Source organism: Streptomyces sp. NPDC030991 (assembly GCF_055571235.1).
This window is the reverse complement of record NZ_JBVIFR010000003.1, coordinates 1-55,752: the sequence shown is the minus strand read 5'-3', so window position 1 is coordinate 55,752 and position 55,752 is coordinate 1. Positions and strand designations below refer to the sequence as shown.

The window sequence follows — 55,752 nt, the reverse complement described above, 5'->3', positions numbered from 1 at the left end:
CGCGCGGCGGCCACCTCGCGGTGGTGGGCCCCAGCGGCATCGGCAAGTCCACCCTGGCCGGGCTCGCCGCAGGGCTCCTCGTGCCCGGCGCGGGCGACATCCGGGTCTGCGGGCTGCCCGCGCGCGCCCCGCAGGCCGCGGCGGAACGGGTGCTGATCCCGCAGGAGGCGTACGTCTTCAGCGGCACCCTGCGCGACAACCTCGGCTATCTGCGCGAGGACCCGGTGCCCGACGCCGAGCTCGGCCGGGCCGCCGCCGCGACCGGCCTCGACGCGCTGCTCGCCCGGCTCGGCGGGCTCGACGCGCCGCTGGACCCGACGGCCCTGTCGGCGGGGGAGCGGCAGCTGATCGCGCTGACCCGCGCCTATCTCTCGGCCGCGCCCCTGGCCGTGCTCGACGAGGCCACCTGCCATCTGGACCCCGCGGCCGAGGAGCGCGCCGAGCGGGCGTTCGCCGCCCGGCCCGGCGGCACCCTGGTGGTCATCGCCCACCGGGTCAGTTCCGCCTACCGGGCCGACCGGATCCTCGTCATGGACGGTCCGCGCACCGTCTGCGGCCGCCATGAGGAGCTGCTCGTACGCTCGGCGCTCTACCGCGACCTGGCGGGGGCCTGGGGAGCGCCCGGCGGGTCACAGCCAGCCCTCGCCCTGGGAGATGCGGATCGCGTCGATCCTGTTGCGGGCGCCGATCTTGCGGGTGATGGCGGCCATGTAGTTGCGTACCGTGCCGTTGGACAGATGAAGTCGGCGCGCGATCTCGGAGACCGTAGCGCCCTCGGCGGCGAGCGACAGCACCCCTAACTCTCTTAACGTCAGCGGGTTCTGAGAGGCTTTCAGGAACCCGAATCCCAGGGAGTCGTCGACGTACCGCTCGCCGCGGGCGACCTGTCTGATGCCGGTGAGGAGCCGCTCCACGGGCCCGTCCTTGTCCACGTAACCGAGCGCCTGCGCCTCCACGGCGCGGCGCAGCTGTCCCGGCCTGCTGGTGGAGGCGAGCACCACCAGCGGGCACCGTAACTCGCCCAACGGCGGTATGCCGTACGGCATTTCACAGTCCAGGTCGGCCACACATATCTGCGGCTTGAGCGATCCCGCCTTGTTGGGCGCGCTGCGCCACGGCGCGTGAAATATCTCCAGGTCCGGCTCCCTGTCCAGGCGTTCGGCCAGAGCCGAACGCATCAGACAGGAATCGTGCACAAGAAGTACCCGGGTCACGTCTGCCCCCCTCGAAAAACCGTCCGCTCCGGCTGCTTCGCCCAGCGCATGAGCAATTCAACCGGCGGGTTCCCCGTTGCGGATGGGCAGAACTGGCCAAGGGTTACCGGGGCGTCAGTCCTGGCCGGGATCAGTCAGGTCGATCAGCTTGCAGACCGTCTCGATATCGATCTTCACCTGGGCGATCGAGGCCCGGCCCGACAGCCAGGTGATGAGCGCCGAGTGCCAGGTGTGCTCGATGACCCGGACGGCCGAGAGCTGCGCGGGGGTCGGGTCGTCGAGCTCCATCGCGTCCAGAATGATCGCCGTGGTCTGCCGGGAGACCTGGTCGACCTCGGGGCTGACGCTGCGGTCCGCGAAGGTCAGGGCGCGGACCATCGCGTCGGCCAGATGCGGCTCGCGCTGGAGCGCCCGGAACGCCCGCATCAGCGTCTCGGCGACCCGCTCGGCCGGGGAGTCCGAGGACGGCGGGCGCTTGCGGACCGTGGTGTGCATGTGCTGCAACTGGTCCTGCATGGTGGCGACCAGCAGATGGACCTTGCTCGGGAAGTACCGGTACAGCGTGCCGAGAGCGACCTGGGAGGACTCGGCGACCTCCCGCATCTGCACCGCGTCGAAGCCGCCGCGGGCCGCCAGCTGGGCGCTCGCGTGCAGAATGCGGCGGCGCCGCGCCTCCTGCCGTTCGGTGAGCGCGGGGGCACCCTGCGCGGAGCTTCTGGCGTCCGGAGCTGTCATCAGTTCGCTTCCGTGTCCCGTGGTCCCGGCCGTGGCGTGAATCACCCGATCCGCCGGTCACAGCCTGGCTACCTGCCGGTAGATTCGGTGCTCATTGAACGATCAAGTCTGAAACTTGTTCTAGATTAGCGTCCCCACGTAGTGTCCAGTGTCCACGGGCAAGCAGGGAGAAGGGTGGCCTGGAGTGACCGCGGAGTCGTTGCGCATCGCTCTCCTCACGTACAAGGGCAACCCGTTCTGCGGGGGGCAGGGCGTGTACGTACGGCACCTCTCCCGCGAGCTGGCCCGTCTCGGGCACCGCGTCGAGGTGATCGGCGCCCAGCCCTACCCCGTCCTCGACGAGGTCCTCGACGGCAGCGGGCCCGCCGGGCTCTCGCTCACCGAGCTGCCCAGCCTCGACCTGTACCGCAGCCCCGACCCCTTCCGCACGCCGGGGCGCGAGGAGTACCGCGACTGGATCGACGCCGTCGAGGTCGCCACCATGTGGACCGGCGGCTTCCCCGAACCGCTGACGTTCTCCCTGCGCGCCCGGCGCCATCTGCGGTCCCGGCGCGGCGACTTCGACGTCGTGCACGACAACCAGACCCTCGGCTACGGGCTGCTTGGTGACATCGGCGCGCCCCTGGTGAGCACCATCCACCACCCCATCACCGTCGACCGGCAGCTGGAGCTGGACGCCGCCCAGAACTGGCGGCAGCGGATGTCCAAGCGCCGCTGGTACGCCTTCACCCGGATGCAGAAGCGCGTGGCGCGCCGCCTGCCGTCCGTGCTCACCGTCTCCGGCACCTCGCGCGACGAGATCGTCCAGCACCTCGGGGTCCGCGAGAGCCGGATCAGCGTCGTCCACATCGGCGCCGACACCGACCTCTTCTCGCCGGATCCGGCCGTGCCCGAGGTGCCCGGACGGATCGTGACGACCTCCAGCGCCGACGTCCCCCTCAAGGGGCTCGTCTTCCTCGTCGAGGCGCTCGCCAAGGTGCGGGCCGACCAGCCCGACGCGCATCTCGTCGTCGTCGGCAAGCGCGCCGAGGACGGCCCCGTCGCCCAGGCCATCGAGCGGTACGGGCTCGAAGGCGCCGTCCGGTTCGTCAAGGGCATCAGCGACCAGGAACTGGTGGACCTCGTCCGCTCCGCGCAGGTCGCCTGCGTGCCCTCGCTCTACGAGGGGTTCTCGCTGCCCGCCGCCGAGGCCATGGCCACCGCCACCCCGCTCGTCGCCACCACCGGCGGCGCGATCCCCGAGGTCGCGGGCGCCGACGGCGAGACCTGCCTCGCGGTGCCCACCGGTGACGCGGGCGCGCTCGCCGCCGCCCTGACCCGGCTGCTCGGCGACCCGGCGCTGCGCACCCGCCTCGGCGCCGCGGGCCGCACCCGCGTCCTCGCGCGGTTCACCTGGGCGCGGGCCGCACAGGGCACCGCCGAGCTGTACCGCGCGGCCATCGACCAGGCTTCCGCCGCCCCCGGCGAGAGCCCTCTCGGCGGCCGACCCCACCAGGAAACCCCTCAGGAAAGCAGGGCCACGTGCTGACCGTCGACTTCACCCGCTTCCCGCTCGCCGCGGGTGATCGCGTCCTCGACCTCGGGTGCGGAGCCGGACGGCACGCTTTCGAGTGCTACCGGCGCGGGGCACAGGTCGTCGCGCTCGACCAGAACAAGGAGGAGATCGCCGAGGTCGCCAAGTGGTTCGCCGCCATGAAGGAGGCCGGCGAGGCCCCGGCCGGCGCCACGGCCACCGCGATGGAGGGCGACGCGCTCCAACTCCCCTTCCCCGACGATTCGTTCGACGTCGTCATCATCAGCGAGGTCATGGAGCACATCCCCGACGACAAGGGCGTGCTCGCCGAGATGGTGCGCGTGCTCAAGCCCGGCGGACGCATCGCCGTCACCGTGCCGCGCTACGGCCCGGAGAAGGTGTGCTGGGCGCTCTCCGACGAGTACCACGAGGTCGAGGGCGGCCACATCCGCATCTACAAGGCCGACGAACTCCTCGGCAGGATGCGGGAGGCGGGGCTGAAGCCGTACGGCACGCACCACGCGCACGCGCTGCACTCCCCGTACTGGTGGCTCAAGTGCGCGTTCGGTGTGGACAACGACAAGGCGCTGCCGGTGAAGGCGTACCACAAGCTCCTGGTCTGGGACATCATGAAGAAGCCCGCTCTCACCCGGGTCGCCGAGCAGCTCCTCAACCCCGTCGTCGGCAAGAGCTTCGTCGCCTACGCCACCAAGCCGCACCTGCCGAAGGCCAGCGGGGTCGCTGCGTGAGCAGTCCCGAGCGGACCGAATTCCTCGTACTGGACGGCGTACTGACGGCCGATCAGGTCGCGCACACGGTGCGCGGGCTGCTGGCCGTGCAGCGGCCGGACGGCGCCATCCCGTGGTTCCGCCACCACCACCTCGACCCGTGGGACCACACCGAGACCGCGATGGCGCTCGACGTGGCGGGCGAGCACGAGGCCGCGACGCGCGCCTACGACTGGCTCGCCCGGCACCAGAACGAGGACGGCTCCTGGTACGCCGCCTACCACGACGGCGACCCGGATCAGGTCACCGACCGGGGCCGCGAGACCAACTTCGTCGCCTACGTGGCCGTCGGGGTCTGGCACCACTACCTCTCCACCGGTGACGACGCGTTCCTGGACCGCATGTGGCCGGTGGTGTGCGCGGCGATCGAGTTCGTGCTGCGGCTCCAGCAGCCCGGCGGACAGATCGGCTGGAAGCGGGACGCCGACGGTACCGCTGTCAACGACGCGCTGCTGACCGGCAGTTCGTCGATCCACCACGCCCTCAGGTGTGCGCTGGCCATCGCCGATCAGCGTGAGGAGCCGCAGCCCGACTGGGAGTTGGCGGTCGGCGCGCTGCGCCACGCGATCCGGCGCCACCCCGAGCGGTTCCTCGACAAGGACCGCTACTCCATGGACTGGTACTACCCGGTGCTCGGCGGCGCCCTGCGCGGGGCCGAGGCGAAGGCGCGCGTCGAGGACGGCTGGGAGCGGTTCGTGGTGCCCGGGCTCGGCGTGCGCTGCGTCGTGCCCAACCCGTGGGTGACCGGCGGGGAGAGCGCCGAACTCGCCCTCGCCCTGTGGGCGATGGGCGAGTCCGACCGTGCGCTGACGATCCTCCAGGACATCCAGCACCTGCGGGACCCGGGGACGGGCCTCTACTGGACCGGATACGTCTTCGAGGACCGGGCCGTGTGGCCCGAGGAGCTCACCACATGGACGGCAGGGTCCGTCCTGCTCGCCGTGGCGGCCCTCGGCGGGGACGAGGCGACGTGCCAGGTGTTCGGTGGCGAGCTGCTCCCGTCAGGCGTCGCCCCGGACTGCTGCGCGTAGCCGCGGGTCAGTGGCGGCGCAGCTGGTGTGCGATGGCGTGGCCCACGAACAGGTAGACGACCGCCGCGAGGCCGTAGCCGGCCACGACGCGCGCCCACGCCTCGTCGAAGGTGAACAGGTCGTGCGACCAGCCGGCCAGCCAGCTCGCCGCGTCATGGACGAACTGCACCAGGTCGTTGCCCCGGTTCGCGTCCAACAGATACATCAGGATCCATAGACCGAGGATCAGCGCCAGGATGTCTGCAATGATCATGACAACCCGGCCTGCTTGGCTGGTGCCTCGGTACCGCTGATTCGGAGACATGCTGTTCGAATGTCCCCGAATTCCACGGGGAAACACGGACGGGCCCGCCCGGGTGGCGCGGCCCCCGGGGCCGGGTGAGGCTGCCAGAAGTGCAGCCCCCCGCCCGGAGGTAACCGTGGTGTTCGAATCTTCCCTTCCCCTGCGACGCGCGTTCGTCGCCGTCCTCATGTGCGGCACCCTGCTGGCTGGCACCACCGCGTGCGGCGGCGACGACAAGGACGCGGCGGCGAACCCCAGCGCCTCCTCGACGGCCGAGCGGCAGAAACTCGCCAAGACCCGGTTCGTGGCCAACGCGGGCATCGCGGCCGGCGCCACCTACCAGTGGATCGTGAAGCCGTGGAAAGCCGGCAAGTTCAAGAGCGGCGCGGACGGACGCAAGTTCGCGCTGGTCAAGGCGGGCCTCGCGGGCGCACTGACGTACAACCGGCTGAAGGCCGCGAAGAAGAACGCCGAGGGTGACCCCACGCTCGCCAAGGCGGTCGCGCCGCTGACCACCGGCATCGACGCGCTCAAGGACCTGCCGGGCAAGCTGCGCAAGGGCGAGGGCACGGACTCGGCGGTCTCGTCCTTCGACGACATCATCAACAAGGTCAAGGGCGCGGGCAAGGACGCGGGCGCCGAGGTCAAGGACAAGGTGCCCTCGACCTCCGAACTGACCAAGGGTTCCTGAGGACTTTTAGGACTTCGAGGACTTCTAGGAGTTCAGCTCCGCGAGGACCCGCAAGGTGTCCGGGTCCGGTGACAGGAGCAGCAGGTCCGTCACCGGTCCCTTGCGCCACAGCTCCAGGCGCTCGGCGATGCGCCGGCGCGGCCCGACGAGCGAGATCTCGTCGGCGAACGCGTCCGGCACCGCGAGCACCGCCTCCTCGCGCCGCCCCTCGGCGAAGAGTTCCTGGATGCGCCGCGCCTCGGCCTCGTACCCCATCCGGGCCATGAGGTCGGCGTGGAAGTTGCGGCTGCTGTGCCCCATGCCGCCGATGTAGAACCCGAGCATGGCCTTGACGGGCAGCAGCCCCTCGGCGACGTCGTCGCAGACCTGCGCCCAGGCCATCGGCGCGATCATGAAGCCGTCGGAGACCTCGGTCAGCGCCGCCTCGTACGCGTCCGTCCTGGCCGGCGACCAGTACAGCGGCAGCCAGCCGTCCGCGATCCGCGTCGTCTGCGCGATGTTCTTCGGCCCCTCGGCGCCGAGCAGGACCGGCAGATCGGCGCGCAGCGGATGGGTGATGGATCTGAGCGGCTTGCCGAGCCCGGTCCCGTCCTCGCCCCGGTACGGATGGGAGTGGAAGCGTCCGTCGACCTCGACGGGCCCCTCGCGCCGCAGGACCTGGCGCACGACGTCCACGTACTCACGGGTCGCCGTCAGCGGCGAGCGGGGGAACGGCCGCCCGTACCAGCCCTCGACCACCTGCGGCCCGGAGAGACCGAGCCCCAGCAGCATCCGCCCGCCGGAGAGATGGTCCAGGGTGAGGGCGTGCATCGCGGTCGTGGTGGGGGAGCGGGCCGCCATCTGCGCGATCGCCGTCCCCAGCCGGATGCGGCTCGTGTGCGCGGCGAACCAGGTGAGCGGGGTGAAGGCGTCGCTGCCCCAGGACTCGGAGGTCCACACCGAGTCGTACCCCAACTCCTCCGCGCGGCGCACGAGTTCGAGGTGGCCCGGGTCCGGCCCGCGTCCCCAGTAGCCGAGTGCGAGTCCGAGCCGCATGGCTGCCCCCTTCGGCGACGATGAGCTGATGAGCAGTCAGTTCGCTGGGGGACTGTACGCGAAAGGCCCCCCGCCCGGAAGAAGAGGGGCGGGGGGCCTTGTCCGGGGCGCCGGGGGATCAGCCGCGCTGGATCCCCGTGGTGTCCTGCAGTACGCCGCGACGGCCGTCCTGCGTCTGGGCGACGAGGCCGGGGCCGCGCTGCTCGACGGCCAAGTACCAGGTACCCGGAGCCAGTTCGGCGATCGGCGTCGGCGAGCCGTCCTCCGCGTACAGCGGACGCGGCACCGGCACGGCGAACCAGAACGGCGAGAAGTCCGCGGCGGGCTGACCGCCCTGCGGGGGCTGCGGCGCCGGGGCGGCGGCCTGCTGCGGCTGACCGGGCTGCGCACCGAACGGCTGGCCGGGACCGGGCTGACCCGGCTGACCCGGCTGCGCACCGTACGGCTGGCCGGGGCCGGGCTGGCCCGGCTGCTGCTGGGCGCCCGGGTACCCGTAGGCACCCTGCGGCTGACCGCCGTAGGGCTGCGGCTGCTGGGGGCGCGGGGCGCCGACGAGGGCGGCCTTGAGCGCCGGGACCAGCGGGGTGGCGATCGCGGCGGCGGCCATGACGAGCGTGGCGATCAGGGCGAGGATGGCGCCGATACCGGCGTCGGCGCTGTCGCTGCCGCTCCCGAAGTTGTTCGCGCCACCCGACGGGTCGAAGATGTTGCCGAGGGCGGCCCACGCGGCGAACACGGTGGCCGCGACACCGAACTGACCGAGGTCGAGACCGGCCACCTTGCGCGGCTGGGGCAGTCCCCGGGCGACGACGATGAGAACCGCGCCGATGATGCCTGAGAGGACCACGCTCATCAGCAGCGGACCGCTGCTCCACGAGTTCGGGCTGCTGATGCTGTCGGGCACGTTGTCGCCGAGCGAGTAGATGTCGAGGAACGAGGCGATGAACAGCAGAACCGCTGCTCCGATCACCACGCCGTCGCCTCGAGTGAGGGAGCGGATATTCACTTCAGGGTCCTTCGGTCAGTCGTCACGTCATCGTCAGGAGGCGGCGCCAAGCGCGGGGGTGGCCCCTCATCGTACGCAGGACACTATCGTCCGCCTCCTGTAGGTGTCTGCCGAGATCCACAGGGTGACAGCTACCCGCGCAGGAAACTCACGATTCCCTCAGACAACCCCTGGGCCGCCTTCTGCCGCCACGCGCCGGAGGTCAGCCGGCCCGCGTCCTGCCCGTCCCGCATGTTGCCGCACTCGACGAAGACCTTCGGCACCGTCGACAGATTGAGTCCGCCCAGGTCACTGCGGGTGTCCAGGCCGGTGCCGCCGCCGATGTAGTTGGACGGGGCCTCCCCCGTGACCTGGAGGAACTTGCCCGCGACGCGCTCGCCGAGGGCCCGCGACGAGGCGACGATCGGACGGGTGTCCGCGGCGCCGGCGTGCACGGATGCGGGAAGGATCACATGGAAGCCGCGGTTGCCGACGGCGGAACCGTCCGCGTGGACGGAGATCGCCGCGTCCGCCCTGGCCCGGTTGCCGATCGCGGCGCGCTCGGTGACGCAGGGCCCCCAGGCCCGGTCACCGTTCTGCGTCAACATCACGGTGGCGCCCTGCTGTTGCAGGAGGACGCGCAGTCGGCGCGAGACGTCGAGGGTGAACTGGGCCTCCGTGTAACCGGCGTCGGTGGAGGTGCCGGTGGTGTCGCACTCCTTGCTGGCGTTGCCGACGTTCACCTGGCGGTTGATGTCGGCCGCGTGCTGGAAGTTACCCGGATTGTGACCCGGGTCGATGACGACGACCTTGCCCTTGAGCGGGCCCGAGCCGCCGCCCGCCGGTTTCGACGGGGCTTTCGGCGTCGTCGGCGCGGCGGGTGACGTCGCCGGCTTCGACGGGGGCGTGCTCGGGGCCTTCGCGTCGGAGCCCGAGGGGGTCCCGGCCGCCGAGGACGTCGTGGACTGCCCGGGCGCCGGGAGCACCTTCGGCGGCTCGCTCCCGCCCGGGCCGCTCACGACGTGCCACAGCAGCCACCCGGCGAGCACCGTCGGCACGAGCGCCGCGAAGGTGACCAGCACCGGGCGACCGCGGAACCGGCGCCCGCCGGGGCGCCGCCCCGGGTCGTCGTCGCGGTAGAAGTCATCGAAATCGTCCGGTTCCGGACCTGCGTAGGACACGCTCCCGACCCTAGCCGCGCCCTCAGATCCCCGCGCCCGTTCGGCGCAGGACGCGCAGCGAGTCGTGTACCGAGACCTCGGTGAACGCCCCGGACTCCAGGGCCCGCAGATACACGCGGTACGGGGCCTGGCCCGTCCACTCGTCGTGCTTGACGGGGAAGACGTCGTGGATGGCGAGCAGCCCGCCCTCGGCGACGTGCGGCGCCCAGCCCTCGTAGTCGGCGTTCGCGTGCTCGTCGGTGTGGCCGCCGTCGATGAAGACGAGCCCGAGCCGGCCGCTCCAGGCCCTGGCCACCTGCGGGGAGCGCCCGACCAGGGCGATCACGTGCTCCTCCAGGCCCGCCGCGTGCAGCGTGCGGCGGAAGGCGGGGAGGGTGTCCATGAGCCCGACCACCGGGTCGACCGTCTCCGGGTCGTGGAACTCCCAGCCGGGCTGCTGCTCCTCGCTGCCCCGGTGGTGGTCGACGGTGAGCGCGGGGACCCCGGCGGCGCGCGCGGCGTCGGCGAGCAGGATCGTGGACCGGCCGCAGTACGTGCCGACCTCCAGGAGCGGCAGGCCGAGCGCCCCGGCCTCGACCGCGGCGGCGTACAGCGCGAGCCCCTCACCGGGCGGCATGAAACCCTTGGCGCCCTCGAAGGCGGCGAGGACGTCGGGGGCCGGCGAGACCTGGGGGCGCTGCGTGCTCGGCGTGCTTGTCATGTCCCTCATGCTGCCGTACGCGGCGGGAGACCCGCCCGGCAGCCCGGCCGCGAGCGGCGCGGGGCCCGTCATCGCGGCGGCCATACGCGGCGCAGGAGGCGGTGGACGGCCTCGACGAGAACGGTCAGCGTCTGCTGGGCCGCGGCACGGCGGTAGGCGTGCCGGGACCACACGGCCGGCAGCACAATGCCGGTGAAGACCAACAGGAAGACGAGCAGCGCGAGGGTGCCGAACGGGCCGAGCGAGGTCAGTACGGCGGCCAGCAGAGTGTCCATGATGATGTCCCGTCAGGAGGCGGAGGCGACGAGGCAAGCGTGGTGCGAGCCGCTGCCAAGAGGCCGCGAAGCGCGACGACTTGGGAGTGCGCTGACGTCGTCGCAGGTCGTCACCTACCTTGAGAGCGGGAGCCGGGACGGCTCGGTACGCCGTGACACGCGAAGCTCGGGGTGGGCGATGACGACGAACGACGATGAGAGTCCGGCCGCGACGGCGCGCAAGGAGTTCGCGCGCCGTCTACGGGACCTGAGAGACGCGGCGGGCGCGAGGAATGCCGACATCGTGACAGCCTCCGGACGGACGCAGGGCAGGGCGCCGGGTGGCCGGAGCCTGACGGCGAACGCGGTGAGCCGGTTGCTGTCCGGGAGCGGCAGGAGGGCCCCCGACTGGGACCTGATCGCGGCGTTCGTCGCGGCCTGCCGGACGCATGCCGGTGCCACGAAAACACCTGTCTCCCCGGTCCTTTTCGACCTGGCCGTCTGGAAGTCGGAACACACGGTTCTGGTGCGGGCCCTGGAGTCGGCCGGTATGCCGGGGGCGACCGAGGAGGAGCCCGCTCCGCGAGAGGTCGAGGAGGCCGTCACGGCCTACGCGGAACGGGTCCGGGAGACCTGGGGGCACCTGGATCTGGAGGTGCTGCTGCCCCTCGACGACCAGGGCCGCCATCCCGCCATCCGGCTCCGGGAGGTGTTCGTCGAGCCAGGCGTCCGGGCGGACCCGCCCCCCGTGGAACTGCCGCGCGAACTGGTGCGCCGGCTGGTCGAATCGGGGGAACTGCCGGAGTCCGACCATCTGCCGAGCGGCGCACTGGACGCGCTGAAGGAACTGCGGGGCGCGTACGAGCAGCGCCCGGCACGCCCCGTGCTTCACGCCCTGGGCCAGGAGGACGTGCGCAAGTGCGTACTGCTGGGTGATCCCGGAGCCGGTAAGTCCACACTGGCGAAGTACCTCGCCCTCACCCTGGCCGGGAGCGGATCGCGGAGCGATGCGCCACCGGCGCTCGCCGACCGGGTGGGCGTCATAGTCGAGCTCCGGCAGTACGCCGAACCCCAGTGGTATCAGCGGACCTACGAGGACTTCCTCGCGTACCGACAGGACCAGCTCGGCCTGTGCGTGCCGCCGCCCGTCCTGCGTCATCTGCTGCGCACCGGCCGGGCTCTGGTGGTCTTCGACGGTCTCGACGAGGTCTTCGACCCCAAGGTGCGCCAGGCCGCCTCGGAACAGATCGCAGCCTTCGCGGCGCGCTGGCCGCTGGCCCGCATCGTGGTGACGTCCCGTGTCATCGGATACAAGCGGCATGTCTTCGACGGCGCGGATTTCACGCACTACATGCTCCAGGACCTCGACCTGGAGCAGATCGCCACGTTCACCGAGCGCTGGTACAGCCTGTCGGCGCCCGCGGACGCGGAGAAGGCGTCCCGCCTCGCTCAACGGCTCCAGGACGCGGTGCGCGACTCCCGGCCGATCCGCGAACTGGCGGGCAATCCGCTGCTGCTGACCATCCTGGCCATCGTCGGACGGCGCCAGCCGCTGCCCAAGGACCGCATCGGCGTGTACCGGCAGGCCGTGACCGTACTCACTGCGCAATGGGACCAGCAGGCCAAACACCTGGAGGCCGACCTGCCGTCCGCCATCAAGGACGTCCTCGACGGGCTCGACCGTCATGAGGTGCTGATGATGCTGGCGCATGCCATGCAGGCGGGCACGCACGGCATCGCCGGAAACCACATCCACGGGGACGACCTGGCGGAACTGCTGCACACGCAGTTGGAGCAGTACGGGCTTCCTCCCGCCCCCGCCAGGACGGGCGCGCGGGCACTCGTCTCCCAGCTCCGGGAACGCAACTTCATCCTCGCCCGGTACGGCGGCCAGGTCTACGGCTTCGTACACCGGGCCTTCCTGGAGCACCTGGCCGCCGCCGACATCTACCAGCGTTACACGCGGGGCCGGGCCTGGACGCCCCAGGAGCTTCTCGACCAGGTGATCGCCCCGCACGCGCACGACCCGGCCTGGCACGAGGTCCTTCTGCTGCTCATCAGCCAGTTGGAACCGTCCGACGCGGCGGCGGCCGTCGACCGGCTCCTCGACCTCCACGACAGCCGGGGCACATCCAGCGACACCGCCCTGCTGGGGGTCGCCGTCCGGGCGCTGGCGGAGGTCCCCAAGATCGGCTTGCTGAACGATCAGAGCAAGCGAGCCGTGGCGGCCATGACGGACGTGCTCAACGCCTCTGCGCCGCCGTCCGGTCTGGCCTCCGTCTTCTCCGCCCTGGAGTCGTTCGGCCCGTACTGGGTGGGCCGGGACGCCTTCCTCGCCTGGTTCCGTACGCGCGGCCAGTTCTCGCCCAGTGCGGACACGCCGCGCATCGTGTGCCTGCTTCAGCCCTCCCGCGAGGAGCTGATCCGTTTCACGCGCCACGCGTACAGCCCCTACGACCGACGGATCTTCCTCGAAGCGCTGGCCGAGAACCGGACGCACGACAGCGAGGTGCGCGCGTTGCTCTTCGAGCTGGCCACCGGCGACGCCGACGAGGATATGCGCCGGAAGGCTCTCACCCTGCTGTGCGAGGACCCGGTGGAAGTCCGGGAGCTGCGAGCCCTGCTCATCGACCGGGCGCGGACCGACAAGGACAGCGGCGTGCGGCGCGCCGCACTGCTGGGGCTGGCGGGAAAGTGGCGGGAGGACGCGGAAGCGCGTGCCGTGTTCTTCCTGGCGGCCGGGGACGACGACGCGGCGAGGGTGCGGTGGACGGCACTGTGGGCGCTCACCGACATGCGGCCGGGCGGCGTCGGTGTGCGGCCGTTGCTGCGGGAACTCCTCCGTGGCCAGAGCGTACGGCTCGGAGGTGACGCGGATCGGGAGGCGGCCGTCGAACGCTGGGCGGAGGACATCGGGCCCCACGTGCCGCTCATCGACGTCAGGACGGATACCGACCCCGCTGAGCAGATACTGGGCGCCACCCTGCGTCTGTTGGCCGAGCGTCGACCGGACGACGTCGACGTCCGTACGCTGCTGGTGGCATGGGTGATGGCGGACAGTGAGGTCCTGGTGCAGCGGTCCGCGATGAGAGCACTCGGGGAGCACTGGCCGCGGGATCCGGAGATCCGCGACCTGCTGGTCGCGCGAACACATGACAGCTCTCCCCGGGCGGGGCGTGAGACAGCGACGCGCCTGCTGGCCGAAGAGTGGATGGGGGACGGGCCGACGCGTCGACTGCTCCAGGATCTGGCCGCCGAGGAGCAGGACGTGATGGTGCGCTTCGCGGCGCAGGACGCATTCAAGAACCTGTGGCATCAGGAGGGCGGGCAGGAACAGCTCTTCGAAGTGGTACGCGGCGACACCGACTGGGGCCTGCGTCTTCTCGCGTTGCGGGTGTTGGGTGAACGCTGGCCGGCGGATGCTGAGGTCCGCGCACTGATGCTCGGCCTGGCGCGTTCGGATGGGCACCCTTCGGTGCTTGGGCTGGTCGCCGAGCAGTGGCCGAAGGACGAGGAGGTGTACCGGGTGCTGCTCGATCGGACCGGCGCCGACAGCGACGTGCAGGTGCGTGAGGCGGCTCTGCGAGGACTGGCGCTGCGCAGGCATGACGCCGTGGAGGTGAGGTCTCTGCTCAAGGACCTGGCCCGCCGGGACACGGACGGGCACATCCGCGCGCTCGCGCTGGAGCTGCTGATCGAGCACTGGCCGCAGGACGTTGAGACCAGGCCCCTTGTGCGGGAATACGTACGTGACCTGATCGACGGGGATCTGGACTTGTACGTGCTCGAGGGCTTCCTGAATTCTTTCCGGCACTGGCAGGAGGACGAAGAAGCCCTGTCGCTCCTCTTCGAGCTGGCGCGGCATGACATGCCGGATCACCGCGGCGTGGCACTGGAAGCACTGGCCGAGCGGTGGTGGGAACACACCGAGGTCCGCGCCCTGGTGATGGACGCGGTGCGCGAGGACCCGGACGGGGGCGTACGGCTGTTGGTGTTGCAGGCCGTGGCGGAACGCTGGGCGCAAGACGCGGAGGTACGGGAGGTGATCGCCGAAGTGGCGCACAGTGCGGTGACCGGCGCCGTCCCGGAACCACCGAGGGAAGAAGCGCGGTGTGTGCTGGCACTCGCCGAGGGCACGGCCTCGCCGCCGATCCCGCGGCCGGCTGCGTGAGGGTTTCGGTCGGCATCCGCGTCGGTGCCGTCGCGTCAGCCCCCCGGCAACCGCCCCGACGACGAAGGACGCGCCGCGCGGGAGCGCGGCGCGTCCTCGACAGGGGCTGCCCGCAGCCCGCCTTGCCGTCACTCCGTCACAGGACGGATTCGGCGACCGCCTTCAGCGCCAGATCCACGTCGACCGGCCGGTCCTCGCCGTGGTGCGTGGCGGCCGAGGCGCGGGGGGCGTGGCCCGGGGCCGTGGCCGCGAGGACGTAGGAGCCGCCGGAGGGCACCGCGAGCGCGTAGCGGCCCTCGGCGTCGGTCAGCGCGGCACCGGCCTGGCGGCCGCGCCGGTCGATCAGCGTCACCTTGGCGTGGGCGACGGGCAGGCCCGCCGGGTCCAGGACCTGGCCGCGGAAGGCGGCGAGGGACTCCTCGGCGCGCGCGAGGTTGGCGTCCTCCTCGCTGCTGGCGCGGAGCTGGACCTGCTGGCGCACGGTGGCCGCGCGGCGTCCGGGCAGGAACAGGGCGAGCAGGACGCCGACCGCGACGGCGCCGGTGGCGATGAGGAAGGAGACGCGGAAGCCGTGCATCGTGGGGACGGCGGCGCCGCCCACGTGGTCGGCGGTGTTGGCGAGGACCATGCCGATGACCGCCGACGACACCGACGTACCGATGGAGCGCATCAGGGTGTTGAGGCCGTTGGCCGCGCCCGTCTCGGAGGCGTCCACCGCGCCGATGATCAGCGCGGGCAGCGAGGAGTAGGCGAGACCGATACCGGCGCCCACGACCACCGAGATGACGATGGTCTGCCAGGCGGCGCTCATCAGGCCGAGCCCGGCGCCGTAGCCGATCGCGATGATCAGCATGCCGAGGATGAGGGTGACCTTCGGGCCGAAGCGGGCGGAGAGGCGCGCGTAGACGGGGGCCGTGAACATCATGGTCAGGCCGAGCGGCGCCACGCACAGACCGGCGACGACCATCGACTGGCCCAGGCCGTAGCCGGTGGCGGACGGCAGCTGGAGCAGCTGCGGCAGGACCAGGGAGATCGCGTAGAACGCGACACCGACCATGATCGAGGCGAGGTTGGTGAGCAGCACCTCGCGGCGGGCGGTGGTGCGCAGGTCGACCAGCGGGGCCTTCAGCCGCAGCTCCATGACGCCCCAGGCGAGGAGTACGACGAGCGCGGCGGCGAAGAGGCCGAGCGTGGTGCCGCTGCTCCAGCCCCAGTCGCTGCCCTTGGTGATCGGCAGCAGGAAGAGGACGAGGCCGAGCGAGAGCCCGATGGCGCCCACGACGTCGAAGCTGCCCTTGGCGCGCAGCGGGCTCTCGGGGACGAAGACGAGCGTGAGGACGATCGACACGACGCCGAGGGCGGCGGCGCCGAAGAACAGCGCGTGCCAGTCGGCGTGCTGGGCGACGAGCGCGGCGAGCGGCAGCGCGAGGCCGCCGCCGACGCCGATGGAGGAGGACATCAGGGCCATCGCCGAGCCGAGCTTCTCGGGCGGCAGCATGTCGCGCATCAGGCCGATGCCGAGCGGGATGGCGCCCATGGCGAAGCCCTGGAGGGCGCGGCCCGCGATCATCACGACGAGCTGGTCGGTGAAGCCGCAGATCAGCGAGCCCACCACCATGATGGCGAGGCTGGTGAGCAGCATCCTGCGCTTGCCCGCGAGGTCGCCGAGGCGGCCCATGATCGGGGTGGCCACGGCGCCGGCGAGCAGCGTCGCGGTCAGGACCCAGGTGGCGTTGGTGGGCGCGGTGCTCAGCAGCTCGGGCAGGTCCTTGATCACCGGCACGAGCAGCGTCTGCATGACCGCTACGACGATGCCGGCGAAGGCGAGGACGGGGACGACACCGCCTGTTCGGCGCGTGGTGGTCGTCGGCTGGGACATGGAGAAGGGCCTCCGGAAGGCGGTCTCGGTAACGGCGAAGGTGCGCGTACGGCGGTGGGCGCGCGGGCGTCGGCGTGCGGGCAGGTTGCGTGTAACTCGAACCTGTTTCCCGAGGCGACTATTCCGACGATCATCGTACGAGGGCAAACCTTGACCTTTTGTTTACATGTGCTCAGGTCCCGGGTTTTCTGACCTACCGTCAGATGCGGTCTTCCGCTCCACTGGAACGTGTTCTACCGTGCGCCGCATGGGCATCGCCATCACGCAGGAACAGCGGGAGCTCGCGGACGCCGTACGGGGCTGGATCGCGCGCGCCGTGCCCCCCGACGAGGTGCGCAAGCTGCTCGACGCCCCGGCCGCGCCCGGCCCCCGCCCGCCCTTCTGGGAGGGGCTCGCCGGGCAGGGCCTGCTCGGGGTGCACCTGCCGGAGTCCTGCGGCGGCGGGGGCGGGACCCTGCTCGACCTCGCGGTGGTCGTCGAGGAGGCGGGCCGGGCGGCGCTGCCCGGCCCGTACCTCGGCAGCGTGCTGGCCGCCGAGGTGCTGCGGCGGGCGGGGCGGCGTGACCTCGCCGGGGCGCTGGCCCGCGGGGAGCGGATCGGCGCCGTCGCGTTCGGGCCCGGCGGGCTCGGCGCCGTCGCGGGGCCCGGGGGGCTGACCCTCGACGGGGCCGCACCGCCCGTACTGACCGGCGCCGACGCCGATCTGCTCGTCCTGGCGGCCAGGGGCGCCGACGGCGTCGTATGGCTGGCCGTGGACGCCCGCACGCCGGGGCTCGCCGTGCGGGGGCAGGAGAGCGCCGACCCGACCCGGCCCACCGCCGAGGTCGTCGCGGCGGGCGCCCTCGTCCCCGCGGGCCGGGTCCTCGCCGTGGACGCCACCCTCGTCCGCGACCTCGCGGCGGTCCTGCTCTCCGCCGACGCGTGCGGCACCGCCGCCTGGGCCCTGCACACCGCCGCCGAACACGCCAAGGTGCGCGAGCAGTTCGGGCGCCCCATCGGACAGTTCCAGGGCGTCAAGCACCTCTGCGCCGACATGCTCGTCCGGGTCGAGCAGGCGAGCGCCCTGGTGTGGGACGCGGCGCGGGCGCTCGCGCCGGGCGAGGAGGGCGGTGCGGGCGAGGGAGGCGGTGCCGAGGGGGAGGGTGGTGCCGGTGAGAGAGGCGGTACCGGCGAGGAGTGCGGCGCCGAGGGGAAGGGCGGTACCGGCGAGGAGGTCGGTACCGGCGAGGAGGGTACCGACGGGAGGCGCGACGGGGTCGGGCGTGGCGAGGAGGAGGGTGCGGTCCGGAAGCGCGACGGTGCCGGGCGTGGTGAGGACGGGGACGCGGTCGGTGTGCGGGGGCTGGCCGCCGCGCTCGCCGCGGGGACCGCCCTCGACGCCGCGTACAGCTGCGCCAAGGACTGCATCCAGATCCTCGGCGGCACCGGCTTCACCTGGGAACACGACGCCCATCTCCACCTGCGCCGGGCCGTCGTCGCCCGGCAGCTCATCGGCGCCGGCGACACGCACCGGCTGCGGGCCGTGCGCCTCGCCGAGTCCGGGGCCCGCCGCGAACTGCGGTTCGCCCTGCCCGCCGAGGCGGACGCCCACCGGGAACGGGCCCGCGCGGTCGCCGAGCGGGCCCGCGGCCTCGACCCGGCCGCCGCGCGCCGCGCGCTCGCGCCGACCGGGTACGCGGCACCGCACCTGCCGCCGCCGTACGGGCTCGGCGCCGGGCCGGTCCAACAGCTCGCCGTGCAGCAGGAGTTGAGGGCGGCCGGAGTGCGCGTCGCCGATCTCGGCATCGCCACCTGGGTCGTCCCCTCCCTCCTCGCGTACGGCACGCAGGCGCAGCGCGTCCGCTTCCTCCCGCCGACCATCCGCGGCGACCTCCTGTGGTGCCAGCTGTTCTCCGAGCCCGGCGCGGGCTCGGACCTGGCGTCGCTGCGCACCCGCGCCGAACGGACCGGGGAGGGGCGCTGGCGGATCAACGGCCAGAAGGTGTGGACGAGCGCCGCGCAATGGGCGGACCACGGCATCCTGCTGGCCCGTACCGACCCCGCCGCCCCCAAGCACAAGGGGCTCACCTACTTCCTCGTCGACATGAAGAACACCGACGGCATCGACATCCGCCCGCTGCGCGAGATCACCGGCGACTCCCTCTTCAACGAGGTCTACTTCGACGACGTCCTGCTGCCCGCCGACGCGGTGGTCGGCGAGGTCGACGACGGCTGGCGGGTGGCCCGGCACACGCTCGGCAACGAACGGGTCCACATGGCCGACCAGTTGACCTTCGACACGGGCCTCGAAGCGCTCCTGGCCCGGGCCGCCGGTCTGGACGGTGCGTACCGGGCGCGGATCGGTGCCCTCGCGGCGGAGGCGCACGCGCTCGGCTGCATCGGCCTGCGTACGACGATGCGGCAGGTCGCCGGGGAGGAGCCCGGCGCCGGGGCGTCCGTCCGCAAGCTGGTCCAGACCCCGCACCAGCAGAAGGTCGCCGAACTGGCCCTGGAGCTCCTCGGCCCCGCGGGCGCGCTCCGCGAGGGGGCGGGGGAGCGCGCGCTGCACGGCTTCCTGTTGTCGCGGTGCCTGACCATCGCGGGCGGCACGACCCAGGTGCAGCTCAACGTGGTGGCCGAACGGATCCTGGGGCTGCCGCGCGACTAGGGCGTGTGTCGAAAGTCCCCCCGGGGGCATCCCCACTCGCCGCACCGGGCACAAGGCCACGTACGTCCAGGGAGGCCCCGGGGCGAGGCGGAGCGGACGGGCCCGCCCTGGACCGGTCCGCCGCGCTGACGGATGGTGGACTGGTCCCGCGCACCGCGCGCCGTTCACGACCCCTTGGAGAACGCCCGTGTCCGAGCCCGAGACCCCACCGGCGCCCCTGAAGGGCACGAAGGTCGTCGACCTCTCCAAGATCCTCGCGGGCCCCTACGCCACCATGTCCCTCGCCGACCTCGGCGCCGACGTCATCAAGGTCGAGCACCCCGACGGTGGCGACCCCACCCGCTCCTGGGGCCCGCCCTTCAACGGCCCCGACGCCACGTACTACCTGGCGGCCAACCGCGGCAAACGCTCGGTGACCCTCGACCTCACCTCGCCCGGCGGCCAGGAAGCCGTGCACCGGATGCTCGCCGGCGCGGACGTGATGGTCGAGAACTTCCGTCCCGGCTCCACCCTCGCCCGCCTCTTCGACTACCAGGAGCTCAGCGCCCGCTATCCGCACCTGGTCATCCTGCACATATCGGCGTTCGGTGACACCGGGCCCCTGCGCGACGAGCCCGGCTACGACATGGTGGCGCAGGCGAGCGCAGGACTGATGTCCCTCACCGGCGAGCCGGACGGACCCCCGGTCAAGGCCGGTTACGCGATGGGCGACCTCGGCGCCGCCCTCTTCGGCCTCATCGGCGTCACCTCGGCCCTCGTCGAGCGCGGCCGCACCGGCCGCGGCCAGTACGTCACCACCTCCCTGTACGAGTCCCAGCTCGCCCTGCACATCAACTGGGCCACCGGCTACTTCGCCACCGGCGAGCGCCCCACCCGGCTCGGCTCGGGCCACCCCAGCCTCGTCCCGTACCAGGCGTACCGGGCCGCCGACGGCCACTTCGTGATCGCGGTCGGCAACGACGCCCTCTTCCGCCGCCTGGCCGGCGCCCTCGGCCACGAGCGGTGGGCGGACGACCCGCGGTTCGCGACCAACCGCGACCGGGTCACGCACCGGGACGCCCTCAACGCCAAGCTGGCGGCGGTCCTCGTCGACGAGCCGGTCGCGCACTGGATCGCCCTGCTGAAACCGCTCGGCGTCCCCGTCGCCGCCATCCGCACCCTCGACGAGGTCTACGACTGCCCGCAGACCGCCGCGCTCGGCATGGTGCGCAAGGTCGACCACCCGGTGGTGGGGCCGCTCCAGCAGGTCGCGTTCCCCGTCACCTTCCGCGGCGAGCGCCCGCCCGTGCGCAGCGCCCCACCCACGCTCGGGCAGCAGAGCCGCGACATACTCGCCGAACTCGGGTACGGGGAGGAGGAGATCGACCACCTCCTGAACCTGCCCGCCTCCTCCTGAACCTGCCCGCCTCTTCCTGAACCTGCCCGCTTCCTGATCCTGTCCCCGACCGACCCGTTCGAAGACCACCCTCAAGGAGCCTGAGCCCCATGCCGTTCGCCGCCCTCGACCCCGTCGACCCGCTGAACCTCGAAGCCCTCCTGACCGACGAGGAGCGGGCCGTGCGCGACACCGTCCGCCAGTTCCTCGACGACAAGGTGGAGCCGCACATCGCCGAGTGGTTCGAGACCGGCGAGCTGCCGGACCTGCCCGGACTGGCCCGGGAGTTCGGCAGCATGGGCCTGCTCGGCATGCACCTGGAGGGGTACGGCTGCGCGGGCATGTCGGCCCGCGCGTACGGCATCGCCTGCCGCGAGCTGGAGGCCACCGACTCCGGTCTGCGCTCGTTCGTCTCGGTGCAGGGCTCCCTCGCCATGTTCGCGATCCACCGTTTCGGCTCGGAGGAGCAGAAGCAGGAGTGGCTGCCGAGGATGGCCGCGGGTGAGGCCATCGGCTGCTTCGGCCTGACCGAGCCCGACCACGGCTCCGACCCGGCGTCCATGACGACGCGGGCCCGCCGCGACGGCGACGACTGGGTGCTCGACGGCCGCAAGATGTGGATCACGAACGGTTCGGTGGCGGCCGTCGCCGTGGTCTGGGCGCAGACCGAGGACGGCGTACGGGGATTCGTCGTCCCGACCTCCGCCCCCGGCTTCTCGGCGCCGCTCATCAAGCACAAGATGTCGCTGCGCGCGTCGGTGACGAGTGAGCTGGTCCTGGACGGCGTACGGCTGCCCGCCACCGCCCAGCTGCCCGGGGCGCGCGGTGTCGGCGCGCCGCTGACCTGCCTGAACGAGGCCCGCTACGGCATCGTCTGGGGCGTGACGGGCGCGGCCCGCTCGGCGTGGCAGGCGGCGCGCGACTACGCCGTGCAGCGCGAGCAGTTCGGCAAGCCGATCGCCGCGTTCCAGCTCACGCAGCAGAAGCTGGTCGACATGGCGCTCGAACTCCACAAGGCGACACTGACCGCGCTCCAGCTGTCCGCCCTGAAGGACTCGCCCGCCGGCGTCCACCCGGCCCAGATCAGCTTCGGCAAGCTGAACAACGTCCGCGAGGCCATCGAGATCTGCCGCACCGCCCGCACGATCCTCGGCGCGAACGGCATCTCGCTGGAGTACCCGGTGATCCGGCACGCCAACAACCTGGAGTCCGTGCTGACGTACGAGGGGACCACCGAGATGCACACCCTCGCCCTCGGCCAGGCGCTGACGGGTCACGCGGCCTTCCGCTGACGGGCTGCCCCTGCCAGTATCTGACGCACCGTCAGTTACTGGCAGGAGGCGTGCAGCCATGAGGTCGTACATCGTCGGCGTCGGCATGACCCGGTTCGAGAAGCCCGAGAGCCGCGAGTGGCAGTACTGGGACATGGCCGGGGAGGCGGGGAACGCGGCGCTCGCCGACGCGGGCATCACCTACCAGGACGTACGGCAGGTCGCCGTCGGCTACTGCTTCCAGGCGTCGACGGCGGGCCAACGGGCCGCCTACGAACTGGGGTTGACCGGCGTCCCCGTCTACAACGTCAACAACAACTGTGCCACCGGATCGACCGCGCTGATGCTCGCGCGGCAGTTCGTGGAGGGCGGAGCGGGCGATTGCGTGCTCGCGCTCGGCTTCGAGAAGATGCGGCGCGGCGCCCTGGGCGGCGGCGCCGACGGCGGTGACTTCGCCACCTCGCCCGTCGCCCGGCACTACGGCGTCATGGCCGCCCGGCACGGCTTCGAGGCGAGCCCGCCCACCGCCCAGATCTTCGGCGACGCGGCGCGCGAGCACATGGCGAAGTACGGCACGACCGAGGCACAGCTCGCGGCGGTCGGCGCGAAGAACCACCGGCACTCCGTCGGCAACCCCTACGCCCAGTTCCAGGAGGCGTACACCGTCGACGAGATCCTCGCCGCGAAGCCGATCCACCAGCCGCTCACCAGGCTCCAGTGCTCGCCGACCTCCGACGGCGCGGCGGCGGCCGTCGTCGTCTCGGAGCGCTTCGTGGACCAACGGGGCCTCGGGGAACGGGCCGTGGAGATCGTCGCCCAGGCGATGACGACGGACACCGAGGAGTCGTTCGCGTCGGGCTCGTGCATCGACGTGGTCGGGCAACCGATGTCGCGGGAGGCGGCGCGCCAGGTGTACGCGAGCTCCGGGCTCGGCATCGACGACGTCGACGTCATCGAGCTCCACGACTGCTTCTCGGTCAACGAACTGCTGACCTACGAAGCGCTCGGCATGTGCGAGGCGGGCGACTCCGGCAAGCTCGTCGAGTCGGGCGCGACCACGTACGGCGGCCGCTGGGTCGTGAACCCCTCCGGCGGCCTCATCTCGAAGGGGCACCCCCTCGGCGCCACCGGCATCGCCCAACTCGCCGAACTCACCTGGCAGTTGCGGGGTGAGGCCGGTACTCGCCAGGTCCCAGGCGCCCGCGTCGGACTCGCGCACAACATCGGGCTCGGCGGCGCCGCGGTGGTCACCCTGGTGCGGCGGCCCCCGGGGGCCTGACGCTCAGCCGGCCCGCCACTCGTCGGCGAGTACCGCCATCAGCACCTCGTCGCGCCACACCCCGTCCCGCAGCTCGACGTGGCGGCGGACGCCCTCGACGACGAAGCCCGCCTTCTCGTAGACGTGCCGGGCCCGGCCGTTGTCCGTGTACGCCGCCAGCTGGATACGGTGCATGCCGAGCGCCTCGAACCCGTGCCCGACGATGAGCCGGACCGCCTCCGTGCCGAGGCCACGCCCACGCCCGCGGGGGCCGATCAGCGTCCGGAACGTACAGCAGCGGTGCTCCGGCACCCACTCGCTGAGCACGACCTCGCCGACCAGCTCACCGGTGGCCGCGTCGGTCACGGCCAGGTCGAGACGGTCCTGCTGCGTGGATCGGGAGCCGTACCAGGAGCGCAGGTGCGCCCGGCTGAACGGGGTCGGGTCGCCCCCGGTGAAGTAGAGCAGCTCGGGGTCCTCGAGAATCCCGGCCATGACCTCCGCGTCGTCCTCGGTGAAGGGGCGCAGGACGACCCTGTCGCCGGTCAGGACGGGCTTGAGGGAGAAGGGCGTCGTGGTCATCCTGGTCATCCGGCGAGTCTGCGCGACAGACGATCACCGGACAAGGGGGCCCGGGCCCTGGACCCAGGCCCGCGGGACCTAGGTCCAGGGGAGTAGACCTCCGGCCCGTGACCGGTGCACCGAAATCCTGATGTACGGGGTGCGGCTGGGCTGCGACCATGACACTCATGCCGCAGACCTCATCCGAGACCGAACCCCCGTCCGAGTCCGGGCCCGACACCGCACCCGGCGCCGCCCGGCCCGGCGCCGAACCCCGCGCCGGTCTACGCGCCCACCGGCCCGCGCCCCCCGCCTGGCTGGTGGTGGCCGTGGCGTGTGCCGGGCAGTTCCTCGTCGTCCTCGACGTCTCCGTCGTGAACGTCGCCCTGCCGTCGATGCGCGCCGACCTCGGACTGAGCCCGACCGGACTCCAGTGGGTCGTCAACGCGTACTCGATCGCCTTCGCCGGGTTCATGCTGCTCGGCGGCCGGGCGGGGGACCTCTTCGGCCGCAAACGGATGTTCCTGGTCGGCCTCGGCCTGTTCACCCTCGCCTCGCTGGCGGGCGGCCTCGCCCAGGACGACTGGCAGCTCCTCGCCGCGCGGGCCGTGCAGGGACTCGGCGCCGCCGTGCTCGCCCCGTCCACCCTCACGATCCTCACCTCCGCCGTACCGGAAGGCGCGGCGCGGGCCCGGGCGATAGCGACCTGGACCGCCGTCGGCGCGGGCGGCGGCGCGGCCGGCGGGCTGGTCGGCGGCGTCCTCACCGAGGGCCTGAACTGGCGCTGGGTGCTGCTCATCAACGTGCCCCTCGGCGCCGTGGTCCTCGCGGCCGCCGCGCGCTGGATCCGCGAGTCCAGGGCGGGCGGCGAACGCCGGCTCGACCTGCCGGGCGCGCTCCTCGTGACGGCGGGCACGGCCACCCTCGCGTACGCCATCGTGCAGACCGAGGCGGAGGGCTGGGGCGCCGCCCCGACGCTGGTGCCGCTGGGCATCGCGCTCGCGCTGATCGCGGGGTTCCTGGTCGTCGAGGCCCGTACGCGGCTGCCGCTGATGCCGCTCGGCCTCTTCAGGGCGCGGGCCGTGGCCGCGGCCAACGCGGCGATGTTCGTCTGCGGCATGGGCAGCTTCGCCATGTGGTTCTTCATGACGCTGTACGCGCAGAACGTGCTCGGCTACAGCCCCGTCGAGGCGGGCCTGGCGCTCGTGCCCAGCTCGCTCGCGGTCGTTGCGGGCTCGAAGATCGCGCCGCGGCTGATGCCGGTGTTCGGGGCGCGCAACGTCGCGGTGGCCGGTGTCGTCGTGACCGCCGCCGGGTTCGGATGGCAGTCCACGATGAGCGCGGACGGCTCGTACGTCACGACGATCATGCTGCCCGGGATCGTGATGATGGCCGGCGCCGGGTTCGCGATGACCCCGCTCGCGTCGCTGGCCACGTCCGGGGCGGCGCCGGGTGACGCGGGGCTCGTCTCCGGGCTCATCAACACGAGCCGGACCCTCGGGGGTTCGCTGGGGCTCGCGATCCTGTCGACCGTCGCGGCGAGCCGCTCCGCGGGCTCGTCGGGTCCTGCCGCGCTGACCCGCGGCTATGCGGGGGCGTTCCTCTGCGGGGCGGGGATCTTGGTGGTGGCCGTCGTGGTGCTGCTGGTGTGGATGCCGCGCGGCCGCGCCACCACGGAGTAGCGGAGCAGGGGCTTGGGCCGCACCGCTGTGCGCCCCTGGGGCAGCGCACGGAGGTGCGCGTCCCGGGGGCGGGGCCCCGGGCCTACACCCAGCCCTGCTGACGCGCTTCGCGGAGCGCCTCCATCCGGTTCCGGGTGCCGGTCTTGCCGATCGCCGCGGACAAGTAGTTGCGGACCGTCGACTCCGAGAGGTGCAGTTTCCCGGCCACGTCGGAGACGGTCGCCCCGTCCGCGGACGCCCGCAGCACATCCGCCTCCCGGGCCGTCAACGGGTTCGGCCCCGCACTCAGCGCGGCGGCCGCGAGCGCCGGATCGATGACCGTCTCGCCGCGCAGCACCTTGCGGATCGACTCGGCGAGATCCTCGACGGGCCCGTCCTTGACCAGGAACCCCGCGGCGCCCGCCTCCATCGCCCGGCGCAGATACCCGGGCCGCCCGAACGTGGTGAGGATCAGCACCCGGCAGTCCGGCACCTCCTCGCGCAGGTCGGCGGCGGCGTCCAGACCGCTGCGGCCGGGCAGCTCGATATCGAGGAGGGCCACGTCGGGGCGGCACTCCAACGCCTTGTCGACGATGACGTCACCCGTCGCGACCTGCGCGACGACCTCCATGTCCGCCTCAAGGCCGAGCAGCAGCGCCAGCGCGCCCCGCATCATCCCCTGGTCCTCCGCGAGCAGCAGACGCACGCTCTTGGCCGGCCGATGGTCTCGCGGCATCTCGTCCATGTGACAAGAGTAGGTGCGGAGCCGCTGGTCAGAGGGCAGGAAGCCCTAGGGGCGCGGACATGGAACCGGTGTCACCGGATCCGGAGGCGCGGCTGCGCCTCCGGGCCCTTCCGCTCAGGGCAGTGCGGTTTCGGCCTATTTCACCAACATGACGGTGTACACGGATGACATCCCGACCACGAGCGTTGCCAGTACGAGCATCAGCACGCTGACCCGATTCGTGAAGGACAGCGAACCGAACCTGCCCCGCAGGAGCGGTGGCGTCTTCGGCGCAGGCGGTCGGGCCTGACGGTCGCTGAGCTCGATCTCGACCTTCTGCACCCGCCTCAACGCCTGCTCGTAGTAGGTCATCTCCAACGGAGTCACGCCGCAGGCTGTCAGTAACCGGGTCACCAGGTCCAAGGACGGCAGCCGGACATCTCCGCTCAGGCTCTTGGTCGGACGAATGAGATCGCTGATCGTGCTCGGCGGAATGTGGGACGCCTTGCTGAGCTGACGGAACGACTTGCCGGAGACGGTGAGCGCACGACGCAGTTCTCGTATGAACTCCCCTGGTAACGCGACGAGTTCAAGCTCAGGACGACGACCCGGATGGGTCGCGGCCATGGCCTCGAACGGAACCGGCGTCCCGTGCTCCTCGTCCGACTTCGCGCTCGATTCGACGATGCTCCCGCCCCCGCGCGAACCCGGCAGCTCCGCCATGGCCGCGCCAAGCCCTGTGCACAGGCTCTCGCGCACCAGATCCGGAACGTTCAGGGCCAGCAACTGCCTCGACACGAATGACTCGCTGACGACGTTCAGGCCGCTCAGGACTTGAAGGCTCGCAAGAACTGAACCACCTGCCCGCTCGTACCCGACGTCACGCAGGACCCCGGCGAGCGCTCTGCACCACATCTGATGAGGCAAGGACCTGGCACGCTCTCCTGCCGCAGCCAGGTTCCGGTCCCAATGCCTCCGCGATCGCCGCGGCACGACTCCTCCCTCTCGGAGAACCGCGGGTGCGGGCGGTACGGCGCTCACAGGCGCCTGGGCGAGTGACGCGGCTTCCTGCAGCCTGAATTCCACCGCCCGCCGCTCCTGGAGCCACTCCCGGCTGCTCCCACCGCATGCCGTGACATAGGCGGTGACGACCGCCTCGGTCGGCAGCCGGTTCCCCGAGGCCGCCTGTGACAGCGCCGTCGAGGAGACCCCGGCCACCTTGCCCATGGTCCGGTAGTTCAGGCCGGCCTCACGGCGCAGGGCCCGCAGGCCCTCCGCGAAGGCGCGGAGGGCCTGCGGCGCGCTCGGGGAGATCGGGGTCTCAGGCCGTCCCACGCCGCTCCGCTCCTTCCTCGCCTGTCTCCACGGCCGGCTTCCGGTCGGGCGGGAGCGGGGGTGCCGGAAGGCTTCCCGACGGGAGCACCCCCTCGCCCGGGACCGAGAGGCCCGCAGGCGGGCGCTGCTCACGCGGGGGGTCATGGGGGCGCTGCTGCGGGTGCACCACCGCGACGGAGGCAGCCACGAGACCGCCCACCGCACCGATCGCCGCACCTACGGGCAAGCCCAGCGCGACCAGTAGGCAGATCACTCCGCAGATTCCGCCCAGGACCACCAAGATCATCAAAATGGATCGCCAGGACGGTGTGTACCGCCCGGTGTCACTGTTCTTCGGAGGCATCCTTGCTCCCGTTTCGGCTTGTCGGCGGCGAACCGTCGGCAAGATCCATCTGAGTCGGCGCGCTCGCCCCTCCGTAAAGGAGCGAGCGCCATGACGTGCGGCCCGGAGGCCTCCGTCTCACCAGTCCGAGCGGTACTCGACTGCAATCGAGTACCGCCGCATTCGATTAAACCGGACATCAGATCGACCGCCGCGTCGCAAGCTTTTTGCGTACCGGTAAGTAACGGCAAAGGGAATTTAGAATTCCGCTTTTAACTACCCCTAAAAGGGCATAACGGGCTCACTTTTTGATTACGGCGCAGATATTGCTACCTGAACAACCCGCGATCTTCCTGTCATGACAAAAGGCGTCGGTGGGTGATGTCAATGCAGGTCACAGAGGTGCGGCGACGTTGATCGGATTGATAAGGATTGTCCGCGCGCTTACGGCGTCATACGAGTGGGTGACTGCGGCTATACGTACAACGGCGCCAGACGACACACTCCGACGTGTAGGCCGGTCGCCCCGCGCTTGAAGGGGTGTATCCGATCTATGAGTTCGGCGCACCAGTCCGAGCGTGGATGCAACTGAATGACCTGGGAAGTCGCTGCAACGGCTCCCGGAAAATCGTGAAGGGGTGGCCCTCGGGAGCCGCCCCTTTCACTTGCGCGCAAGCGCCCGTGATTGATCACGCCGAAGGGGTCTAGACCCCTCCCTTCGAAACGAAGGCGCTTGTGTGGCGCATGTCACATGAATATGCGGGTGGACCCTCGTCTAGGCGACTGACCAGCCCAACCGGGACCTTTGAACCCAGGGTCAGAACCGGCCCCGTCGTGGCTGACCGCTGTCCATGCCGGGCATCAGCGCCCCTGCGCCGGTGGCGCCGGGCGCGACCCGATGGGCCCGTGCCGGTGCCGCAGGTGTGCCCGTACCCATGACGCCCTTACGGCTTCAGTCTGGTCAGTGATGACTGTCGCCCACGGGGAGGTGGGTCACGCGGACCCTCAGACACTCCCCGCCAGCGCGGCGCCCGGCACCGACTCCGGCTCCCCGGCGGGCAGTTCGGCCCGCACCACGAATCCGCCCCGCGCGCCGGGTCCCGCCTCCAGGGAACCGCCCGCCGCCGCGAGCCGCTCGGTGAGGCCCTTCAGGCCGGTGCCGCCGATCCCGGGGCGGGGCGGCGCGGCCGGGCCCGTCCCGTCGTCCGCCACCCGCAGCCGCACCCGCTCCACCGCGCCCTCGACCGAGATCGTGCACGTGGTGGCCGCGCTGTGGCGCACCGCGTTCGTCACCGCCTCCCGCACCACCCAGCCGAGCAGCGCCTCCGTCTGCGCGGAGAGCGGCGGCCCCGACTGGCGTACGACCGGCTCGATACCGGCGGCGGTGAGAGCGGAGCGCGCCCGGTCCAGCTCGGTGGCGAGGCTGCCCTCCCGGTACCCGGTGACGGCCTCGCGGATCTCGGTGAGCGCCTGGCGGCCCACCGCCTCGATGTCGGAGACCTGCTCCAGGGCCGCCTCCATGCTGCGCGGCGCGAGCCGCCGCGCGGCCTCCGACTTCACCACGATCACCGACAGCGTGTGGCCGAGCAGATCGTGCAGGTCGCGGGAGAAGCGCAGCCGCTCCTTCTCGACCGCGCGGCGCGCCAACTCCTCCCGGGCCGCCCGCAGTTCACGTACCGCCTCGGACAGCGACAGGATCGCCGCCGTCACCATCATCGAGAGGAACGTGCCGTACACGACCCCGACCGCGTCCCAGCCCTCCTTCAGCCCGGACACCACCCCGGCGAGGGCGGTCAGGCCCAGGCCGGCCTTCCCGAGGTGCGGGCCGCGCACGATCGCGCCGGCGGCGAGCCCGAGCAGCGGGAAGAACGCCACCCAGCTGCCGCCGAAACCGCCCACCAGGGCGCAGGTCAGCACCGTCATCAGGGCCAGCGCGGCCCGCGTCGAGACCGCGTTGCGCGTCTTGTGGTGGAACGCCCTGAACACCACGTAGATGTAGAGGGAGTTGAAGGTCAGCAGGCCCAGGCCGGCCAGCCACGGGCTGCCGGTCCTGCCCTGGACGATGTTCGAGAAGGCGCCCATGCCCATCAGCAGCCACGGCAGCAGCGCGAAGCCGGTCGGCGGCGGGCCCAGCTCCTCCGGCGGCCGGCCGTGCTCGCCGCGCGCCCTGCGCTCCGCCTTCACGCGCTCGTTCTCGGCCTTCCACTCGGTCTGCGTCGCGCGCAGCTCCTGGAACCGACAGTTGACCCTGGACCACCAGGACATGTCCGTCACTCTCCGATCCTCCGTCGTCCCCGCGGCCCCCGCCGCCCCGCCGCCGTCCCGGCCGTCCCCGTCATGCCGTTCAGATGGTCCGTGCGGACCTGCGGTACGAGACCACAGCGTACGAACCGAAGGCCAGCAGCCAGCCGAGGAGTACGCCGAGAGCCGCGAGAGAGGGGGCGTGACCGTCGGCGACCGCCGTGCCGAGCTGCGCGAAGCGGTTGGTCGGGGTGAAGGACGAGACGTGCTGGAGCCAGCCCGGGAACAGCTCCACCGGGAACCACAGGCCGCCGAGCACCGCGAGCCCCAGATAGCAGAGCATGTTGATGCCGCCCATGGCCTGCGAGGTGAGCCGGTAGCCGTTGCCGAGGCCCAGCATGGTGAAGGGCAGCGACCCCGCCCACAGCAGCAGCGCGACAACCGGCCACTTCCAGGCGTCCATCCGTACGCCGTTGACGAGGGCGCCCGCGAGCAGCACCACCGTGATCGCGGGCAGCACCGTCACCGCGCCGGTCAGGGCCCGCCCGAGCACGCCCTGGCGCGGGGTCATCGGGGTGATCCGCAGTTGCCGCAGCCAGCCGATCGCCTTGTCCTCGGCGACCCCGGCGCCCGTGTTCAGGGCCGCGCCGAGCGCTCCGTACGCCGCCATGCCGACCATCGACGCCGTCTTCCAGCCGCCGTCGGCGTCCTGGCCGAGGTTGGTGAAGAGGAGGTACATCATCACGGGCATGGCGACCGTGCCGACCACGAACTTCCCGTCGCGCAGCGTGCGCCGTACTTCGAGCCGCAGGTAGTCCCACATCACACACGCTCCAGGTCGCGGGGGTCCGCGGTCAGCGCCATGAAGGCGTCGTCGAGGGAGGCGGGGGCGACCTCCAGGTTCCGTACGGCGCCCATGGCGGCCAGCGCCACGACCGTCGCGTCCGAGTCCTCGCTGCGCAGCCGCGCCCGGTCGCCGCGGATCTCCACCGAGAGCACGCCCGGCAGCGCGACCAGCCCCTCCGAGCCGCCGCCCGCCAGGTCGAAGCAGACCAGGCTGCCGCCGCCCGCCCGGCGCAGCTCCTCACCGCTGCCGTCGGCGACGACCCGGCCGTGGTCGATCACGACGATCCGGTCCGCGTTGGCGTCGGCCTCCTCCAGGTAGTGCGTGGAGAACAGGACCGTGTGGCCGCGTCGGGTGAAGGCTCGCATCGACGCCCAGAAGGCGTGCCGTGCCTCGACGTCGAGCGCGGCGGTCGGCTCGTCGAGCACGATCAGCGCCGGGTTCCCGGCCAGTGCCACGGCGAACCGCACCCGCTGTGTCTGGCCGCCCGACAGCTTGTCGACGCGGCGCCCGGCCAGCTCCTCGACCCCGGCGAGCCGCAGCGCCTCGGTCACGTCCATCGGTGCCGGGTACCGTCCGGCCACGAAGCCCACCAGCTCGGCGACGGTGACCCGGGGCACGGCGCGGCCCTCCTGGAGCATGGCGCCGACCCGCCCGGCCCGTACGGAGTCCCGCGGCGCGGCGCCGAACAGTGCGACGCCGCCCTCGTCCGGGTCGTCGAGGCCGAGCAGCAGGGAGATGGCGGTGGACTTGCCCGCGCCGTTGCGGCCGAGCAGCGCCACCGTCTCGCCCGCCGCGATCGTCAGGTGCAGTCCGTCGACCGCCCGTACGTCCCCGAACGTCTTGACGGCCCCCGTGAAGGAGACGGCCGGTGCGGCGCCGGTGGCCGGTGCGACCCCGGTGTCCGCTGTCTTTGTCGTCCTCGTCGTCATGGGTGCGACGCTACGGATCGGGGGCGGGGGAGCGGCAGATGCGAGGTGTCCACGCCTCGGCAGTACAAATGTCATGCCCGGCTGCCATGTCCGGCTCCAGGACCGCCGAGGGCCGCCACCTGACGTAACGTCAGAAAAGCCCGGCCCGGCCCTTCCCAACCCACCCGCTCTTGGCTATACATGAGGATCGCCGGACAGAATGAAACAGGTTCTAGAACCGGCCCGCGACGACCTCGGTGCGGCCGACGGTGCGGACGGCCGCACCGAGGTCTTGACCGGCCCGACCAGCTCGAACTGCCTGAGGAGCGCCTGCCCCATGCCCATCGACGCCGCCAAGGCCGTAGCCGCCGAGCCCCGGACCGCCGAGATCACCTGGGACCACAGGGACGTCCAGCTCTACCACCTCGGCCTCGGCGCGGGCACCCCCGCCACCGACCCCGACGAACTGCGCTACACCCTGGAGTCCCGGCTCCAGGTCCTGCCGAGCTTCGCGACGGTCGCGGGCGCCGGGACGGCGATGGCGGGCGGCCTCACTGCCCCCGGCATCGACGTGGATCTCGCGCACGTCCTGCACGGCGGCCAGACCATCGAGCTGCACCGCCCCATCCCCGTCAAGGGCACGGCGCGTACGTCGGCCAGGGTGGCGGCCGTCCACGACAAGACGAAGGCCGCCGTCGTCGTCCTGCGCACCGAAGCCGCCGACGCGGACGGCCCGTTGTGGACCAGCGACGCGCAGATCTTCATTCGCGGGGAGGGCGGGTTCGGCGGCGACCGGGGCCCCTCCGCCCGCCAGGAGGCCCCCTCCGGCGAGCCGGACCACACCGTCGACCGCCCCGTCCGCGAGGACCAGGCCCTCCTCTACCGCCTCTCCGGCGACTGGAACCCGCTGCACGCCGACCCCGAGTTCGCCAAGCTCGCCGGCTTCGACCGGCCGATCCTGCACGGCCTGTGCTCGTACGGCATGACGCTCAAAGCCGTCGTCGACACGCTCCTCGACGGCAACGTCTCCCGCGTCACCCGCTATGCCACTCGCTTCGCGGGCGTCGTCTTCCCCGGCGAGACACTGCGGGTCCGCATGTGGCGGGAGCCGCACCGGATCCGGGTCACCGTGACGGCCCTGGAACGCGACGAGGCCCCGGTCCTGGCCGACACCGTCATCGACCACAGCTGAACGTCATCGACGACAGCTGAACGTCATCGAGGACGACAGCTGAACGACCTTCGCGACGCAAAGGAGCCGCACGCCATGCGAGCAGCCGTACTGCACGAGACAGGCCAGGACAAACTCGAGGTGCTGGACGACGTCGAGGCGGTCGGTTTCGGCCCGGGGAAGGTCCGGATCCGGGTGCGGGCGACGGGCCTGTGCCACTCCGACGTCTCCGCCATGAACGGGGTGCTGCCCCAGCCCGCGCCCTTCGTCCCCGGCCACGAGGGCGCCGGTGAGATCGTCGAAGTCGGCAACAACGTCACCCATCTGACGACGGGTCAGCGCGTCCTGGTCTGCTGGCTCCCGGCCTGCGGCACCTGTCCGGCCTGCAAGCGCGGCCAGACCCAGCTCTGCCTCGCCGGGTTCATGAACGCGGGCACCCCGAACTTCAAGCGCCCCGGCGGCGATGTGTTCGGCTTCGCCGGCACCGGCACGTTCGCCGAGGAGGTCGTGGTCGACGCCGGGTGCGCCGTACCGATCCCCGACGACGTCCCGTTCGACATCGCCGCACTCATCGGCTGCGGCGTCACCACCGGGCTCGGCGCCGCCATCAACACCGCGGACGTGAAGGCCGGTTCGTCGGTCGCCGTCATCGGCTGCGGCGGCGTCGGCATCTCCGCGATCCAGGGCGCCCGGCTCAAGGGCGCCGCGCAGATCGTCGCCGTCGACCCCGTGGTGTCGCGGCGCGAGGCGGCCCTGAAGTTCGGCGCGACCGAGGCGATCGACCCCGACGCACTGGCCGACGCCAAACAGCGGCTCACGACGGGCGAAGGCTTCGACTACGTCTTCGAGGTCGTCGGCAAGTCGGCCACGGCCCGCACCGCGTACGAGGCCACACGGCGCGGCGGCACCCTGGTCGTCGTCGGCGCGGGCGCGATGGACGACTTCCTCCAGCTCAACATGTTCGAGCTGTTCTTCGACGAGAAGCGGATCCTGCCCTCGATGTACGGCGGCGGCGACGTCCTCCAGTCCTACGAGCGCGCCATCGCCCTGTGGCGGGCGGGCCGTATCGACCTGGAGTCCCTCATCACGCACCGCGTCCCCCTGGCGGAGATCAACGAGGCGCTCGACCAGATGCGCACGGGCTCCGCCCTGCGGACGTGCATCGAGATCTAGGCGCCGCGGGGCCCGCCCTTCGGGCGGACGACGGGACTTTCGAAACACGCCCTAAAGCCCGCCCTCTCGGCGGACGCCGAGGCGAGACGACAAGGAGCCGCACCACATGTCAACGCCGCTCAACGGCCGCACGGCCGTCGTGACCGGGGCCGGACGCGGGCTCGGCCGGGCCGAGGCCCTGGAACTCGCCCGCCTCGGCGCGAACGTGGTCGTCAACGACTTCGGCCGGCCCGGCCGGGACGGCACCGGCGAGTCCGACGCCACCCCGGCAGGGAAGGTCGCCGAGGAGATCCGCGCCCGGGGCGGCGCGGCCACCGCGCACAGCGGCGACGTGGCCGACCACCAACAGGCCGCGGAACTCATCCGGTTGGCCGTGGACACGTACGGCGCACTGGACATCCTCGTCAACAACGCCGGCATCCTCCGCGACCGCATGATCTTCTCGATGACCGAGGACGAATGGGACTCGGTCATCCACGTCCACCTCAAGGGCCACTACAACACCACCCACTTCGCGTCCCGCCACTGGCGCGAACGGGCCAAGTCGACCGGCGCCCCAGTCTTCGGCCGCATCGTGAACACGTCCTCCGAAGCGTTCCTCGCGGGATCGGCGGGCCAGCCCAACTACGCGGCGGCGAAAGGCGGCATCGTCGGACTGACCACCTCCACCGCGCTGGCCCTCGCCAAGTACGGCGTCACCGCCAACGTCATCTGCCCCCGGGCCCGCACCAGGATGACCGAGGACGTCTTCGCCGGGTTCGCCGAACCCGCCGACGGCCTCGACCCGCTGGCCCCCGAACACGTCGCCCCGCTCGTCGGCTACCTCGCCTCACCCGCCGCCGCCCACGTCAACGGGCAGCTCCTCGTCGTGCACGGCGGGATGGTCGCGATCATCGAACGCCCGCGGATCCAGGCCAAGTTCGACACCGCCAAGGACGTCTTCACGTACGACGAACTCGACGCGCTGCTCACCCCGTACTACCGGGACCGCCCCCCGAACGAGACGTTCGCGGCGGCGGAGGTGCTCGGACTGAAACACGGCTGAGGAAGGCCCCGGCACGCCGTAGGCCCCGGCGCGCCGTAGGCCCTGGCACGACGGAGGCCCGGCGGGTGAGCCGGGCCTCCGTCAGCTGTCACGTACCGCGCGCCCTACGCCTCGTCGGCGCGGGGCCCCCGGTGGCGTCCGCGCGGCTCGGGCTGTTCGCCCTGCGCCGAGGACATGGTGACCGCGCCGCGGTGCCGGCCGGGCCCGGAGCCCCTCGCCTCGCCCCGCTCCACGGTGTCCGTTCCCGCGTTCCTGCTGTTGCTTCCCGTCATCGGAAGACTCACCCCGTAAACCCGTAAACCCGTAACTTTCGTACAAGATCCTTCACTTGTAGCCGGACGAGTCTAACCAGCCGCCTTGCGCCCACCGAGAGGCGCCTGCGCCAACGGCACCGGGCGCGGTGCGACCGGCGTCGGCGCGCTGGCCGGCGCCGCCGCACGAGGCGCCGCGGGCTCCGGCGCCGGGAGCCGCGCCAGCCCGCACGGCACGTCCTCGGTGGCGTACGGCAGAGCCAGCACGCCCTCCCGCGACCAGAAGCCGCACCCCGCCAACCAGCCGCGCGGAGCCGCCAGTTGGTACAGCCGGCCCTCGGCGGGACGCCACACGCCGAGCCACGGCGAACCGACCCCGGGACCGGCCGCGCCGAGCACATGGGCGGCATCAGCGGTATCGGCGGTACTGACCGCCTCGGCCGCACTGCCCGCAGCGTCGATGCGCAGCGCCACCGCGCACCCCTCCGGCATGAGCGTCTGCCCCGGCTGCACGGCGAACGGCGTCACCGCGCACTCCGCGGGCCGCAGCGCCCGCGGGAAGCGGATCGGCAGCGTGCTGCCGAGCACACCCCAGCCCAGCCGCGGCCGGCCCGGCTCCGCGGCGTCCGAGCGGACCACGATCAGACCGCTGTCCGGGTCGGCGAGAAGCAGCCGGTCCGTGCTGTCCTCGGTGATCTGCAACAGCGGGGAAGCCTCACCGCCCCGCTCCAGGTCGACGGCGACCGTCTTCACGGGCCCGCCCCCTGGCGGCTCCCGGTCGAGCGCCAGCAGCCGGCCCGCGCGGTCCAGCCACACCCCGCCCGAACAGCGGCCCTTCACCTCGGCCACATGCTCGGGGCCGAACCCGCCGCCCGCCACCAGCCACACGTCCGTCGTCTCCTCGCGCACCGACAGCGCGAACGCGCGCAGCCCGTCCGGCGCCGGTGGCAGCAGCGTCAGCTCCCCGCACTCCACGGAGCCGAGCGGCACCTCACCGGTGCCGGGCCCGGTCGGGTAGAGGAGGGAGAACAGATGGCGGCCGCCGCTCTCGCGCCGGATGAGCACCCGGCCGTCGGTCAGCGGCAGGACGGCGGTGCCCGGCTCCTCGGGCTGCCGGGCGGGGAGCGGGACCGCGTACGGCTCGGGGCCGTCGAGGGTCCAGCGCTCGGGGAACCAGGACCCGGGGCTCGCGCCGTCGTGCGCGAGCCGTGCCGCGTACGTCGCGTCCGCGGTGATCACACATCCGGGCCGCGGCGGCCGCGGTCGCACCCCGGTCGCGGGCTCGGTGGCCAAGGCCGTCATGGGAATCCGTCGCCTCCGGTCGTCCTGACTTCTCGGTGTCCCGTCCCCTGTGTCTGCACAGCCGAAGCTAGTTTTCGTACGTACCTCCGGGGCGCGCGCCGCCCGCCTCTTCACACCAAAGGGTGGCCGTGTCCGGAATCGGCTGTGAGGCAAGTACTTGGTGTGCTCACGGACCGGCGGTGGAGCCGGGGCGAGGGGAACCGGGCTTGGGAGAGGGGCGCGCGGCGCAGGTAACCTGTGTGTGTGCCCCGTCTGTCTGAAGTAACCGCCGCCCTCGACGCCCTCTGGCCCCCCGCTCTCGCCGAGGGCTGGGACGCGGTCGGCACGGTCGCCGGGGACCCGGACGCCGGGATCCGCCGGGTCCTGTTCGCGGTCGACCCGGTCCAGGAGATCGTCGACGAAGCCGTGAAGCTCGGCGCGGACCTCCTGGTCACGCACCACCCGCTCTATCTGCGCGGTACGACGACGGTCGCGGCGGACCACTTCAAGGGCCGGGCCGTGCACACCCTCATCAAGAACGACATCGCGCTGCACGTCGCCCACACCAACGCCGACAAGGCCGACCCGGGGGTCTCCGACGCGCTCGCCGGAGCGCTCGACGTCCGGGTCGTCCGCCCCCTCGTACCCGACCCGGCGGACCCCGCGGGCCGCCGCGGCCTCGGCCGCGTCTGTGAGCTGGACCACCCCCTCACCCTGCGCGAGCTCGCGGCCCGCGCCGCCGAGCGCCTCCCGGCCACCGCGCAGGGCATCCGCGTGGCGGGCGACCCCGACGCGACGATCCGCACCCTCGCGGTCTCCGGCGGCAGCGGCGACAGCCTCTTCGACGACGTGCGCGCCGCGGGCGTCGACGCCTTCCTCACCGCGGACCTGCGCCACCACCCGGCGAGCGAGGCCCGCGCACACACACCTCTCGCGCTGCTCGACGCGGCGCACTGGGCCACCGAGTGGCCCTGGTGCGAGCTGGCCGCCGCCCAGCTCGACGAGATCTCCGACCGCGAGGGATGGGACCTGCGCGTCCACGTCTCCCGTACGGTCACCGACCCCTGGACCGCCCACGCGGCGTCCCACCGCGAACCCCTCTCTACTTTTGGAGCCCCCAACTGAACGCCGCGCCCGCCGACCAGATCCGCCTCCTCGACGTCCAGGATCTGGACGTACGCCTTCAGCAGCTCCGGCACAAGAAGAAGTCGCTGCCCGAGCACGCCGAGATCGAGTCGCTCACCAAGGACCTCACGCAACTGCGTGACCTGCACGTCGCCGCGACGACGGAGGAGAGCGACTGCGCCCGCGAGCAGATCAAGGCCGAGCAGGACGTCGACCAGGTCCGCCAGCGCGCCACCCGCGACCAGCAGCGCCTCGACTCGGGCGCGGTCACCTCGTCGAAGGACCTGGAGAACCTCCAGCGGGAGATCGTCTCGCTGGCCAAGCGCCAGGGCGACCTCGAGGACGTCGTCCTGGAGGTCATGGAGCGCCGTGAGTCCGCGCAGGAGCGTGTGAGCGAGCTGACCGAGCGGCTCGCCTCCGTCCAGGCCAAGGTCGACGACGCGACGGCCCGCCGCGACGAGGCCGCCGGCGGTCTCGACACCGAGGTGGCCACGGTGACGAAGGAGCGCGAGGTCGTCGCGGGCTCGGTCCCCGCCGACCTCCTGAAGCTCTACGACAAGCTGCGCGAGAAGGAGGGCGGCGTCGGCGCGGCCAAGCTGTTCCAGCGCCGCTGCGAGGGCTGCCGTCTGGAGCTCAACATCACGGAGCTGAACGACGTCCGGGCCGCCGCCCCCGACACGGTGCTCCGCTGCGAGAACTGCCGCCGCATCCTGGTCCGCACCTCGGAGTCCGGCCTGTAGTGGCCGCCCCCGACCTCGGCGCTCCGACCTCGTTCCTGCTGCTCCGGCACGGTGAGACCGCTCTCACGCCCGAGAAGCGGTTCTCCGGCAGCGGCGGCAGCGACCCGGAGCTGTCGCGGACGGGCCGCGACCAGGCGGACCGGGCCGCGGCGGCGCTGGCCGAGCGCGGCACGGTGCGGGCGATCGTGACGTCGCCGCTGCGGCGGTGCCGGGAGACGGCCCGCGCCGCGGCCGACCGGCTCGGCCTGGACGTCACCGTCGACGAGGACCTGCGCGAGACCGACTTCGGGGCGTGGGAGGGGCTGACGTTCAAGGACGTACGGGAACGGCACCCCGAGGACATGGCCGCCTGGCTCGCCTCGCCCGAGGCGGGCCCCACCGGCGGCGGCGAGAGCTTCGCCGCCGTCGCCCGGCGGGTCGCCGCCGCGCGCGACCGGCTGACGGAGCGGCATCGTGGCCGCACGGTGCTCGTGGTCAGCCATGTGACCCCGGTCAAGACCCTGGTGCGGCTGGCGCTCGGCGCCCCGCCCGAGGCGCTGTTCCGGATGGACCTGTCGGCGGCGTCGCTGACGGAGATCGCGTACTACGCGGACCAGAACGCCAGCGTCCGCTTCCTCAACGAGACCGCTCACCTGCGATAAGACTGGCCTCCTGGGCCAGTGTCGCCACCCGCGCCCAGTCCTTCGCGGCGATGGCGTCGGCCGGGAGCATCCAACTGCCGCCCACGCAGCCGACGTTGGCCAGCGCCAGATAGTCGGCGGCGTTGGCGGGCGAGACCCCGCCGGTCGGACAGAACCGGGCCTGCGGCAGCGGCCCGGCGAGCGCCTTCAGATAGGCGGCGCCGCCCGCCGCCTCGGCCGGGAAGAACTTCATCTCGCGCACCCCGCGCTCAAGCAGCGCCACGACCTCGGACGTCGTCGACACCCCCGGCAGGAACGGCACCCCCGACCCCTTCATCGCGTCGAGCAGCGTCTCCGTCCAGCCCGGGCTGACCAGGAACCGCGCTCCGGCGTCCACCGAGTCGGCGACATCGGCGGGGGATATCACGGTGCCCGCGCCGACGACCGCGTCCGGCACCTCGGTCGCGATCGCCCGGATCGCGGCCAGCGCGGCGGGCGTACGCAGGGTCACCTCGATCGCGGGCAGGCCGCCCGCGACCAGCGCCCGCGCGAGCGGCACCGCGTCGGCGACATCCTCCACGACGACGACGGGGACGACAGGGCCGAGATCGAGCACGGAGGAACCGGGCACAGAGGAGGAGGTCATGGAGACATCCTGCCCCGTGCCGTGCAGCATGCGCAAAGGGCGTTGCGCATGCTGCAATGCCTACGGGTTGACCCTCAGTGCACCTCGTCCACCAGCACGTCCAGGCTCCACGCCCGCCCGCCCTTCGCGGGCGCCCCGACCTCCACCTCGTACGAGAGCTCCCGCAACGCGTCGACCAGCTCCGCCGGAGAGGCGGGCGCGGTCCCCGAGGTCAGCAGCGAGCGCACGATGCGGCCCTTGGTCGCCTTGTTGAAGTGGCTGACGACCTTGCGGGTCGGCGCGTGCAGCACCCGCACCGTCGCCGTCCGCTCCGCCACCTCGCCCTTCGGCTTCCACGCGGCCCCGTACGCCGCCGACCGCAGATCCAGCACCAGCCCGTTCCCTGCCGCCTCCGGCAGCACCTCGGCCATCGGCGCCCGCCAGTACGCGCCGAGCGCGCCGAGCCCGGGCAGCTTCACCCCCATGGAACAGCGGTAGGAGGGGATCCGGTCGGTCACCCGCACCGCGCCCCACAGCCCGGAGAAGACCAGCAGCGACCGCGCCGCCCGCTTCTTCGCGGCCGCGTCCAGCGACGCCAGGTCCAGGGCGTCGTAGAGGACACCCGTGTAGATCTCACCGGCCGGGCGCGCGCCCGCCGTCCGCAGCTCCGCGTTCTTGGCGACCTCGCCGCGCAGCCCCTCGCTCAGCCCGAGTACCTCACGCGCCTTCTCCTCGTCGGCGGCGCACAGCTCCACCAACTCGTCCAGGACCGCGGCCCGCGCCCCCGCGAGCCCCGGGAGCGAGAGCGACTCCGGCTTCAACGGAGCGCCCCGGCCGGAGGCGGCCTTTCCTTCGGACGGCGGCAGCAAGACGAGCACGTGCTTCTCCTTCTGGGTCCTTCTGAGCGGCGGGGGAGGGGGCGCGGCCCCGCGCCAGGGTAATCGGGCCGCACTGCTCACCCCGCCCGCCGTCGTGCCGCATCGCCGCCGCCGCCCTACGCTCGGTGCATGCCCCGCCGCCTCCTCCGCATGACCGGCGCAGCGCAGATGCCCCTCGGTGCCGCGCTGCGCGAGCTGCGTACGGCACCGGACATGCCAGGCGAATTCCCGGCCGAGGTGCTCGCCGAGGCGTCGGACGTCGCCGCCGCTCCGCCCCGGCCCCCGACCCGCGACGAGACGGCCGTCCCGTTCTTCACGGTCGACCCGCCCACCTCCACCGACCTCGACCAGGCCATGCACCTGTCCCGGCGCCCCGGCGGCGGCTACCGCGTCCGGTACGCGATCGCCGACGTCGCCGCGTTCGTCACACCCGGCGGCGCCCTCGACGCGGAGGCCCACCGCCGCGTCACCACCCTCTACTTCCCCGACGAGAAGGTCCCGCTGCACCCGACCGTCCTCAGCGAGGGCGCGGCCAGCCTCCTCCCCGGCCGCACCCGCCCGGCCGTCCTGTGGACGATCGACCTGGACGCCGACGGGCGCACGCGGAGCACCGACGTCGTACGCGCCCTGGTGCGAAGCCGCGCCAAACTCGACTACGAAGGCGTACAGCAGGCCATCGACGACGCGAGCGCCGAGGAGTGCGTCGCACTGCTGCGGGACATCGGACGGCTGCGCGAAGGGCTGGAGACCGAGCGCGGCGGCATCTCCCTGAACGTCCCCGAACAGGAGATCGTCCAGGACGGCGACGCGTACCGGCTCGCCTACCGCGCCCCACTGCCCGCCGACTCCTGGAACGCGCAGATCTCCCTCCTCACCGGCATGGCCGCCGCCGAACTGATGCTCGCCGCCGGCACCGGCATCCTGCGCACCCTGCCCGCCGCCCCCGACGGCGCCGTCGGCCGGCTGCGCCACACCGCGAAGGCCCTGGCCATCGACTGGCCGCACCACCTCCCCTACTCCGCGCTCATCCGCTCCCTCGACCCGCGCCTCCCGCACCACGCGGCCTTCCTCCAGGAGTGCACGACCCTGCTGCGCGGCGCCGGCTACACCCCCTTCACCGGCGGCGAGCGGCCCCCGCTGACCACCCACGCCGCCGTCGCCGCGGCCTACACCCACTGCACGGCCCCGCTGCGCCGCCTCGTCGACCGGTACGCCGGCGAGCTGTGCCTGGCCGCGTGCGCCGGGCGGGAACCACCACAGTGGGCGGTCGAGGCGCTCGCCGCGCTCCCCAAGGAAATGGCGGACGGCACCCGCCGGGCCAACACCGTGGAGCGCGAGTGCGTCGACCTCGTCGAGGCGGCGCTGCTGCAGCACCGGGTCGGTGAGCTCTTCGACGCCTACGTGGTGGACGTGCAGGAGAAGGAACCCCCGGTCGGCACCGTCCAGCTGCCCGAACCGGCCGTCGTCGCCCGGATCGAGGGCGGCGCCACCGACCTGCCCCTGGGCGAGCGGCTGCGCGTCCGCCTCACCCAGGCCGACCCGGGACAGGCGAAGGTACGGTTCGCGCCCGCGTGAGCCGCGCCTCGACGGCCCGCGCGAGCCGGTCGGGCTCCTCGGCGTGCAGCCGCACCAGGTGTACGTCCCTGGGTCGGCCCAGGAAGGTGAAGTACCGTACGGGCTCGGTCAGTTCGAGGGTGAGGCTGGTCTGCGCGGCCACGTCGAGGTGCAGCTCGCCCGCGGCCTGCGTGTGCGTGAACCGGTTCTCCCTGCGGACCGCCGCGATCCGCTCCAGCGGTATGCGCAGATCGACCCACGCGCCCCGGCGTACCCGCAACGCGTCGGCGGTGACCACGTGCGGCCGGGTCACGGACGCCGCGTGCAGGCCGAGCACCATGAACACCGTGTAGACATCGAGGACCAGCACGATCCGGTGCAGCCCCGGCATGTCCCGCAGCAGCGCCCACATCCCGAAGGTCTCGACGACGCAGACGAACGCGAACGCGTACATCATCGTGGCCTGCCCCCGGGCGTACGAGAAGGAGTCGGCCCCCGCGGGCACCCCGTGCCGCCGCCGCGCCACCCACAGCCCGAAACTGCCGAGGACCCGCAGCTCGTGCCCGACGAGCCGGCGCGCGGTCGGCGGCAGGACGTCCGCGAGGGCGGCCCGGCCCCCGCGCCGGTACACCACGCCGAGCAGCGCGGCCTCGCCGACGGCCACGAGCAGCACGAGGAACTCGGCGGACATCGGCGGCCGCACCCCCGCTAACAGGCAGAGGACGAGCCCGAGTTCGGCGGCGAGGACCGCGCAGGCCGACGCCCGCGCCAGCCGCCTCATCGCGCGCCGCCCGCGGCGGCCAGCCGCCTCACCGTGCGCCGCCCGCGGCGGCCAGCCGCCTCACCGTGCGCCGCCCGCGGTGGCCAGGCGCAGCGCCAGTCGCAGGGCCTCGGCCTGCGCGGGGGAGAAGTCGGCGAGTATGGCGTCGAGGAAACCCCCGTGCCCGGGCGTCTCGATGCCGGGCAGCTCCGGCGGCAGACAGGCGACCAGGGCCCGCGCGGCCTCGGCGACCCGCGGATCGTCCGGCCCGGCGTCGGCCAGCGCGTCGAGCCGCGCGTACACGGCGCGCGCCGCGGCCAGGGCGCCGGGCTCGGTGAGAGTGGGCAGCAGGGCCGCCATCAGCTGCCCGCGGACCTCGGGCGGCGCGGTCGTGTCGATCAGGGTGAGCATCTCGCGGTCCTTCGCGGCCATCGGCGACTCGGCGTCCAGCTCACCCACCTCGTTCAGCAGTCGGCCGAGTTCGGGGGAGACGGGGCTCTCGGCGGGCAGCCGCCCCTGCTCGGCCTCCGTCAGCAGTTCCCGCAGCCGGGCCCGCCGGGCGTGGATCGCCGCCTCCTGCCGGGCCAGATCGGCGTCCAGCTCGGCAAGCACCTCGACGAGCTCACGCCCGGCGTCGTCGGCCAGCACGTCCCGCACCTCACCGAGCCCGAGCCCCAGCTCGGTCAGCCGCCGGATCCGGGCCAGCTCGACGGCGTGCCGCAGCCCGTACGAGCGGTACCCGTTACCCTGCCGCTCGGGCTCCGCGAGCAGCCCGAGGTGGTGATAGTGCCTGATGGCGCGCGTGGTGACGCCGACCGTCGCGGCGAGCTCTCCGATCCTCATGGCCACAGTAGAAACGTTCACGCTACGGAAGGGTCAAGGCGGCGCTCCCCGGTCGGGGCGGGGGAGGCCGTGGCGGACGCCGGGTATCATGGTCGGCACGGCAGACGAGCCGGGCGGACGGCCGCGTGGGGTCCCTTCTGGAACCCCCCGAGGAACGTCCGGGCTCCACAGGGCAAGGTGGTGGCTAACGGCCACCCGGGGTGACCCGCGGGACAGTGCCACAGAAAACAGACCGCCCGGCGCTTAGGTGCCGGGTAAGGGTGAAACGGTGGTGTAAGAGACCACCAGCGCCTGAGGTGACTCAGGCGGCTAGGTAAACCCCACCTGGAGCAAGGTCAAGAGGGGCCACTTCGGTGGCTCTGCGCGGACGTTCGAGGGCTGCCCGCCCGAGTCCGCGGGTAGACCGCACGAGGCCGGCGGCAACGCCGGCCCTAGATGGATGGCCGTCTCCCCGGCCACCGCGAGGTGACCGGGCGACAGAACCCGGCGTACAGCCTGACTCGTCTGCCTTTACGGCCCTGACCTGGGTTTTTACCCGGGGCGGGGCCGTTTGGCGTCGGGGGCGACGCTCCTGGCTGACCTGGGGTCTTCCCGAGCAGGGCCCAGAAGGTGCTGCTGTGACCTGTGCGAACGGACGCGATCAGGTGTGTTCTTCTCTGGTTTTGAGGCACTGCCAACGGGTTGCTCGGATGGTTCGCTTTGAGCCACGGTGCCTGCATCCGCTCCCTGCTCCTCTTCAAGAGACGCAGGGTGCAGGTACCTTGCTGTGATTGCTCGTGTTGTAGGTGAGAAGATCGCGAAAGACCTCGGCGGACCCGGACAGTTGCCGAGGCGGCTGTACGGGAGGGTCAGATCGTGTCTGCCGACACGGGGGATGCAGCAGGGGCTGCAGTTATCGGTGCTGCCGCGGCGATCGGCTCAGTTGCTGCCGCGAAGGCCATGCTGGTCGAGGGCGAGACGCTCTCGACGTTCAAGCGTCGGGTCGATGAGCTGCTGCGGGCCTTGGAGAAGTCGAAGGCGGCGCCGAAGTCGATCGAGGGCGGAGTGATGCCGGGCGGCCGATTGGGCTCCTTCGACGAGGCGGACGCGCTGCACTCCGCATACACGAGGGTGCACAGCGAGCTGGTAAACCTGTCGAAGATGCTGGCCCTGCAGATCGAGGGCTTGGTCACCACGGTCGATGCGTCCAAGACGGGTTACGACAACCTGGACGACGAAGTGCGTGCCCGTCTGAGTCGCATCCGGTCCCAGGCCGACGCGCTGGCGCATACGGGTGCGCCAGCGGGCCACGGCTCCCATCACGCCAGTTCGGGCGCTGCTTCCGGGGGCGAGTCCGCGCCGAAGCCGACGGACGGCGAAGCGGGTGGCCTGTGATGGCATCCCGCACACGCGGTTGCACCGTGGCCGCACCTGGTACCAGGGCCGGCACTGTCGAGGGAGGGCACAGCGCATGAGCGACCTGGGTTCTCAGGCATGGGGCATGGCCAAGTCCTACCGGTTCGCCGTGCACAGCCCGGAAGAGCTGTGGGCGATGGTCGAGCCCGCGGACGGCGCGACGGCGGCAGACCTGGGTGTGCTGTTGACATCGGCGGCGCAGACGATCAAGGAGATCGGCAGCGACCTGAAGACGCACAGCACAGCGGTCGAGTGGGAGGGCGAAGGGGCCGACGCGTTCCGCAAGTGGGTTGATCACGCAGCTCGGGCAACACTGAGTCTGAGTGACTACAGCGAGAGCGCCGGTAAGTGGCTGGGGCACGCAGCGGACACACTGCACGAGGTCAAGCCGCAGATTGAGTCGTTGAAGAACTCCAGCGCCTCGGCGCGCTCGATCCTGGACGCGCACGACGCCGCGTCGACGGACGTCGGCAACCACGACAACGGGCCGTCGTCTTCCTCAGTGAAGGCGGCGAAGACGCGATACGACAACGACCGTGCCGAAGCCGCCCTGCTGATGACGAAGCTGGCGCAGTCGTACTCGGCGTCCACGGAGCAGATCGAGGCGCTGAAGACGCCGGAGTTCCCGGTACTGCCGGAGCAGTTCGTTCCTCGAGTCAGAGACCGCCATGGCGCAAAGGACGTCTCGTCCTCATCGGATGATCCGGCGGACACCGGGACAGCAGCAGCGGTAGGGGGAGTTGGCGTGACCGCAGTCGGAGCCGCCGCGCTCAAGGAAGCGGCCCATGGCGCTTCGCTGGCCGGCGGACACCAGCCGATCGCTTCCTCATCCCACCTTCCGGGGCCGTCCCCGGATCTGCCTACGGGTGGCACGGGCACCTCCCTTGATCGAGCCGGCACGCTCCCCTCCCCGGCCACTTCCACGCCAACTCCTTCCTCTCCGGCACCTTCGTCGCCTTCGTTGCCGGGTGGAACTTCGGGACCCACCACGCCACCCTCCGGAACACCACCCCTGTTCGGAGGCACGGGGCGGTCCGCCGGTTCGCCACGTGGCTCGGGAGGTGGCCGCGTCCCCTCGTCACCTGGCGGGCGCGGGCCGCTCGGCGTTCCACAAGGCACCGGCGGAGCAGGCGGCCCTGGTACTTCTCCTGGAGTGACGCCAGGCCGTGGCGTTCCCGCCGGGGAGCGCCCGGGGATTCCGGGTGTCCACGGCGGCACGGCCTCACCGGTACGCGGGCCAGGTACCGCGAGTCCGGGGCGGTCGGCGGACGGGATTGCTGGGGGCCGTCCGGTCTCGCCGGAGACGAGGCGGGGGGCAAGCTCGGTCCCCCGGGGCACGATTGTCGGCGGGTCACCCTCTGAGTCGGGAGTCGGAGCCCGAGGTGGCGTGCCGGAGGGTTCGGCACGAACGGCAGCCGGGCCGGGCCGTGGCACCACGGCGGGCACAGGGCGTAGGACGGTCGGTCCCGGTGGGCGGTTGCCTGCCGGCTCGGACGGTGTCGTCGGTGGTCAGCCGCAGCAGTCCGCTCAGGCGCGGCGTGCCTCGACAGCGACCGATCGTGCTGTGGCCGGTGCCCGCGGAGCGGTGGTGAGCCGTAGCACCGCGGGGACGCAGCATGCTGGTGGATCCGTCCGGGGTTCCTCGGTTGCGGCGCGCAAGGCTGAGGATCGGCGTGCCCCGGAAGGACGTTCGCCCGATGAGCGGCCGGATCACAAGGACGCAGAGGACACCGAGGTGGGGCAGCAGGTGCGCGAGGATCCCGAGCTGCGCCTGCCGGGTCTGCCTCCAGCGGCTCGGCGTGACAACTAAGGATGATCATGAGTTCCCGCACCCAGCAGGTATGCAGATTCCGGCTCGCGTCAGCTATGGCCGGCGTCGCCCTCGTGGGCATCGCCGTGACACCCGCACATGCCGAGTCCGTCCGGGGCCGGCAGTGGTACCTGGACGCCATGCACGCCGAGCAGATGTGGACGACCAGCACCGGCAAGGGCATCACGGTCGCCATCGTCGATACCGGCATCGATCCCAACCTCGCAGACCTGCGCGGCCAGGTACTACCGGGCAAGGACTATTCCCGCGGCTCCGGTGACGAGCACACGGACTACGACGGCCACGGCACAAGCATGGGCGTCCTCATCGCGGGCACTGGAGCGAAGGGCCGGGGCACCGGCTCGTTCGGTCTTGCTCCGGGCACGAAGGTGCTCCCGATCCGCCTTCCGTACCCCAACGAACACACGCAAAGCGACGGCAACCCGGACAGCTACCCCACCTACATGTCCAAGGCGATCCGCTACGCCGCGGACTCTGATGCTCAGGTCATCAACATCTCTCAGGGCAGTACAGACAACTCTCCTGAGTTGAACAAGGCCGTCGCCTACGCGCTGTCCAAGGGCAAGCTGATCTTCGCGGGCGTGGGCAATACCGGTGCTGGAGCCAATGAACTGGAGTATCCGGCCGCGACTCCCGGGGTCGTGGGCGTCGGGGCCATCGGCAAGGACCTGAAGAAGACCTCGGAATCCCAGTCCGGACCGCAGGTGGATCTGGTCGCGCCCGGCGCACAGATGATCGCCGCATGCACGGGCAAGACCGGTGTGTGTGAGTCCCATGGCACGAGCGACGCCACCGCGCTCGCGTCGGCGTCGGCGGCGCTGATCTGGTCGAAGCATCCGGACTGGACGAACAACCAGGTGCTGCGGGTCCTGCTGAACACGGCGAGCGGCCCGGTCAGTGGCCGGGATCGCACCGACCAGATCGGCTACGGCGCTGTGCGCCCCCGGATCGCCCTCACCAGCCCCGGGGACCCGGGTTCGGCTGACGAGTACCCGCTGCCGGACTACCCGGCCGCTGGCTCGGCGGCGCCGGACGGTGCCGGCACCAAGCCGTCCACCGGCGCCTCGCAGTCCCCGGCCGCTGCCGCCGATGACTCATCGAGCGCCTTGCCGTGGATCTTGGCGGGCGTGGGCGGGCTCGTACTGTTCGGCGCGGTCGGTGGGGCGTTCGCCGTACGCAGTCATCGGCGTGGCGCGACGCTGACGGTGCCGGTGCCTTTGGCGCCGCAGCAGCGTGGGGCACAACCGCCTTACCCCGGCCAGCAGCCCAACGTGGGCCAGGGACAGCCGTGGCCCTACCGGGACACCGATCAATCGGGTGGGCAGTGAGATGGCAAGGATCGAGCGGGGGCGAGATTCATGAGTGACAGCAACGGGGAACAGCACATGGCGCATGAGGGGACGGCCGGCGGTGGGCAGCCGGATCTCGCGTCGAGCCCGGCGCAGAAGAATGCCGCAGCTCGGGCCATTGAAGAGCACATCGAGCCGGGCACCCGTAAGGCGGGTGACTGGGCGGACGCAGAGACCGCTACGGCCGTCAAGGAGTTCCGCGACGGGTGGTCGACCTCGGGGGCGCTGCAGAAGGCGCACAAGACCTGGGGCGAGCAGGTGCATGGCCTGTTGCACCGGCTCTCTTCGGAGAAGGCGGCTTTGCGGAGCGCCAACAACACGCTCCTGGGCACCGATGGTGCGGTCGGCACGAGGACGCGCTCCCTGTCGACGCTCGACGGATTCTGACCGGTCCGGCCAACGGCCGCTTCACGCACACCACTTCGTCCAGCAGCCGTATCGCAGGATCACGGGGGAACCATGCCGAGCTACCACGACATCATGACGGTCGACCTACCGGCCCTCACCGCGGCCGCAGACCGTTGGGACGGGATGGCCAAGGAGCTCCACACACAGGAACGCGCCTACGACCGTGACGTGCACGGCATATCTTTGGGGCCGGGCTGGTCCGGGTTGAGCGCGGACGCCGCCAACCAGCGCTTCGATGTCACGCTGAAGGAATTTCAGAAGGCCCAGACCGAGGCCAAAGCTGTGGCCTCCCTGCTGCGGGATGCACATCACCAGTTCGCAGAGGTGCGCAAGCGGCTCAAGTCCGCTCGCGCTGAGGCCATCAAGGCGGGTATGGCCGTCTCCGCAGAGGGCGCAGTGTCCTTCGACACCACCGACCTCACCGAGGGTGAGCGCAACGCTCTTCACCACGACCCCTCCTATCAGGATTCCGTGGGCCTGGCCGTCACGGCCTGGCAGGAGCACCTCGACCTGATCGTCAAGGACGCGGAGAAGGTCGACCACTCCGTCCAGACGGCCCTCGACGGAGTCGTCGTCGATTCCGCCGTGAACGACGGAACGCTGAAGGGCTTCAACGGTGACGCGAAGGACCATCTCAGGGACTACAAGGCCCCGGCCAAGGGTGAGAAGGACTCCGGCGGATGGACCGGTAACTGGAAGTGGACTCTGGACGGGATGAAGCCCGCGCTTGGTTCCTCTGCCGATCCCAAGTACGGCAAGGAAGGCTCGGCCAAAGCGGGCTTTGACCTGTTCCACCTGACAGGGAAAGGCGCGGCGACCAACGGCGGGTGGAATCTCTCCGGGCTTGTCGACACCTATGCGGGTGGCCGCAGCAGCGCGAACTACGGCTTCAGCACCAAGGGTCTGTCCGCCAAGGCGGAACTGTCCGCAGGTATCCGGGAAATGGCCGAGGGACGGTTCGGGTACGGGGATTACGCCGGCGTCTATGCGCGTAATGAATCGTTCGCGGGCGGCGAGGTCGGCGCTACGGCCAAGGTGACCAAAGATGAGGTCGGTGCCAGCGTCAAGGCCTTCTACGGGGCGAAGACCTCCTTCGGTGGCGGCATCGAGATCGCCGGCATCGGCATCGGTGTGACCCAGGAGGTCGGAGTCGGTGAGGGCGTCACAGCAAAGGGCGGTTGGGAGAAGGAAAACGGCGTGTGGAAACTTGGCGGGCACGGTTTCGTCGCTGACGGAGTCGGCGCCGGGTTGGGTACGGAGATCACCTTTGATTCCGGCAAGTTCGGCAAGACCATTCATGGAGCCGCTGACGCGGTGGGGTTGGGTGGTGCCGCGGACGCCGTTGGCCATGGCGCGAAGTCGCTGAAGGACACTGTCGGCGGTTGGTTGGACTGATGAGCCTGTTGAGAGGAGAACCTGCAGTGCCCAAGCCGCTACCGGTGCCCATCGAGTTTCGGCTGCCTGACGGCTGGGCCCCGGCATCACCCGAGAGCATCGCTGCCTTCGGCGTCGCATTCGCCGCGCTGCACCCGCACCCCGATGCCGGATTTGCTGCCAACATCACGATCGATGAGGAAATCCCGGCCTCTGGTGTAGCGCTGCCGGACCTTGCCGACGAGGCCGTCGAGCGCCTGCGGCAGTTCGCCGAATCGCTGCGAGTGGTGGACCGCTGCGAGGTAGGTCCCGTAGATGCAACAGCTCTCGTGCAGCGTGTCCTTCTGACGGCTGCCGTCGAGGACGAATTCCGCGACCTGGCCCAGATTCAGGTGTACCTGCCTCTTGCTGACATCGGAGATCCGCACAAGTATGCGGTGATCAAGCTGGCGTTGACCGCCACTACGGAGCAACTGCACGAAGTGCTCGAGGAATTTCAGGACTTCGTTCGCACTGTACGACCGAGCACCCCGGAAGGAATGTAGCGATGGGTCGCTATCAGGACTGGCGGAGTGGAACCGCATACCCGGACGAGGGTGTCGATCCATTGGCACGTTCCCACGTTGAGGCGGCCCTGCTCGCGCTCAACAACCCTGACAACCCTTACAGCGTGCGCCCTGCGCTCTCAGGGGAGAAGGCGGACGTCGTGGCGGAGTGGAAGGTGACCGATCCAGGGATCGGAAACGGGCGGGGGCGACGGCAGGTCGAGCGTACGGTCAAGTTCCGCCTGCGCCTTGACGGCGAGAGCCGCGAGGCACGGGTCTGTGTCGACATTGAGGAAGTCACCTGGGCCGGTGAGCCTGCCAGGCGAGTTGTGGCCCGGAAGCGTGGTAGCGGGCCGCGGACTCGAGCGAAGTCCTGGAGAGCGGATTTGAAAAAAGGCCCCGACGGTAAACGCCATCGCGTCTATGACTTCTACTTCGACTCCAATGACCTGCGGGACCCGCTGCAAAAGGTCGTGCTGTCGTCCGGGTGGACGTGGCGGGGCACACGCAACCCCTGACCGGGGACGTCAGCCGGTCGTATAGCGGGGCGCAAGACAGGCCAAGGACCTGTGCGGAGTGCCTTGACCGGGACCGGCCGGTGTCACGCCCGTACCAGCACCACCAACGGCGCCTCCGAGCACTGGTGCGGCAGGACTTCGACAGGGTGACGGTAGACCTCGCCGAGGAAGGTCGCGTGGAGGACGACTCGGGGCGTTTGCCATGACGCGGCCTGGTTGACCACGGCCCCGGCCACCCACCGGGTCGCACGGTCGCACCCGCAAACCAACGTGAGGGGCCGCGTCGGGGTGCCCCCGCAGGACACCGCAGGAACAGGGTTCAGGACGACGCGCCTCCGGCGGTCAGAGGGCGAGGCAACCGATCCGGCCGAGGAGGCACCCCGGCGCGGCCCCGCCCCCACAACATGGCGAACGCACAGCACCGCGCCCGGCACCCGGGCAGGTCGCCCCTCAGATCAGTGGCGGCCGGCCCAGCCGCGTCATGCGCCACACCGTGCGCCACCGCATCGGACGCCGCTCGCCCGCCGGGGCCCGCAGGCCCTCCACGAAACCGCCCGCCCAGGCACGCAGGCCGCCGACCGAGCGCGTACGCAGCAAGGTCAGCAGCGTCCAGGTGGCCAGGTACAGCGGGATCAGCGGGAGCGGGAGGCGGCGGCGGGCCAGCCAGACGCGGTTGCGGGCGGTCATGCGGTAGTAGACCGCGTGCCGCGCCGGGGAGGTCTTCGGGTGCTGGAGCAGCAGCGACGGCTCGTAGAGGACCTTCCAGCCCGCGTCCAGCGCGCGCCAGGCCAGGTCCGTCTCCTCGTGCGTGAAGAAGAAGTCGGCGGGCCAGTCGCCGGTCTCGGCCAGCATGTCCATCGAGAAGGCGTGGCCGCCGCCGAGGAACGCGGTCACGAGGCCGCGCCGCATCGGGTCCTTCGCGCGCAGCCGCGGCACGTGCCGGCGCTGCGTCTCGCCGAGCTCGTCGGCGATGCGGAAACCGACGATGCCCAGGCGGGGATCGGACGCGTACAGGCTCTGGATCGTGGAGAAGACGTCGGCGTCGACGAGCAGGCCGTCGTCGTCGAGCTCGACGGCCACGTCCACGTCACCGAACTCACGCAGCCGGGCCAGCGCCACGTTCCGGCCGCCGGGGCAGCCGAGGTTGTCGTCGAGTTCGACGGTCGTGACCTCGAAGGGCAGGCCGGTGAAGGCGGGCAGCGGCGTACCGTTGCCGATCATGACGACGCGGGCCGGCGGCGCGTCCTGCTTGGCCACCGACTCCAGCAGCGCGTCCACGTCCTTGGGCCGGTTGCCCATGGTGACGATGGCCACGCCCAAGCGGGGGAGTTCGGTGGTTCGGCGCCTGTCTGTCATGGCGGCGATGGTAGCCGTTCACCTCCCGCGTCCTCGCAGGGCGTCATCCGTGCGGCCGCCAACCCGTCTCCGCGGCCCACCGCTCGGCGACGACCCCGACGAGGTCGACGACGGGATCCTTCACGTCGGCGTAGGTGCCGGTGTCCGCGACGGCCGCCGCCAGTACGTACTTGAAGCGGGCGTACGCGGGGACCGCCTCCGGCGTCGCGCGCAGCCAGTCCCGGAACAGCAGCGCCAGCCGCTCGTTGGGTGAACCGGCCCTGCGCACATGCAGGTTGACCGGCGCGGCGTCCGCCGTGCGCCGGGACCAGTACCGTTTGGCCCAGTCGGCGGGGTCCTCGTCGTCCTCCCGCCCGGCGGGCACGTGGTCGCGCAGATACGGCGACCGTACGAAACCCAGCGCGGCCAGCGGCGCCTCGAACGCGGCCGCGGCGGCGTCCAGATCGGCGACGCTCACCTGTACGTCGTAGATGTCCTTGGCGGCCATGCCCGGCACGGACGTCGACCCGATGTGCTCGACGTGCAGCGCGGACGGGCCCAGCGCGGACCGCAACCGGGCGCAGAGCCCGGCGCCCTCCCCGGCCCACGCGGGATCGTGCGGGACGACGACGGGCTTCTCGTGCGGCGGCATCAGGCCCGCCCCTCCGCCGTCGGGCCGAGCGAGCGCTCCGCCACCTTCGCCAGATGCGCGGACAGGGCCCCGCGGGCGTCCGGCGTCAGCGTGCCGAGAGCAACCAGAGCCGTGACGACCACGTCGCACAGTTCCGACTCGACGTCCTGCCAGGTGTGGCTGACGCCCTTGCGCGGGTTCTGGCCGACCGCGCCGATGACCGCCTGCGCCGCCTCACCCACCTCCTCCGACAGCTTCAACATCCGCAGGAGCAGGGCCTCTTGGGGTGGGCGCTGATTGTTCTCGTCCAGCCAGGCGCGCAGCCGGTCGATGGTCGTCCACAGCTCGTCGTCGCGGGCCGGTTCGTTCTTCGTCGTCACGACGGACGAGCCTAGGGCGTCGCGGTGGCGCTCCGGGACCGGGATTCGGGTCCGCCGGGTTCTACTCGCCGGTCTCCGCGCCCCGGGACCGGGATTCGGGTCGGTCCGCCGGGTTCTACTCGCCCGTCTCCGCGCCCCGGGTCCGGGATTCCGGCCGCCGGGTTCTACTCGCCGGTCTCCGTCTCCCGGACCCGCCTGGTGCGCGAGCCGACCACCGCCAGGGTCGCCGCCGCGGCCCCCACGAGCGCCGCCGGCACCATCCAGTGCCGGTCGAGCACATGACCGAGCGCGTGGTCGAGGGAGTAGTGGCCCGCGCCGGTCACCGCGAGGCCCGCCGCGACGAAGCCGAGGAACGCCGGGTACTCGTAGCCGCCCTCCATCGCGAAGAAGCCGTTCGGGGCGTGTACGGCCGCCGCGCCCGCCATGGTCCCGGCCGCGGCCGCGCCGCCCAGCGGGGTGGCGAGGCCGAGCGCGAGGAGCGCCCCGCCGCCCGCCTCGCCGAGCCCGGCCGCGAGGGCGCTCGCCCTGGCGGGGGCGTACCCCATGGACTCCATGGCGGCGGTCGTGCCGGACACGCCGCCCCCGCCGAACCAGCCGAGCAGCTTCTGCGCGCCGTGCGCGGCGAGCACCCCGCCGGTGCCCAGGCGCAGCGCGAGAAGGCCCAGATCGCGACGGGAGTGGCAGGCGCTGCCCGAGGGGCGGCAGGAACGGGAGATACGCGAACGTGTGCAGGTCATGTCCCCACCGTCCGGCAGCGTGGGCCCGCGCACCTGGTGCGCGGGCCCATTCGGGTGGCGGGCCCCCGGCGGCGGTGCGAGCCTGGGCGCATGCCCATCCAGACCGCGAAGCTCAGCGACCCGGCCGTCCGCGCCTTCGTCTCGGCGCTCAACGCCCACGACGAAGAGGCCTTCCGGGCCGTGCTCGCGCCCGATGCGACCATGGCCGACGACGGTACCGACCGGGACCTCGCCGACTGGACGGCCCGCGAGATCTTCGACTCGAACGGCCACATGGAGATCGAGAAGGAGACCGCCGAGGGCCGCGCCCTCGTCGCCCGCTACCGCAACGACACGTGGGGCGAGATGCGCACCCGGTGGACGTTCGACGTGGCGGGCGGCAAGGTCACCCGCTTCGAGACCGGGCAAGCCTGACAACAGCGTTTCCAGCGCCGGGTGTTGATCTCGTGTGCGCTTCAACTCCTAGCGTCCCCAGGCATGGACACCATGACAAGGAACCTGGGTGGAAGCGGTATCGAGGTCAGCGCGCTCGGCTTCGGGTGCTGGGCCATCGGCGGTGAGTGGCAGGACCCGGACGGGCGGCCGCTCGGCTGGGGCCCGGTCGACGACGAGGAGTCGGTGCGGGCCGTGCGGCGCGCCCTCGATCTGGGCGTCACCTTCTTCGACACGGCCGACGTCTACGGGGCGGGCCACAGCGAACGCGTCCTCGGCCGCGCCCTCGGCAAGCGCCGCGACGACGTCGTCCTCGCCACCAAGTGGGGCAACGTCTTCGACGAACGGTCCCGGACCCTCACCGGCAGCGACGACTCCCCGGGGCATGCCCGCCGCGCCCTGACCGCGTCGCTCGCCCGCCTCGGCACCGACCACCTCGACCTCTACCAGTTGCACCTCTCCGACGCCGCCCCGGAGCGCGCCGCGCTGCTCCGCGACGCCTGCGAGGAGTTCGTGCGCGAAGGGCTGATACGCGCCTACGCGTGGAGCACCGACGACCCCGGACGGGCCCGCGTCTTCGCCGAGGGACCGCACTGCGCGGCCGTGCAGCACCGCTGCAACGTCCTCCAGGACGCACCCGAGCTGGTCGCCCTGTGCGCAGAGTTGGGCCTGGCCGGTATCGCCCGCAGCCCGCTCGCCATGGGTTTGCTCGGCGGTGGTCACGGCCCGGGACGAACCCTTCCCGCGGGCGACATCCGCAGCGCCCCGCCCGCGTGGCTGCCCGGCTTCGGCGCGGGCGGCGGCGCCGACCCGGACTGGCTGGCCCGCGTCGACGCGCTGCGCTCCGTGCTCACCAGCGGCGGCCGCACCCCGGCGCAGGGCGCGCTCGCCTGGCTGTGGGCGCGCGGCCCGCACCTCGTGCCGATCCCCGGGTTCCGCACGGTGGCGCAGGCCGAGGAGAACGCGGGCGCGCTCGCCCACGGGCCGCTGACCCGGGCCGAGTCGGCGCAGATCGAGCAGATCCTGGGCCGGGCCTGACCGGGCTCGGGGGGGGGGGGGGGGGGGGGGGAGGGAAAAAAAAAAAAAAAAAAAACAAAAAAAAAAAAAAAAAAAAACAAAAAAGGGGGGGAACCCCCACCCC

The 55,752-nt window shown here is 71.8% G+C and carries 50 protein-coding genes, 1 other RNA gene and 2 pseudogenes (1 of these 53 only partly in view); 27 read left to right on the top strand and 26 right to left on the bottom strand.

The genetic code is table 11. From position 1 onward, the window contains the following. On the top strand, nt 1–800 hold the 3' portion of the coding sequence (locus ACZ45E_RS06425; RefSeq protein ID WP_468218237.1) for an ATP-binding cassette domain-containing protein. 955 nt of this gene lie to the left of the window's left edge; only the last 800 of its 1,755 coding nucleotides appear in the window; its start codon lies off the left edge, out of view; it ends in the stop codon at nt 798–800. Here ACZ45E_RS06425 and ACZ45E_RS06420 read toward each other — a convergent pair. Both ACZ45E_RS06420 and ACZ45E_RS06415 read right to left on the bottom strand, forming a co-directional pair. Next, nucleotides 714–1,046, bottom strand: a pseudogene (locus ACZ45E_RS06420) (LuxR C-terminal-related transcriptional regulator); the annotation flags it as partial. The gene ACZ45E_RS06425 and the pseudogene ACZ45E_RS06420 sit on opposite strands and share 87 nt — an antisense overlap. A gap of 282 nt (nt 1,047–1,328) precedes the next feature. Next, on the bottom strand, nt 1,329–1,949 hold the full coding sequence (locus tag ACZ45E_RS06415; RefSeq protein WP_468217272.1) for a TetR family transcriptional regulator: 621 nt from the start codon (nt 1,947–1,949) through the stop codon (nt 1,329–1,331). A gap of 184 nt (nt 1,950–2,133) precedes the next feature. On the opposite strand from ACZ45E_RS06415, the gene ACZ45E_RS06410 reads away from it, so the two are divergent. The 3 genes from ACZ45E_RS06410 to ACZ45E_RS06400 are packed head-to-tail and all read left to right on the top strand — an operon-like array spanning nt 2,134 to nt 5,281. Next, nucleotides 2,134–3,477, top strand: coding sequence for a glycosyltransferase family 4 protein (locus ACZ45E_RS06410; RefSeq protein WP_468217269.1), 1,344 nt, complete (start codon nt 2,134–2,136; stop codon nt 3,475–3,477). Next, nucleotides 3,471–4,211 carry a class I SAM-dependent methyltransferase gene (locus ACZ45E_RS06405; protein WP_468217266.1) on the top strand — a complete coding sequence of 247 codons (741 nt, stop codon included), beginning with the start codon at nt 3,471–3,473 and terminating at the stop codon, nt 4,209–4,211. Before ACZ45E_RS06410 ends, ACZ45E_RS06405 begins: the two co-directional genes overlap by 7 nt. After that, complete coding sequence (locus ACZ45E_RS06400) at nt 4,208–5,281, top strand: prenyltransferase/squalene oxidase repeat-containing protein (RefSeq protein WP_468217265.1); 1,074 nt, start codon at nt 4,208–4,210, stop codon at nt 5,279–5,281. The genes ACZ45E_RS06405 and ACZ45E_RS06400 overlap by 4 nt, the downstream gene beginning before the upstream one ends. A gap of 7 nt (nt 5,282–5,288) precedes the next feature. On the opposite strand, the gene ACZ45E_RS06395 is transcribed toward ACZ45E_RS06400, so the two are convergent. Beyond that, nucleotides 5,289–5,585 carry a hypothetical protein gene (locus ACZ45E_RS06395; RefSeq protein ID WP_468217262.1) on the bottom strand — a complete coding sequence of 99 codons (297 nt, stop codon included), beginning with the start codon at nt 5,583–5,585 and terminating at the stop codon, nt 5,289–5,291. Nucleotides 5,586–5,751: 166 nt separating this feature from the next. On the opposite strand from ACZ45E_RS06395, the gene ACZ45E_RS06390 reads away from it, so the two are divergent. Further along, a complete protein-coding gene (locus ACZ45E_RS06390; RefSeq protein ID WP_468218235.1) occupies nt 5,752–6,255 on the top strand; it encodes a hypothetical protein in 504 nt (167 codons plus the stop codon). Between the two features lie 24 nt (nt 6,256–6,279). On the opposite strand, the gene ACZ45E_RS06385 is transcribed toward ACZ45E_RS06390, so the two are convergent. From ACZ45E_RS06385 to ACZ45E_RS06365, 5 genes are all read right to left on the bottom strand, one after another. Then, nucleotides 6,280–7,290 (bottom strand): LLM class F420-dependent oxidoreductase, encoded by a 1,011-nt coding sequence (locus ACZ45E_RS06385; RefSeq protein ID WP_468217260.1) that lies wholly within the window; start codon nt 7,288–7,290, stop codon nt 6,280–6,282. Nucleotides 7,291–7,408: 118 nt separating this feature from the next. Beyond that, nucleotides 7,409–8,296: a hypothetical protein gene (locus tag ACZ45E_RS06380; protein WP_468217258.1), complete on the bottom strand. Its 888-nt coding sequence runs from the start codon at nt 8,294–8,296 to the stop codon at nt 7,409–7,411. A 131-nt stretch (nt 8,297–8,427) separates the two neighbouring features. Beyond that, nucleotides 8,428–9,456 (bottom strand): N-acetylmuramoyl-L-alanine amidase, encoded by a 1,029-nt coding sequence (locus ACZ45E_RS06375; protein WP_468217257.1) that lies wholly within the window; start codon nt 9,454–9,456, stop codon nt 8,428–8,430. A gap of 22 nt (nt 9,457–9,478) precedes the next feature. Further along, the gene (locus ACZ45E_RS06370; RefSeq protein WP_468217255.1) at nt 9,479–10,156 is read right to left on the bottom strand and encodes a class I SAM-dependent methyltransferase; all 678 of its coding nucleotides are present in this window, start codon (nt 10,154–10,156) and stop codon (nt 9,479–9,481) included. Between the two features lie 68 nt (nt 10,157–10,224). After that, entirely contained in the window at nt 10,225–10,431 is a 207-nt protein-coding gene (locus ACZ45E_RS06365) for a hypothetical protein (protein WP_468217252.1), read from the bottom strand. A 178-nt stretch (nt 10,432–10,609) separates the two neighbouring features. Here ACZ45E_RS06365 and ACZ45E_RS06360 point away from each other — a divergent pair, with 178 nt between their 5' ends. Continuing rightward, a complete protein-coding gene (locus ACZ45E_RS06360) occupies nt 10,610–14,581 on the top strand; it encodes a HEAT repeat domain-containing protein (RefSeq protein ID WP_468217250.1) in 3,972 nt (1,323 codons plus the stop codon). 136 nt (nt 14,582–14,717) lie between these two features. On the opposite strand, the gene ACZ45E_RS06355 is transcribed toward ACZ45E_RS06360, so the two are convergent. Then, nucleotides 14,718–16,460: an MFS transporter gene (locus tag ACZ45E_RS06355; RefSeq protein ID WP_468217248.1), complete on the bottom strand. Its 1,743-nt coding sequence runs from the start codon at nt 16,458–16,460 to the stop codon at nt 14,718–14,720. 247 nt (nt 16,461–16,707) lie between these two features. On the opposite strand from ACZ45E_RS06355, the gene ACZ45E_RS06350 reads away from it, so the two are divergent. From ACZ45E_RS06350 to ACZ45E_RS06335, 4 genes are all read left to right on the top strand, one after another. After that, nucleotides 16,708–19,107, top strand: coding sequence for an acyl-CoA dehydrogenase (locus ACZ45E_RS06350; RefSeq protein WP_468217245.1), 2,400 nt, complete (start codon nt 16,708–16,710; stop codon nt 19,105–19,107). A 187-nt stretch (nt 19,108–19,294) separates the two neighbouring features. Then, on the top strand, nt 19,295–20,503 hold the full coding sequence (locus ACZ45E_RS06345; RefSeq protein ID WP_468217242.1) for a CaiB/BaiF CoA transferase family protein: 1,209 nt from the start codon (nt 19,295–19,297) through the stop codon (nt 20,501–20,503). A gap of 89 nt (nt 20,504–20,592) precedes the next feature. After that, nucleotides 20,593–21,774, top strand: coding sequence for an acyl-CoA dehydrogenase family protein (locus ACZ45E_RS06340; RefSeq protein WP_468217240.1), 1,182 nt, complete (start codon nt 20,593–20,595; stop codon nt 21,772–21,774). A gap of 58 nt (nt 21,775–21,832) precedes the next feature. Continuing rightward, nucleotides 21,833–23,032, top strand: coding sequence for a lipid-transfer protein (locus ACZ45E_RS06335; RefSeq protein WP_468217238.1), 1,200 nt, complete (start codon nt 21,833–21,835; stop codon nt 23,030–23,032). Nucleotides 23,033–23,035: 3 nt separating this feature from the next. Here the strand turns inward: ACZ45E_RS06335 and ACZ45E_RS06330 are convergent, their stop codons facing one another. Then, nucleotides 23,036–23,593, bottom strand: a complete 558-nt coding sequence (locus ACZ45E_RS06330) for a GNAT family N-acetyltransferase (RefSeq protein ID WP_468218232.1) — start codon at nt 23,591–23,593, stop codon at nt 23,036–23,038. 158 nt (nt 23,594–23,751) lie between these two features. On the opposite strand from ACZ45E_RS06330, the gene ACZ45E_RS06325 reads away from it, so the two are divergent. Beyond that, entirely contained in the window at nt 23,752–25,254 is a 1,503-nt protein-coding gene (locus ACZ45E_RS06325; protein WP_468217237.1) for an MFS transporter, read from the top strand. Between the two features lie 82 nt (nt 25,255–25,336). Here the strand turns inward: ACZ45E_RS06325 and ACZ45E_RS06320 are convergent, their stop codons facing one another. The 5 genes from ACZ45E_RS06320 to ACZ45E_RS06300 all read right to left on the bottom strand — a co-directional run bounded on the left by ACZ45E_RS06320 (nt 25,337) and on the right by ACZ45E_RS06300 (nt 31,631). Then, nucleotides 25,337–25,978 carry a response regulator gene (locus ACZ45E_RS06320; RefSeq protein ID WP_468217236.1) on the bottom strand — a complete coding sequence of 214 codons (642 nt, stop codon included), beginning with the start codon at nt 25,976–25,978 and terminating at the stop codon, nt 25,337–25,339. A gap of 135 nt (nt 25,979–26,113) precedes the next feature. Continuing rightward, complete coding sequence (locus ACZ45E_RS06315) at nt 26,114–27,292, bottom strand: helix-turn-helix transcriptional regulator (protein WP_468217234.1); 1,179 nt, start codon at nt 27,290–27,292, stop codon at nt 26,114–26,116. A 1,327-nt stretch (nt 27,293–28,619) separates the two neighbouring features. Further along, complete coding sequence (locus tag ACZ45E_RS06310) at nt 28,620–29,879, bottom strand: sensor histidine kinase (protein ID WP_468218230.1); 1,260 nt, start codon at nt 29,877–29,879, stop codon at nt 28,620–28,622. A gap of 79 nt (nt 29,880–29,958) precedes the next feature. Beyond that, a complete protein-coding gene (locus ACZ45E_RS06305) occupies nt 29,959–30,678 on the bottom strand; it encodes an ABC transporter permease (RefSeq protein WP_468217232.1) in 720 nt (239 codons plus the stop codon). After that, the gene (locus tag ACZ45E_RS06300; RefSeq protein WP_468217230.1) at nt 30,678–31,631 is read right to left on the bottom strand and encodes an ABC transporter ATP-binding protein; all 954 of its coding nucleotides are present in this window, start codon (nt 31,629–31,631) and stop codon (nt 30,678–30,680) included. The genes ACZ45E_RS06305 and ACZ45E_RS06300 overlap by 1 nt, the downstream gene beginning before the upstream one ends. 316 nt (nt 31,632–31,947) lie before the next feature. Here ACZ45E_RS06300 and ACZ45E_RS06295 point away from each other — a divergent pair, with 316 nt between their 5' ends. From ACZ45E_RS06295 to ACZ45E_RS06285, 3 genes are all read left to right on the top strand, one after another. Beyond that, complete coding sequence (locus ACZ45E_RS06295) at nt 31,948–32,802, top strand: MaoC/PaaZ C-terminal domain-containing protein (protein WP_468218228.1); 855 nt, start codon at nt 31,948–31,950, stop codon at nt 32,800–32,802. A gap of 75 nt (nt 32,803–32,877) precedes the next feature. Beyond that, the gene (locus tag ACZ45E_RS06290; protein WP_468217227.1) at nt 32,878–33,954 is read left to right on the top strand and encodes a Zn-dependent alcohol dehydrogenase; all 1,077 of its coding nucleotides are present in this window, start codon (nt 32,878–32,880) and stop codon (nt 33,952–33,954) included. Nucleotides 33,955–34,060: 106 nt separating this feature from the next. Further along, nucleotides 34,061–34,999: a 3-oxoacyl-ACP reductase gene (locus tag ACZ45E_RS06285; RefSeq protein ID WP_468217225.1), complete on the top strand. Its 939-nt coding sequence runs from the start codon at nt 34,061–34,063 to the stop codon at nt 34,997–34,999. 104 nt (nt 35,000–35,103) lie between these two features. Here ACZ45E_RS06285 and ACZ45E_RS06280 read toward each other — a convergent pair whose 3' ends face one another. After that, nucleotides 35,104–35,271, bottom strand: a complete 168-nt coding sequence (locus ACZ45E_RS06280) for a hypothetical protein (protein ID WP_468217223.1) — start codon at nt 35,269–35,271, stop codon at nt 35,104–35,106. Nucleotides 35,272–35,343: 72 nt separating this feature from the next. Beyond that, complete coding sequence (locus ACZ45E_RS06275; RefSeq protein ID WP_468217222.1) at nt 35,344–36,552, bottom strand: hypothetical protein; 1,209 nt, start codon at nt 36,550–36,552, stop codon at nt 35,344–35,346. 243 nt (nt 36,553–36,795) lie between these two features. Here ACZ45E_RS06275 and ACZ45E_RS06270 point away from each other — a divergent pair, with 243 nt between their 5' ends. The 3 genes and pseudogenes from ACZ45E_RS06270 to ACZ45E_RS06260 all read left to right on the top strand — a co-directional run. Then, nucleotides 36,796–37,656, top strand: coding sequence for a Nif3-like dinuclear metal center hexameric protein (locus ACZ45E_RS06270; protein WP_468217220.1), 861 nt, complete (start codon nt 36,796–36,798; stop codon nt 37,654–37,656). Continuing rightward, nucleotides 37,653–38,396: a zinc ribbon domain-containing protein gene (locus tag ACZ45E_RS06265; protein ID WP_468218226.1), complete on the top strand. Its 744-nt coding sequence runs from the start codon at nt 37,653–37,655 to the stop codon at nt 38,394–38,396. Before ACZ45E_RS06270 ends, ACZ45E_RS06265 begins: the two co-directional genes overlap by 4 nt. Before the next feature lie 2 nt (nt 38,397–38,398). Next, nucleotides 38,399–39,037 (top strand): annotated as a pseudogene (locus ACZ45E_RS06260) (histidine phosphatase family protein); the annotation flags it as partial. Here the strand turns inward: ACZ45E_RS06260 and eda are convergent. Further along, nucleotides 39,012–39,662, bottom strand: coding sequence for a bifunctional 4-hydroxy-2-oxoglutarate aldolase/2-dehydro-3-deoxy-phosphogluconate aldolase (eda, locus tag ACZ45E_RS06255; protein ID WP_468217217.1), 651 nt, complete (start codon nt 39,660–39,662; stop codon nt 39,012–39,014). The pseudogene ACZ45E_RS06260 and the gene eda overlap by 26 nt on opposite strands. A gap of 74 nt (nt 39,663–39,736) precedes the next feature. Continuing rightward, nucleotides 39,737–40,519: a peroxide stress protein YaaA gene (gene yaaA, locus ACZ45E_RS06250; protein ID WP_468217214.1), complete on the bottom strand. Its 783-nt coding sequence runs from the start codon at nt 40,517–40,519 to the stop codon at nt 39,737–39,739. 129 nt (nt 40,520–40,648) lie between these two features. Between yaaA and ACZ45E_RS06245 the strand changes: the two genes are divergently transcribed. Beyond that, nucleotides 40,649–42,094 carry an RNB domain-containing ribonuclease gene (locus ACZ45E_RS06245; RefSeq protein ID WP_468217211.1) on the top strand — a complete coding sequence of 482 codons (1,446 nt, stop codon included), beginning with the start codon at nt 40,649–40,651 and terminating at the stop codon, nt 42,092–42,094. Here ACZ45E_RS06245 and ACZ45E_RS06240 read toward each other — a convergent pair. Both ACZ45E_RS06240 and ACZ45E_RS06235 read right to left on the bottom strand, forming a co-directional pair. Continuing rightward, nucleotides 42,045–42,854, bottom strand: a complete 810-nt coding sequence (locus tag ACZ45E_RS06240; protein WP_468217208.1) for a hypothetical protein — start codon at nt 42,852–42,854, stop codon at nt 42,045–42,047. The genes ACZ45E_RS06245 and ACZ45E_RS06240 overlap by 50 nt on opposite strands. Nucleotides 42,855–42,914: 60 nt before the next feature. Next, nucleotides 42,915–43,676 carry a MerR family transcriptional regulator gene (locus ACZ45E_RS06235; RefSeq protein WP_468217205.1) on the bottom strand — a complete coding sequence of 254 codons (762 nt, stop codon included), beginning with the start codon at nt 43,674–43,676 and terminating at the stop codon, nt 42,915–42,917. Between the two features lie 105 nt (nt 43,677–43,781). On the opposite strand from ACZ45E_RS06235, the gene rnpB reads away from it, so the two are divergent. Continuing rightward, nucleotides 43,782–44,183, top strand: an RNA gene (rnpB, locus tag ACZ45E_RS06230) — RNase P RNA component class A. A 348-nt stretch (nt 44,184–44,531) separates the two neighbouring features. Further along, complete coding sequence (locus ACZ45E_RS06225) at nt 44,532–45,050, top strand: hypothetical protein (protein WP_468217203.1); 519 nt, start codon at nt 44,532–44,534, stop codon at nt 45,048–45,050. A 348-nt stretch (nt 45,051–45,398) separates the two neighbouring features. Here the strand turns inward: ACZ45E_RS06225 and ACZ45E_RS06220 are convergent, their stop codons facing one another. Further along, a complete protein-coding gene (locus ACZ45E_RS06220; RefSeq protein ID WP_468217201.1) occupies nt 45,399–45,662 on the bottom strand; it encodes a hypothetical protein in 264 nt (87 codons plus the stop codon). Between the two features lie 1,227 nt (nt 45,663–46,889). Here ACZ45E_RS06220 and mycP point away from each other — a divergent pair. The 5 genes from mycP to ACZ45E_RS06195 all read left to right on the top strand — a co-directional run bounded on the left by mycP (nt 46,890) and on the right by ACZ45E_RS06195 (nt 51,096). Continuing rightward, nucleotides 46,890–48,230: a type VII secretion-associated serine protease mycosin gene (gene mycP / locus ACZ45E_RS06215; protein ID WP_468217198.1), complete on the top strand. Its 1,341-nt coding sequence runs from the start codon at nt 46,890–46,892 to the stop codon at nt 48,228–48,230. Between the two features lie 30 nt (nt 48,231–48,260). Beyond that, on the top strand, nt 48,261–48,638 hold the full coding sequence (locus ACZ45E_RS06210; RefSeq protein WP_468217195.1) for a hypothetical protein: 378 nt from the start codon (nt 48,261–48,263) through the stop codon (nt 48,636–48,638). 72 nt (nt 48,639–48,710) lie between these two features. Next, on the top strand, nt 48,711–50,054 hold the full coding sequence (locus ACZ45E_RS06205; protein ID WP_468217193.1) for a WXG100 family type VII secretion target: 1,344 nt from the start codon (nt 48,711–48,713) through the stop codon (nt 50,052–50,054). A 26-nt stretch (nt 50,055–50,080) separates the two neighbouring features. Next, nucleotides 50,081–50,578 (top strand): hypothetical protein, encoded by a 498-nt coding sequence (locus tag ACZ45E_RS06200; RefSeq protein ID WP_468217190.1) that lies wholly within the window; start codon nt 50,081–50,083, stop codon nt 50,576–50,578. Between the two features lie 2 nt (nt 50,579–50,580). Beyond that, complete coding sequence (locus ACZ45E_RS06195; RefSeq protein ID WP_468217188.1) at nt 50,581–51,096, top strand: hypothetical protein; 516 nt, start codon at nt 50,581–50,583, stop codon at nt 51,094–51,096. Between the two features lie 450 nt (nt 51,097–51,546). Here ACZ45E_RS06195 and ACZ45E_RS06190 read toward each other — a convergent pair whose 3' ends face one another. The 4 genes from ACZ45E_RS06190 to ACZ45E_RS06175 all read right to left on the bottom strand — a co-directional run bounded on the left by ACZ45E_RS06190 (nt 51,547) and on the right by ACZ45E_RS06175 (nt 54,179). Then, nucleotides 51,547–52,452 carry a glycosyltransferase family 2 protein gene (locus tag ACZ45E_RS06190; protein ID WP_468217186.1) on the bottom strand — a complete coding sequence of 302 codons (906 nt, stop codon included), beginning with the start codon at nt 52,450–52,452 and terminating at the stop codon, nt 51,547–51,549. A 43-nt stretch (nt 52,453–52,495) separates the two neighbouring features. Further along, complete coding sequence (locus ACZ45E_RS06185) at nt 52,496–53,083, bottom strand: GrpB family protein (protein WP_468217183.1); 588 nt, start codon at nt 53,081–53,083, stop codon at nt 52,496–52,498. Next, on the bottom strand, nt 53,083–53,442 hold the full coding sequence (locus tag ACZ45E_RS06180; RefSeq protein WP_468217181.1) for a MazG-like family protein: 360 nt from the start codon (nt 53,440–53,442) through the stop codon (nt 53,083–53,085). Before ACZ45E_RS06180 ends, ACZ45E_RS06185 begins: the two co-directional genes overlap by 1 nt. A 164-nt stretch (nt 53,443–53,606) precedes the next feature. Beyond that, complete coding sequence (locus ACZ45E_RS06175) at nt 53,607–54,179, bottom strand: DoxX family protein (protein WP_468217178.1); 573 nt, start codon at nt 54,177–54,179, stop codon at nt 53,607–53,609. Nucleotides 54,180–54,269: 90 nt separating this feature from the next. Here ACZ45E_RS06175 and ACZ45E_RS06170 point away from each other — a divergent pair, with 90 nt between their 5' ends. Both ACZ45E_RS06170 and ACZ45E_RS06165 read left to right on the top strand, forming a co-directional pair. After that, nucleotides 54,270–54,593 carry a nuclear transport factor 2 family protein gene (locus ACZ45E_RS06170; RefSeq protein ID WP_468217176.1) on the top strand — a complete coding sequence of 108 codons (324 nt, stop codon included), beginning with the start codon at nt 54,270–54,272 and terminating at the stop codon, nt 54,591–54,593. A gap of 63 nt (nt 54,594–54,656) precedes the next feature. Beyond that, nucleotides 54,657–55,649, top strand: coding sequence for an aldo/keto reductase (locus ACZ45E_RS06165; protein ID WP_468217174.1), 993 nt, complete (start codon nt 54,657–54,659; stop codon nt 55,647–55,649). Nucleotides 55,650–55,752 lie beyond the last annotated feature (103 nt).

Excerpts from the sequence above, each read along its gene's own strand:
- ACZ45E_RS06330 (WP_468218232.1), bottom strand. The coding sequence starts at position 23,593 with ATGACCACGACGCCCTTCTCCCTCAAGCCCGTCCTGACCGGCGACAGG.
- ACZ45E_RS06290 (WP_468217227.1), top strand. The coding sequence starts at position 32,878 with ATGCGAGCAGCCGTACTGCACGAGACAGGCCAGGACAAACTCGAGGTG.
- ACZ45E_RS06335 (WP_468217238.1), top strand. The coding sequence starts at position 21,833 with ATGAGGTCGTACATCGTCGGCGTCGGCATGACCCGGTTCGAGAAGCCC.
- ACZ45E_RS06395 (WP_468217262.1), bottom strand. The coding sequence starts at position 5,585 with ATGTCTCCGAATCAGCGGTACCGAGGCACCAGCCAAGCAGGCCGGGTT.
- ACZ45E_RS06210 (WP_468217195.1), top strand. The coding sequence starts at position 48,261 with ATGAGTGACAGCAACGGGGAACAGCACATGGCGCATGAGGGGACGGCC.
- ACZ45E_RS06240 (WP_468217208.1), bottom strand. The coding sequence starts at position 42,854 with ATGAGGCGGCTGGCGCGGGCGTCGGCCTGCGCGGTCCTCGCCGCCGAA.
- ACZ45E_RS06165 (WP_468217174.1), top strand. The coding sequence starts at position 54,657 with ATGGACACCATGACAAGGAACCTGGGTGGAAGCGGTATCGAGGTCAGC.
- ACZ45E_RS06205 (WP_468217193.1), top strand. The coding sequence starts at position 48,711 with ATGCCGAGCTACCACGACATCATGACGGTCGACCTACCGGCCCTCACC.
- ACZ45E_RS06320 (WP_468217236.1), bottom strand. The coding sequence starts at position 25,978 with ATGGACGAGATGCCGCGAGACCATCGGCCGGCCAAGAGCGTGCGTCTG.
- ACZ45E_RS06245 (WP_468217211.1), top strand. The coding sequence starts at position 40,649 with ATGCCCCGCCGCCTCCTCCGCATGACCGGCGCAGCGCAGATGCCCCTC.
- ACZ45E_RS06175 (WP_468217178.1), bottom strand. The coding sequence starts at position 54,179 with ATGACCTGCACACGTTCGCGTATCTCCCGTTCCTGCCGCCCCTCGGGC.
- ACZ45E_RS06275 (WP_468217222.1), bottom strand. The coding sequence starts at position 36,552 with ATGACGGCCTTGGCCACCGAGCCCGCGACCGGGGTGCGACCGCGGCCG.
- ACZ45E_RS06325 (WP_468217237.1), top strand. The coding sequence starts at position 23,752 with ATGACACTCATGCCGCAGACCTCATCCGAGACCGAACCCCCGTCCGAG.
- ACZ45E_RS06310 (WP_468218230.1), bottom strand. The coding sequence starts at position 29,879 with ATGTCCTGGTGGTCCAGGGTCAACTGTCGGTTCCAGGAGCTGCGCGCG.
- ACZ45E_RS06360 (WP_468217250.1), top strand. The coding sequence starts at position 10,610 with ATGACGACGAACGACGATGAGAGTCCGGCCGCGACGGCGCGCAAGGAG.
- ACZ45E_RS06285 (WP_468217225.1), top strand. The coding sequence starts at position 34,061 with ATGTCAACGCCGCTCAACGGCCGCACGGCCGTCGTGACCGGGGCCGGA.
- ACZ45E_RS06280 (WP_468217223.1), bottom strand. The coding sequence starts at position 35,271 with ATGACGGGAAGCAACAGCAGGAACGCGGGAACGGACACCGTGGAGCGG.
- mycP (WP_468217198.1), top strand. The coding sequence starts at position 46,890 with ATGAGTTCCCGCACCCAGCAGGTATGCAGATTCCGGCTCGCGTCAGCT.
- ACZ45E_RS06185 (WP_468217183.1), bottom strand. The coding sequence starts at position 53,083 with ATGCCGCCGCACGAGAAGCCCGTCGTCGTCCCGCACGATCCCGCGTGG.
- ACZ45E_RS06385 (WP_468217260.1), bottom strand. The coding sequence starts at position 7,290 with ATGCGGCTCGGACTCGCACTCGGCTACTGGGGACGCGGGCCGGACCCG.
- ACZ45E_RS06190 (WP_468217186.1), bottom strand. The coding sequence starts at position 52,452 with ATGACAGACAGGCGCCGAACCACCGAACTCCCCCGCTTGGGCGTGGCC.
- ACZ45E_RS06390 (WP_468218235.1), top strand. The coding sequence starts at position 5,752 with ATGTGCGGCACCCTGCTGGCTGGCACCACCGCGTGCGGCGGCGACGAC.
- ACZ45E_RS06170 (WP_468217176.1), top strand. The coding sequence starts at position 54,270 with ATGCCCATCCAGACCGCGAAGCTCAGCGACCCGGCCGTCCGCGCCTTC.
- ACZ45E_RS06365 (WP_468217252.1), bottom strand. The coding sequence starts at position 10,431 with ATGGACACTCTGCTGGCCGCCGTACTGACCTCGCTCGGCCCGTTCGGC.
- ACZ45E_RS06305 (WP_468217232.1), bottom strand. The coding sequence starts at position 30,678 with ATGTGGGACTACCTGCGGCTCGAAGTACGGCGCACGCTGCGCGACGGG.
- ACZ45E_RS06340 (WP_468217240.1), top strand. The coding sequence starts at position 20,593 with ATGCCGTTCGCCGCCCTCGACCCCGTCGACCCGCTGAACCTCGAAGCC.
- ACZ45E_RS06295 (WP_468218228.1), top strand. The coding sequence starts at position 31,948 with ATGCCCATCGACGCCGCCAAGGCCGTAGCCGCCGAGCCCCGGACCGCC.
- ACZ45E_RS06415 (WP_468217272.1), bottom strand. The coding sequence starts at position 1,949 with ATGACAGCTCCGGACGCCAGAAGCTCCGCGCAGGGTGCCCCCGCGCTC.
- ACZ45E_RS06235 (WP_468217205.1), bottom strand. The coding sequence starts at position 43,676 with ATGAGGATCGGAGAGCTCGCCGCGACGGTCGGCGTCACCACGCGCGCC.
- ACZ45E_RS06300 (WP_468217230.1), bottom strand. The coding sequence starts at position 31,631 with ATGACGACGAGGACGACAAAGACAGCGGACACCGGGGTCGCACCGGCC.
- eda (WP_468217217.1), bottom strand. The coding sequence starts at position 39,662 with ATGACCTCCTCCTCTGTGCCCGGTTCCTCCGTGCTCGATCTCGGCCCT.
- ACZ45E_RS06370 (WP_468217255.1), bottom strand. The coding sequence starts at position 10,156 with ATGACAAGCACGCCGAGCACGCAGCGCCCCCAGGTCTCGCCGGCCCCC.
- ACZ45E_RS06350 (WP_468217245.1), top strand. The coding sequence starts at position 16,708 with ATGGGCATCGCCATCACGCAGGAACAGCGGGAGCTCGCGGACGCCGTA.
- ACZ45E_RS06195 (WP_468217188.1), top strand. The coding sequence starts at position 50,581 with ATGGGTCGCTATCAGGACTGGCGGAGTGGAACCGCATACCCGGACGAG.
- ACZ45E_RS06355 (WP_468217248.1), bottom strand. The coding sequence starts at position 16,460 with ATGTCCCAGCCGACGACCACCACGCGCCGAACAGGCGGTGTCGTCCCC.